Origin of the sequence: Paenibacillus sp. GCM10012306 (assembly GCF_042649265.1) — a bacterium.
Classification (GTDB): Bacteria; Bacillota; Bacilli; order Paenibacillales; family Paenibacillaceae; genus Paenibacillus_AQ.
Genome location: NZ_JBHRYW010000014.1, coordinates 57672 through 115342, shown reverse-complemented (window position 1 = coordinate 115342; position 57671 = coordinate 57672). Strand labels below are relative to the sequence as shown.

At 45.6% G+C, this 57671-nt stretch carries 60 protein-coding genes (2 of these 60 cut by a window edge); 55 read left to right on the top strand and 5 right to left on the bottom strand.

Annotated features, from left to right (window positions below):
• The 26 genes from ACFORK_RS24955 to hisC form a co-directional block, all read left to right on the top strand.
• Positions 1-49, top strand: partial view of a hypothetical protein gene (locus ACFORK_RS24955; RefSeq protein ID WP_379204211.1) — the 3' end only. Its footprint begins 350 nt before the window's first position; 49 of the gene's 399 nt are visible here — the last part of the coding sequence; the start codon falls outside the window, past its left edge; its stop codon occupies positions 47-49.
• A 51-nt stretch (positions 50-100) separates the two neighbouring features.
• A complete protein-coding gene (locus tag ACFORK_RS24950) occupies positions 101-2584 on the top strand; it encodes an FtsX-like permease family protein (protein ID WP_379204209.1) in 2484 nt (827 codons plus the stop codon).
• A gap of 10 nt (positions 2585-2594) precedes the next feature.
• Positions 2595-3329, top strand: a complete 735-nt coding sequence (locus tag ACFORK_RS24945; protein WP_379204208.1) for an ABC transporter ATP-binding protein — start codon at positions 2595-2597, stop codon at positions 3327-3329.
• Entirely contained in the window at positions 3304-4101 is a 798-nt protein-coding gene (locus ACFORK_RS24940) for a hypothetical protein (RefSeq protein ID WP_379204206.1), read from the top strand. The genes ACFORK_RS24945 and ACFORK_RS24940 overlap by 26 nt, the downstream gene beginning before the upstream one ends.
• Before the next feature lie 33 nt (positions 4102-4134).
• Complete coding sequence (locus ACFORK_RS24935; protein WP_379204204.1) at positions 4135-4836, top strand: ABC transporter ATP-binding protein; 702 nt, start codon at positions 4135-4137, stop codon at positions 4834-4836.
• A gap of 13 nt (positions 4837-4849) precedes the next feature.
• On the top strand, positions 4850-6475 hold the full coding sequence (locus tag ACFORK_RS24930; RefSeq protein WP_379204202.1) for an AMP-binding protein: 1626 nt from the start codon (positions 4850-4852) through the stop codon (positions 6473-6475).
• Positions 6456-6716, top strand: coding sequence for an acyl carrier protein (locus ACFORK_RS24925; RefSeq protein ID WP_379204200.1), 261 nt, complete (start codon positions 6456-6458; stop codon positions 6714-6716). The genes ACFORK_RS24930 and ACFORK_RS24925 overlap by 20 nt, the downstream gene beginning before the upstream one ends.
• 30 nt (positions 6717-6746) lie before the next feature.
• On the top strand, positions 6747-8039 hold the full coding sequence (locus ACFORK_RS24920; RefSeq protein WP_379204198.1) for a radical SAM/SPASM domain-containing protein: 1293 nt from the start codon (positions 6747-6749) through the stop codon (positions 8037-8039).
• A complete protein-coding gene (locus ACFORK_RS24915; RefSeq protein ID WP_379204196.1) occupies positions 7996-8619 on the top strand; it encodes a class I SAM-dependent methyltransferase in 624 nt (207 codons plus the stop codon). Before ACFORK_RS24920 ends, ACFORK_RS24915 begins: the two co-directional genes overlap by 44 nt.
• A 217-nt stretch (positions 8620-8836) precedes the next feature.
• Entirely contained in the window at positions 8837-9310 is a 474-nt protein-coding gene (locus ACFORK_RS24910; RefSeq protein WP_379204194.1) for an NUDIX hydrolase, read from the top strand.
• Positions 9311-9776: 466 nt separating this feature from the next.
• Entirely contained in the window at positions 9777-10232 is a 456-nt protein-coding gene (locus tag ACFORK_RS24905) for an NUDIX hydrolase (RefSeq protein ID WP_379204192.1), read from the top strand.
• A gap of 20 nt (positions 10233-10252) precedes the next feature.
• Entirely contained in the window at positions 10253-10615 is a 363-nt protein-coding gene (locus ACFORK_RS24900) for an SdpI family protein (RefSeq protein WP_379204190.1), read from the top strand.
• A 48-nt stretch (positions 10616-10663) separates the two neighbouring features.
• Positions 10664-11098, top strand: coding sequence for a hypothetical protein (locus ACFORK_RS24895; protein ID WP_379204188.1), 435 nt, complete (start codon positions 10664-10666; stop codon positions 11096-11098).
• Positions 11099-11115: 17 nt separating this feature from the next.
• Positions 11116-11847, top strand: coding sequence for an HAD-IA family hydrolase (locus tag ACFORK_RS24890; protein ID WP_379204186.1), 732 nt, complete (start codon positions 11116-11118; stop codon positions 11845-11847).
• Between the two features lie 472 nt (positions 11848-12319).
• On the top strand, positions 12320-12487 hold the full coding sequence (locus tag ACFORK_RS24885) for a hypothetical protein (protein WP_379204184.1): 168 nt from the start codon (positions 12320-12322) through the stop codon (positions 12485-12487).
• Positions 12488-12554: 67 nt separating this feature from the next.
• Positions 12555-12908, top strand: coding sequence for a DUF3139 domain-containing protein (locus ACFORK_RS24880; protein ID WP_379204182.1), 354 nt, complete (start codon positions 12555-12557; stop codon positions 12906-12908).
• Between the two features lie 38 nt (positions 12909-12946).
• Complete coding sequence (locus tag ACFORK_RS24875; protein WP_379204179.1) at positions 12947-13411, top strand: GNAT family N-acetyltransferase; 465 nt, start codon at positions 12947-12949, stop codon at positions 13409-13411.
• 16 nt (positions 13412-13427) lie between these two features.
• Complete coding sequence (locus ACFORK_RS24870) at positions 13428-14195, top strand: class I SAM-dependent methyltransferase (protein ID WP_379204178.1); 768 nt, start codon at positions 13428-13430, stop codon at positions 14193-14195.
• A gap of 131 nt (positions 14196-14326) precedes the next feature.
• The gene (locus ACFORK_RS24865; protein WP_379204176.1) at positions 14327-14626 is read left to right on the top strand and encodes an ArsR/SmtB family transcription factor; all 300 of its coding nucleotides are present in this window, start codon (positions 14327-14329) and stop codon (positions 14624-14626) included.
• A gap of 60 nt (positions 14627-14686) precedes the next feature.
• On the top strand, positions 14687-15022 hold the full coding sequence (locus ACFORK_RS24860) for an arsenic metallochaperone ArsD family protein (RefSeq protein ID WP_379204174.1): 336 nt from the start codon (positions 14687-14689) through the stop codon (positions 15020-15022).
• Entirely contained in the window at positions 15019-16851 is a 1833-nt protein-coding gene (gene arsA, locus ACFORK_RS24855) for an arsenical pump-driving ATPase (protein ID WP_379204171.1), read from the top strand. Before ACFORK_RS24860 ends, arsA begins: the two co-directional genes overlap by 4 nt.
• A 48-nt stretch (positions 16852-16899) precedes the next feature.
• Positions 16900-17757, top strand: coding sequence for an NAD-dependent epimerase/dehydratase family protein (locus tag ACFORK_RS24850; protein WP_379204266.1), 858 nt, complete (start codon positions 16900-16902; stop codon positions 17755-17757).
• An 86-nt stretch (positions 17758-17843) separates the two neighbouring features.
• Complete coding sequence (gene trxA, locus ACFORK_RS24845; protein WP_379204169.1) at positions 17844-18158, top strand: thioredoxin; 315 nt, start codon at positions 17844-17846, stop codon at positions 18156-18158.
• A 214-nt stretch (positions 18159-18372) separates the two neighbouring features.
• Positions 18373-18714 (top strand): thioredoxin family protein, encoded by a 342-nt coding sequence (locus ACFORK_RS24840; RefSeq protein WP_379204167.1) that lies wholly within the window; start codon positions 18373-18375, stop codon positions 18712-18714.
• Between the two features lie 26 nt (positions 18715-18740).
• Positions 18741-18899, top strand: coding sequence for a hypothetical protein (locus ACFORK_RS24835; protein WP_379204165.1), 159 nt, complete (start codon positions 18741-18743; stop codon positions 18897-18899).
• A 263-nt stretch (positions 18900-19162) separates the two neighbouring features.
• A complete protein-coding gene (gene hisC / locus ACFORK_RS24830) occupies positions 19163-20218 on the top strand; it encodes a histidinol-phosphate transaminase (RefSeq protein WP_379204163.1) in 1056 nt (351 codons plus the stop codon).
• A gap of 207 nt (positions 20219-20425) precedes the next feature.
• Here the strand turns inward: hisC and ACFORK_RS24825 are convergent, their stop codons facing one another.
• Positions 20426-21976, bottom strand: a complete 1551-nt coding sequence (locus tag ACFORK_RS24825) for a glycosyl hydrolase family 18 protein (RefSeq protein WP_379204161.1) — start codon at positions 21974-21976, stop codon at positions 20426-20428.
• 895 nt (positions 21977-22871) lie between these two features.
• Between ACFORK_RS24825 and ACFORK_RS24820 the strand changes: the two genes are divergently transcribed.
• The 6 genes from ACFORK_RS24820 to ACFORK_RS24795 all read left to right on the top strand — a co-directional run bounded on the left by ACFORK_RS24820 (position 22872) and on the right by ACFORK_RS24795 (position 27238).
• Positions 22872-23153: a phosphotransferase gene (locus ACFORK_RS24820; RefSeq protein ID WP_379204263.1), complete on the top strand. Its 282-nt coding sequence runs from the start codon at positions 22872-22874 to the stop codon at positions 23151-23153.
• 71 nt (positions 23154-23224) lie between these two features.
• Positions 23225-23821: an RNA polymerase sigma factor gene (locus tag ACFORK_RS24815; protein ID WP_379204159.1), complete on the top strand. Its 597-nt coding sequence runs from the start codon at positions 23225-23227 to the stop codon at positions 23819-23821.
• Positions 23796-24938 carry a DUF4179 domain-containing protein gene (locus tag ACFORK_RS24810; protein WP_379204157.1) on the top strand — a complete coding sequence of 381 codons (1143 nt, stop codon included), beginning with the start codon at positions 23796-23798 and terminating at the stop codon, positions 24936-24938. The genes ACFORK_RS24815 and ACFORK_RS24810 overlap by 26 nt, the downstream gene beginning before the upstream one ends.
• Before the next feature lie 203 nt (positions 24939-25141).
• A complete protein-coding gene (locus tag ACFORK_RS24805; protein ID WP_379204155.1) occupies positions 25142-25405 on the top strand; it encodes a CD3324 family protein in 264 nt (87 codons plus the stop codon).
• Between the two features lie 96 nt (positions 25406-25501).
• Complete coding sequence (locus ACFORK_RS24800) at positions 25502-26239, top strand: MBL fold metallo-hydrolase (RefSeq protein ID WP_379204153.1); 738 nt, start codon at positions 25502-25504, stop codon at positions 26237-26239.
• A gap of 129 nt (positions 26240-26368) precedes the next feature.
• Entirely contained in the window at positions 26369-27238 is an 870-nt protein-coding gene (locus tag ACFORK_RS24795) for a GNAT family N-acetyltransferase (RefSeq protein ID WP_379204151.1), read from the top strand.
• A gap of 110 nt (positions 27239-27348) precedes the next feature.
• On the opposite strand, the gene ACFORK_RS24790 is transcribed toward ACFORK_RS24795, so the two are convergent.
• On the bottom strand, positions 27349-27711 hold the full coding sequence (locus tag ACFORK_RS24790) for a winged helix-turn-helix transcriptional regulator (protein ID WP_379204261.1): 363 nt from the start codon (positions 27709-27711) through the stop codon (positions 27349-27351).
• Positions 27712-27908: 197 nt separating this feature from the next.
• Between ACFORK_RS24790 and ACFORK_RS24785 the strand changes: the two genes are divergently transcribed.
• The 3 genes from ACFORK_RS24785 to ACFORK_RS24775 all read left to right on the top strand — a co-directional run bounded on the left by ACFORK_RS24785 (position 27909) and on the right by ACFORK_RS24775 (position 30010).
• Positions 27909-28751 (top strand): aldo/keto reductase, encoded by an 843-nt coding sequence (locus tag ACFORK_RS24785; protein WP_379204149.1) that lies wholly within the window; start codon positions 27909-27911, stop codon positions 28749-28751.
• Positions 28752-28846: 95 nt separating this feature from the next.
• Entirely contained in the window at positions 28847-29641 is a 795-nt protein-coding gene (locus tag ACFORK_RS24780; protein ID WP_379204147.1) for an SDR family NAD(P)-dependent oxidoreductase, read from the top strand.
• 84 nt (positions 29642-29725) lie between these two features.
• Complete coding sequence (locus ACFORK_RS24775) at positions 29726-30010, top strand: hypothetical protein (RefSeq protein WP_379204145.1); 285 nt, start codon at positions 29726-29728, stop codon at positions 30008-30010.
• A gap of 90 nt (positions 30011-30100) precedes the next feature.
• Here the strand turns inward: ACFORK_RS24775 and ACFORK_RS24770 are convergent, their stop codons facing one another.
• A complete protein-coding gene (locus tag ACFORK_RS24770; RefSeq protein WP_379204143.1) occupies positions 30101-30562 on the bottom strand; it encodes an Lrp/AsnC family transcriptional regulator in 462 nt (153 codons plus the stop codon).
• Between the two features lie 171 nt (positions 30563-30733).
• Between ACFORK_RS24770 and ACFORK_RS24765 the strand changes: the two genes are divergently transcribed.
• From ACFORK_RS24765 to ACFORK_RS24725, 9 genes are all read left to right on the top strand, one after another.
• Positions 30734-31909, top strand: a complete 1176-nt coding sequence (locus ACFORK_RS24765; protein ID WP_379204141.1) for a serine hydrolase domain-containing protein — start codon at positions 30734-30736, stop codon at positions 31907-31909.
• Between the two features lie 319 nt (positions 31910-32228).
• Positions 32229-32555: an ArsR/SmtB family transcription factor gene (locus ACFORK_RS24760; protein WP_379204139.1), complete on the top strand. Its 327-nt coding sequence runs from the start codon at positions 32229-32231 to the stop codon at positions 32553-32555.
• A gap of 49 nt (positions 32556-32604) precedes the next feature.
• The gene (locus ACFORK_RS24755) at positions 32605-33939 is read left to right on the top strand and encodes an arsenic transporter (RefSeq protein WP_379204137.1); all 1335 of its coding nucleotides are present in this window, start codon (positions 32605-32607) and stop codon (positions 33937-33939) included.
• A gap of 21 nt (positions 33940-33960) precedes the next feature.
• Positions 33961-34380: an arsenate reductase (thioredoxin) gene (gene arsC, locus ACFORK_RS24750; protein WP_379204135.1), complete on the top strand. Its 420-nt coding sequence runs from the start codon at positions 33961-33963 to the stop codon at positions 34378-34380.
• A gap of 2 nt (positions 34381-34382) precedes the next feature.
• Entirely contained in the window at positions 34383-34817 is a 435-nt protein-coding gene (locus ACFORK_RS24745; RefSeq protein WP_379204133.1) for a protein-tyrosine phosphatase family protein, read from the top strand.
• Between the two features lie 198 nt (positions 34818-35015).
• Entirely contained in the window at positions 35016-36071 is a 1056-nt protein-coding gene (gene selD / locus ACFORK_RS24740; RefSeq protein WP_379204131.1) for a selenide, water dikinase SelD, read from the top strand.
• Positions 36072-36100: 29 nt separating this feature from the next.
• On the top strand, positions 36101-37138 hold the full coding sequence (gene mnmH, locus ACFORK_RS24735) for a tRNA 2-selenouridine(34) synthase MnmH (protein WP_379204129.1): 1038 nt from the start codon (positions 36101-36103) through the stop codon (positions 37136-37138).
• Between the two features lie 97 nt (positions 37139-37235).
• A complete protein-coding gene (locus ACFORK_RS24730) occupies positions 37236-37913 on the top strand; it encodes an aspartate/glutamate racemase family protein (RefSeq protein ID WP_379204127.1) in 678 nt (225 codons plus the stop codon).
• Positions 37914-38292: 379 nt separating this feature from the next.
• Complete coding sequence (locus tag ACFORK_RS24725; RefSeq protein ID WP_379204125.1) at positions 38293-39585, top strand: Nramp family divalent metal transporter; 1293 nt, start codon at positions 38293-38295, stop codon at positions 39583-39585.
• Positions 39586-39675: 90 nt separating this feature from the next.
• Here the strand turns inward: ACFORK_RS24725 and ACFORK_RS24720 are convergent, their stop codons facing one another.
• The gene (locus tag ACFORK_RS24720; RefSeq protein WP_379204123.1) at positions 39676-40794 is read right to left on the bottom strand and encodes an N-acetylmuramoyl-L-alanine amidase family protein; all 1119 of its coding nucleotides are present in this window, start codon (positions 40792-40794) and stop codon (positions 39676-39678) included.
• Between the two features lie 155 nt (positions 40795-40949).
• Positions 40950-42044: an LLM class flavin-dependent oxidoreductase gene (locus tag ACFORK_RS24715; protein WP_379204121.1), complete on the bottom strand. Its 1095-nt coding sequence runs from the start codon at positions 42042-42044 to the stop codon at positions 40950-40952.
• 222 nt (positions 42045-42266) lie between these two features.
• On the opposite strand from ACFORK_RS24715, the gene ACFORK_RS24710 reads away from it, so the two are divergent.
• The 11 genes from ACFORK_RS24710 to ACFORK_RS24660 form a co-directional block, all read left to right on the top strand.
• Entirely contained in the window at positions 42267-43589 is a 1323-nt protein-coding gene (locus ACFORK_RS24710; protein ID WP_379204119.1) for an outer membrane protein assembly factor BamB family protein, read from the top strand.
• A 178-nt stretch (positions 43590-43767) separates the two neighbouring features.
• Positions 43768-46074 carry a PAS domain S-box protein gene (locus tag ACFORK_RS24705; RefSeq protein WP_379204117.1) on the top strand — a complete coding sequence of 769 codons (2307 nt, stop codon included), beginning with the start codon at positions 43768-43770 and terminating at the stop codon, positions 46072-46074.
• 253 nt (positions 46075-46327) lie between these two features.
• Positions 46328-46813 (top strand): RrF2 family transcriptional regulator, encoded by a 486-nt coding sequence (locus ACFORK_RS24700; protein ID WP_379204115.1) that lies wholly within the window; start codon positions 46328-46330, stop codon positions 46811-46813.
• A 133-nt stretch (positions 46814-46946) separates the two neighbouring features.
• The gene (locus tag ACFORK_RS24695; protein WP_379204113.1) at positions 46947-47831 is read left to right on the top strand and encodes a class I SAM-dependent methyltransferase; all 885 of its coding nucleotides are present in this window, start codon (positions 46947-46949) and stop codon (positions 47829-47831) included.
• A 204-nt stretch (positions 47832-48035) separates the two neighbouring features.
• Positions 48036-48221 (top strand): hypothetical protein, encoded by a 186-nt coding sequence (locus ACFORK_RS24690; RefSeq protein ID WP_379204111.1) that lies wholly within the window; start codon positions 48036-48038, stop codon positions 48219-48221.
• Between the two features lie 70 nt (positions 48222-48291).
• Positions 48292-49371 carry a bifunctional 3-deoxy-7-phosphoheptulonate synthase/chorismate mutase gene (locus ACFORK_RS24685; RefSeq protein WP_379204109.1) on the top strand — a complete coding sequence of 360 codons (1080 nt, stop codon included), beginning with the start codon at positions 48292-48294 and terminating at the stop codon, positions 49369-49371.
• Positions 49372-49580: 209 nt separating this feature from the next.
• Positions 49581-51035 carry a SulP family inorganic anion transporter gene (locus tag ACFORK_RS24680; protein WP_379204259.1) on the top strand — a complete coding sequence of 485 codons (1455 nt, stop codon included), beginning with the start codon at positions 49581-49583 and terminating at the stop codon, positions 51033-51035.
• Positions 51036-51215: 180 nt separating this feature from the next.
• The gene (locus tag ACFORK_RS24675; protein ID WP_379204107.1) at positions 51216-52058 is read left to right on the top strand and encodes a prohibitin family protein; all 843 of its coding nucleotides are present in this window, start codon (positions 51216-51218) and stop codon (positions 52056-52058) included.
• Positions 52059-52483: 425 nt separating this feature from the next.
• Positions 52484-53776, top strand: a complete 1293-nt coding sequence (locus ACFORK_RS24670) for a homocysteine synthase (RefSeq protein WP_379204105.1) — start codon at positions 52484-52486, stop codon at positions 53774-53776.
• 293 nt (positions 53777-54069) lie between these two features.
• Positions 54070-55131 (top strand): hypothetical protein, encoded by a 1062-nt coding sequence (locus ACFORK_RS24665; RefSeq protein WP_379204103.1) that lies wholly within the window; start codon positions 54070-54072, stop codon positions 55129-55131.
• A gap of 1038 nt (positions 55132-56169) precedes the next feature.
• Positions 56170-57671 carry the 5' portion of a heavy metal translocating P-type ATPase gene (locus ACFORK_RS24660; protein ID WP_379204101.1) on the top strand. The gene runs 466 nt beyond the window's last position, so the window shows 1502 of its 1968 coding nt (coding positions 1-1502); it begins with the start codon at positions 56170-56172; its stop codon lies off the right edge, out of view.

The following is a 57671-nucleotide window of genomic DNA, read 5'->3' as shown; positions in this document are numbered from 1 at the left end:
CAATGCCTCCAAAGCCAGAGGGAAATATAAATTGAAATGGAGTGAATGAATGCAGCTTCCTCAAGCCGAATCTATTTCTCTATAAAAGGTGCTGGCATATGTGAAAATTTTATCAAAATATGTCCTGAAAAATGTTCTTGCCAACAAAGTAATCAGTTTGTTAATCATATTGTCTCTGGTCATTTCCACTGCGATACTTTATTTGAATATGACGGTCAAGGATCAAATGCTGCTGCAATATAAATCCATTCTGCAAGGAACTTACCAGGATTATAACTATTATATTTACAAAAACGGCGCCACGAGTGAGAAGAACAAGTACTTCAATGTAAAGGAACTGAACTTATCCAGTCTGAAGGTCAATAGCCTATTGGAGTTAACCAAAACATCCGGTGTCACCCGCTTTGACCGCGAGGTGTTGTCATTAAATCTATACGGCATGGATCTTAAGCTTCTTCTGGAGAAGAGGCTGCTGGTGCTCGAACAGACCAGCGCAGAATTTGATCCGGCTGCAGCTAAACAGATTATTGTCAGTCAACGTATGGCTGAGAAGTACGGATTGCATTTAAAGGATGTACTGCGTGTTTCTACCTTGGCAGGGGAGCAAGAGATGACTATTGGGGGAATCGCGGAGAATAAGGGTCTATATCTGAATGAAAATAATAAAATCATGTTGTTCTCTTCTTTTCAATATGTTGGATATTTGAATGGAATGGGCGATAAGGCGTCAGGTGTATATGTACAGAAGGACCCTTCAATCAAACAGGAGCAGTTTGACGAGTTGTTTAAGGCCAATAATCAAGCTTTTAGCAAAATGTCCCTTACGGATGACGCCTCCATTAAGGCAGAGCTGCATACAACCAATCAACTGCTGTCTATTGTCTTGTTTGCTGTGATTCTTATGGTGTTCTATCTGAATGCCAGTAATACGAAGATCATTTTGGCCAAAAGAATGCCTGAAATAGCCACGCTACGCAGTATTGGCGCAACCCGTTTAACGATGAATCTGATCCTGCTCGCAGAAAATGTGGTATACGGTTTGGTCAGTGGAATAGCAGGGGTCATACTTGGGGTTTTATTGAAGGAACCCGTAATATCCTCACTCAGTTCCTACGGCAAAATGGCTTCAAGTCTGAGCATTCCGTATGATTTTAATATCCGGTATGTCATCTATTCCGTAGGCTTAACGGTAGTTTTTCAGGTAGGGGTCTCCTTGTACGGGATACTGTCTGCAAGCAGGAAATCGCTTAGAGCGTCGATGCTTGATACGGTTTATACAAAGGCGGACATCTCAAGAAGTAGAAGCTGGCTGGGGATTGTTTTATGGGGGTTATCGATCCTTCTATATTTCATCAATACGGAATATAACCTCCTGCTGGCGGGTTTGGTGTTTATGGGAATGCTGACAGGCACGATCTGCTTAATTCCCTTGCTCACAGCGGGTTTATCTAATATTCTCACCAAATTGGCAAAGCGTGGATGTGGAGCAGCCGTACAACTGGGGAGCACCAATCTGGCAGGAAACAAGATCAACCAGTCGAGCATCATCTTGGTGACAGTTACCTTATCCATAATGTTGACTGTATATTTAACAACGGTGTCCATTAATCATGTGTTTGAGCAGGCGGGAAAAACTTTTGAGGGAGATATCCAAATTACCGGACTCTCTGAACCTGCCGCAGCGTATAACCAGCTTGATCGTGTTAATGGCGTACAGTCTCTTCAGCCTGTTTACTACAGCTTTCGCGATTTTACAATCAATAACTATAAAATGAATATAGGCATCTTTGGACTGGATCATGAAATGCTCGGAATTAAGGATGTTTCGGGTAAAATGAGTGTCCTTTTGGCAGGGGAGGCTCTGATCGACAGATTTTATGGCCCACATAACGATTTGAATATCGGTGATCGGCTAACTATTAAAAGCGATACGATGGATGCCTTTACGATACGAATTGTTGGCTACATTCATTCGGGGAACTTTACTTCAAAAAGAAACGTATTGGTGGTCTCTCCAGCGGAATATATGGCGAAGGTAAGCCGGATTCCGAACTCCATTGAAATTAAAACTACAGGGGACCTCAAGCAAGTGAAGGATGATCTGAGTGAAGCACTGGCTGGAACCAGCATCCTAGTTCAGACCGTAGATGAATTCTTAGCAGGCAATAAAAGTGGAGTGGACTCCTTACTCATGTTAATCAATCTCATTTTGGGGTTGTCAGTTTTGATTGCTTTCACAGGTGTCATCATTAATCAGCTAATCGGGTTCTTGCAGCGGAAGAAAGAGTATGCGGTTCTGTATTCACTGGGAATGAGCAAATTGCAGATCAACCGGATGATACTCACCGAGACGGCGGGGATTTTTATTACAGGCTGTCTGTTCTCCGGGGTACTGGGCCTATTTCTTGCCAAGGCACTGGAGCAGATTCTGTTCTGTATTGGGGAGTATGTGAGCATTGGTATGGATATCGTTGCGATCTTGAAGCTGCTCGCCGTGATGTTCCTGCTCCTTATGCTGACTTCCGTGTTGTCGATCAGAAGGATGCCTCAATTGAATGTGGTACAGGAATTGAAATATGAGTAATTTAAGGTTTATGGAAAAGGATGATTCTATAGTGGAAGCTATTATGGAATGTCAATCACTTACTAAGAGGTATGATAACCATACAGCGCTTAACAATATTAATGTGACTGTGGGCAAGGGCAGAATTGTGGGTTTGCTCGGACCCAATGGCAGCGGCAAGACGACCTTACTAAAAATGATCAATGGCCTGCTGGTGCCTTCCAATGGAGAAGTGATAATCAAGGGAATGAGACCTGGTATAGAGAGTAAGCGAATAGTATCTTATCTCCCGGAGAGGAACTGCCTAAATAACTGGATGAAGGTGAAGGAGTTAGTTGCCTATTACAGTGATTTCTACGCGGATTTCAGCCGGGAGAAAGCTAGCGATTTAATGAAGGATCTAAATATAAACATGGAGTCTCGCTTAAAGACTCTTTCGAAAGGGACCAAAGAAAAAATACAATTAATTCTTGTAATGAGCCGTGATGCGGACCTGTATTGTCTGGATGAACCTATTGGTGGTGTCGATCCTGCATCCAGAGACTACATCATCGATACCATCCTCAAGTGTTATAACCGTAGAGCATCCATTTTGATTTCCACACATTTGATTTCGGATATTGAGCACATTTTGGATGATGTGATCTTCATTGATAATGGTTGTATTCTACAAGCAGCTACCGCTGAAGAGATCAGAACCGGGAATGGAGTGACTGTGGATCAATATTTCAGGAGGATCTATGCTAAAAAAACTGATCAAATATGATTTCAAATCAACCATGAGATATATGATTCCCTTATATGTAATTATTCTCTTATTTACAGTATTGGCCCGACTGGTGACCCATGTAAGCGGATTTGAAGGCCTACTCGGTTTTATTCCCATTGTTATTAAGCTTACCTATGAGTTGATGTTGGCGGCAGCAATCATTATCACCTACATTTTGCAGGCGGTCCGTTATTATTCACACCTGGTTACCGACGAAGGGTATCTGACATTTACTTTACCGACAGCCATCCGAAATTTGACGATATCCAAGCTTGTGACCGCTGTGAGTTGGAATCTGGCCACAATGCTGCTTGTTCTGACTTCAATCGGCATCGTCTTTTATTCCGAGGAGAACAAGAGGGCATTTACGGCGGCCGTGGAGGAACTGTTTCAACAGGGAGCGGGATCAGGATCAGGTTCAGGTTTGAATACAACCATGACTATTTTATTGGTTTGTATCATTTTTATTATCACTTCCTTGACGATTCATCTATTTATATACACCTCCATTGCGCTGGGGCAAGTTCTCATGAGTAAAAATAGATTGGCAGGCACATTTGTGGCGGGGATTGTGATCTATATATCGATACAACTGCTGATGGTGGTTATACTCTTGCCGATAATGTTCATGCTGGACTTGAATACCGAGGACTCCGGTAACCATATGATTTTGTTGATGGCTATATGTGCCCTGTTTCAGATCTTCATTTGTGTCCTCATGTACAAGGCGGTAAACCATATGTTCAGCAAAAGGCTAAATTTAGAATAAGCAGAATTTAGTAGGGAGGCGGCAGTCATACATTTGCTTGAACTGAAACATATTCAGAAGAAGTACAGGGATGCCGAAGTGCTGAGGGATGTATCTTTACGGATTCAAAAGGGAGAATTCCTGACGATTATGGGTTCTTCCGGCAGCGGGAAAAGCACGCTCTTATATATTATGGGTGGTATGGAATATCCGACAAGCGGAAGTGTCCACTTGTCGGGACGGGATATTCTTGGACTCTCGGACAAGCAAAAAAGCAAACTCCGCCAAAGTGAAGTGGGATTTGTATTCCAGAACTATAATCTTGTACAAAATCTCACGGTAGAGGAGAATATTGTACTGCCCACTCTACTGGCTGGTAAGAAACAGCGCGATGTTGCGCCCAGGCTGGAAGAATTGCTACAACTGCTGGGTTTAAAGGAGCAACGCCGACAGATACCCAGCCAGTTGTCGGGCGGACAGCAGCAGAGAGTGGCCATTGCGAGGGCGGTAATCAACAACCCCCCATTGATTCTTGCGGATGAGCCAACCGGAAACCTCGACAGTGCTTCGGCCATTCAAGTCATGGAAATGCTGCATCATATCAACCAAACCTTCGAAACTACCATCGTACATATCACACATAACTCGGATTTGATCGGCTATGGAACAAGGAGTATTACCATAAAAGACGGACAGATTGTATCGGATGCTTTAGTAACACCCGATCGTCCTGCCGCAATGGTTGGGAACCCATAAGGAGATATGCCAGATGAATGAAATCTTGAAGATTGCAGATATTCTAGACGGAGCAGACACTATCCCTGAGCTTCTATCCAATGCTGTCGGCAGATTTCAGCAACAGACTGCAGTGAAGTTTAAAGCAAATGGTGCAATTATCGAAAAAACATATGTTCAGCTAAAGGCTGATTCTGATGCATTGAGCGCGGCCTTTGAGGAAAGGGGCCTTGCGCAAATAAACATTGGAATTATTGGGGATTTAAGCTACGAGTGGATGGTTACTTTTTTTGGCGTGACGGGTTCTGGGAATACAGTGGTTCCCATCGATAAGGATTTAAGCCTTCTGAATATTGAAAGATTAATTCTCCAAGCAGATGTAGTGGTTCTTTTTGTAGACGGCAACAGGCTGTATATCGCTGAGGAGTTAAGACAACGTTGTGAATCTCTGAAAGTAATCGTCTGCTTTGACAATACGGAACGCTTTCAGAGTTTAGATGAATTTTCGTGGGAAAGAGCCAGTAAGCAGCCAATGGCAATCCGCGTACATGCGGATCATACCGCCATGATTGTCTTTACATCAAGCGCGGCAGGTGATCACAAAGGGGCCATGCTCTCACACCGGAATCTTTGCCATGATGTTCTCTGCTCTGTCTATTTGGTGGGTAGGGGAGCTTTCACACCTGGAGAGTGTACGGTACCGGTACTTCCGCCACATCATATGTTTGCCATTACCCCCGGCATTCTGGCTCCGATGCTATTCTATGGTATTACTGTTTGTATAGGCGGCGGATTGAACAATTATTTGAAGAGTGTGAAGCAGTTCAGTCCTGCTATGCTCATCATGGTACCTATGATTGTAGAAGGCATTTATAAAAGAATTTTGAGAGAGGCAAAGAAAAACGGTAAGGAGAATCGAGAGGTTCTGAATATGCTTGGGGGGGAGCTGCGAACGATTATCTGTGGTGGCGCTTATATGGACGCGGAACTGGTGGATAAATTTCAGGCTCTGGGGATCACCTTACTGAATGGATATGGCATCACCGAGTGCTCACCGGTCGTTTCTTGTAATCGGCCAGGCAGCATAAGAAAAAATTCCGTAGGACTTGTTGCCCCTGAACCCTATTGTCAGGTGAAAATCAACAATGGTGAGATTATGGTTCGGGGAAGCATCGTTATGCAGGGATATTACAAGGATCAACGGGGTACTCAGGAGGCTTTTGAGGAAGGCTGGTTTAAGACAGGGGACTTGGGCTACACGGACAAAGATAACTACTTGTATATTACAGGCCGAAAAAAAGATCTCATCATTCTGAAGGACGGCAACAATATTTCACCGGTAGAGATTGAGCAGGCCATAGAAGAGCATCCGCTGATAGATCGCTCGCTTGTATACGCAGCGGATAAAAACGGCACGGAAATGTTGATGGCGGTCATATATCCTGATTACAAATATGCGGATAACAACGGAATTGATGATGTCGAAGCGGCTCTGAATGAAGTTATTCATACGATAAATAAAAGTTCACCCGCATTTAAGCGTATCCGAAGGGTGGAAGTACACGAGAAAGCATTTGATAAGCAGGATATGAAAAAAGAACGCCGGGTATTCACCACAATATCTAAGGAGTTGGCAACCTATGAACAAGGAACAGAATGACGAGCAAATGTTGCAGATCAAAGATATAATATCGCAATTTACAGATGTGGATCTAAAGGAGATTAGGCTGGAATCAGAGCTGATTTGCGATTTGGGCTTTACCTCCTTTGATCTAGTCTGTCTGCTGTCTTCCCTTGAAGAAGAGTTTGGTGTAAAGGGAGATGAGAAAATGCTCAAACGCATCAAAACTGTGGAAGATGTAAGCAGTATGATCCTGGCACATCAATGCGGAACTTTATAGGTTCTGACAATATAAAAGAGGTGAATGGACATGACATTGTTATCAAAATACCCAACGCTGAATGAAGAGGTCTTAAGTGCAATGCGGCAGTGCGATTTAAGTGAACTGGCCGGATACATGGGGGAGTTCTTTCAGGAAAAGAAAGAGAGCTTTACCTACCGCCAGGATAACAGTGAATATTATATTAATAGTTTCTTTCCTTCCTTCCCAGGTCCGGCTTGGAACCGTCTGATTAAGGGGGTCAATGATATAGTCTATCATGAGCGACGTGTTCCGCTTCAGGCTGATATTGTAGTCACTGGTAGGTGTCACTGCAACTGCTGGCACTGCTTTAGGGCCAAATACGGGGAAGAAGAATTGAGTATCGAGAAGATTAAGGAGTGTATGAATGAATTATCGGAGTTGGGAACCGCTTCGGTCGGTATCACGGGCGGGGAGCCGATGCTTCGAACTGATATTTTTGAAATCATCGAATCCATCCCGGAAGGAATGGAGGGGGTACTTTTCTCAACGGGTCTGGGGATCGATGATGCATGTGCGCTGAAATTCAAGAACACCCGACTAACAAGATGCATTCTGAGTTTGGACCATTTTGAAGAAGAAATATGCTGTAAGCTCAGACGAAATCGCAATGTATTTAAAGATGCAGTACAAGCGATCAAAGCGCTGACTACACAAAACATATATACGGCAGTTACAGTATGCGTAACGCAGGAGTTATTGAAGGAAGGGGCTTTGCAGCAGTATTTTGAGTTTGTCGCTGGACTCGGCGTGCAAGAAGTACGTGTAGTAATGCCGATTCCGCAAGGTAATCTGGAAGGAAGCGAGGTGGGCAGATTTTACGGGAAAGCGATGGGGTTGATTAAACAGTTGAAGAGAGAGAATGCTTCCAATGAGACGTTTCCGGTCATTGTTAATTTTTGCGAGTTTGAAAGCTCGGATTATTTTGGCTGCGGGGCCGGATCTAATTATATTGCTATCAATAATGACGGTAATGTAACGCCGTGTGTCGCCGTACCTTCTTCTTTTGGGAGTGTTCATGAGGACACACTGGGGAATATCTATAAGAAGATGGGTGAGGTATTTTCCAGTTCGAATTGTGCCTGCTTTGGAATTTCTTCCAGCCGTGTGATGACGAGAGATCAGATGGATACCTCTATAACGCCGACACCCCCGGATGTATCCTTTGATATTGCTAAAAAATGCAGAATTTCAAGTGAGCGGGCAGCTATCTTCAGATATTGTGCATCCAAGGGCCAGCCTAAGGAGGGGGTGCCGGTTGAAGCTCAAACTGAATTACCGACTCCTATCCAAGCTATATGATTTAAGTGAGCTATTGTTTTTTTGCCGTACTAGCCGGAGTCCCCGCCAGGCTTTGTTAAGCTATCTTCCGGATGATTCAGTTAAAGTCCTTGATATCTGTGCGGGCACGGCCATCAACGGTATACTGATATCAGAGCAGAAAACCAATGCCACTGTCTTTGGAATCGATAATTCCAAAGAAATGCTGTCTGTTGCACGCAAAAAAATAGTGAAGAAAAAGATTAAAAGTGTGGAAATGCACGAAATGGACGCCATTAATTTGGAATTTGCTGATCATGTTTTTGATGTGGTGATTATTTCATTAATATTGCATGAAATGGGCAAACCTATGGCCCAAAAAACATTAAGTGAAGTAAGGCGCGTTATAAAACCTGAAGGAACGGTATTGGTGGTGGAGTGGGAACAACCTCAAGGGTTGTTTCAAAAATTCATGTTCTCAATCATCAAACGGCTTGAATTTCAGAACTTTGAGCACTTTCTAAACAAGGATTTTGATCAATATTTCAAAAATAACGGACTTAATATCCTAGATGTGAGGCATTGTGATTATACAAGGATTTTTAAGCTGGAAGTATCTTAAGATAAACTGACTCCATACTTAATATAGAAAAGGTCTAGTTGAGTTCGTCAACTGGGCCTTTTCAAATTATATATTTTTATGAATTTAATGGAACTGAGAATGAATATGAGATAGAATTTAAGTATTAATCAGAATGATCACACGGAAAAATGTAATTATGTGCATCCAAGGTAGTGAAAGTTCGCAGAAATAATGAATAGCTGGAGGACACAGTCCTATGAGAATTAGATCAGTTTCCCTAGGAATCATTAGCAGAGAAGATGACATTTTAGTTCAAATCATTAATTTCCCTGGGATAAGTACAACTTTCTATCGACCTATCGGTGGGACTATTGAGTTTGGTGAAAATAGCAAACAAGCATTGATAAGAGAAATTAGGGAAGAACTGAATCAAGAAATTGAAGAGCCTATATTAATTTCTGTCATAGAAAACATATTCGGTACTGAGGATGATATGGGACATGAAGTGAATTTCATTTACGAAGCGAAACTGAGAGAAAAGACATTATATGATCTTGATGAGATAGAGGGAATAGAAGGAGATATTAAATATAAAGCTCAATGGAAACCTTTGAACTTTTTCAAAACAGATTCAGAAGATGTAAAGTTGGTTCCAGATGGACTATTGGATGTACTTTTAAAACAAGATAACCCAAATATAAGCATCATTAAGCATGTAAGAGCCAACTAAATTTAATATGAAATGAGATAGGAGAACAGAATTGAGTAGAGGGTTAAGAATTTTAATGGATATCTTCCTAATTGAAATTAAGAAATTAAATAAGAATAGTATGGTGAGATTCTTAATCCAATATCTCTTATGCATTTCACCCACCATTATAGTGATATCATTATTAATTCATTACTATCCAAATACAGGTTTAGGGAGGATTGTGGCATTACCAACGATTTATGTCATCAATACATCCATAATAGTAGTTGGAATGATCCTTCAAAAGAAATTTAAACCGTTTTTAAATTTTATGATATGGATCATGTTGATAATGATAACGATATCAATAGCTTTAAATGTTTATCCTCAAGAATCAGGACCGCCGGTAATTGAACTGATTTTCAAAAAGTGAGTTAAAAAATTTGGATAACAACAAGTTGCTCGAATCAATATACATATGGAAATTTAGAAGGACGTGAAGATCTTGAATTACATAAAACAAATAAGAGAGTTAGTAGGAACACGACCTATAATTATGGCAGGAGCATGTGTGATTCTTATAGACGATCAAGGTCGCTTGTTATTACAACAGAGAACTGATAATGGTTTATGGGGCTTACCTGGAGGTTCAATGGAGCCTGGGGAAGAAATGAAAGAGGTCGCAAGACGGGAACTATTTGAAGAGGTGGGTTTAGAAGCTACAGCGCTAGAGTTACTTGATATATTTTCAGGACCGGAACTGTATTATAAGTACCCACATGGAGATGAAGTATATAACGTAGTTGCTGCTTACTTATGCAAGGAATACTGTGGAACAGTTAAAGGTGATGGAGATGAAGTACAAGATATACAGTTTTATCACTTAAACGAGATACCAAACCAAATAAATCCTGCTGATTTACCTATAATAAAAAGATTTTTAAATGAAGTAAGACAATAAGGAACGTGAGGAGGTAACTCATGAAAGATAGTCAGATTGCTAGTTTAATAATCACCCTCCTAATCGGACTAATCACTTGTGTAACCGGATTCATTGTGAAGAAAAAACCTCCGAAAACGATAAATTCACTATATGGATACAGAACCAGGAGATCAATGAAGAACCAACTATTATGGGATGAAGCCAATAGATACAGTGCAGAATTAATGATCAGATATGGGCTGTTGTATACATTAATTGGTCTAATATTAAGCTTTCTATTTGAAGGGACTTATCTTTCACTCATTATTACTGGATTGATCTTTGTACCATTCACCCTCTTGATTATACAAACTGAAAAACGATTAAAAGAACTTGATGAAGAGCTAGAAAGGAAAAATTGATGTTGGGAAGAGATAATTGAATAAGCGAGTATCACAAGGAGGAATTGCATGAAAGACTATATAAATAACAATGAATATCAAATTAGCTTGCCGTACATAGGTGCAAAGTATGCAGCATTTTTTAGTATGATGGGTATTTTTTCTATATTAATTCATCAGATTTGGGATCTAGAGCAATGGAAAGAAATTTACATAACAATATTAATCTTATTAATAAGCGTCGTTGGAGTATCCATGATAAAAGAGATTAGGAAAAAACGTAGCATTGTTATAAAAGACAGCAATTTGATCGTTGATGGTGTGTTCCTTGAAGCTAATGAAATAAAATGTACCAATATCAATAAATATTACATAGAATTTGAAACGAATAAGAAAAGCTGGTCTCAGCGTGTGATCAGATTTGATTTTAAAGGCATAGAAAAAGAAACTCATAGAAGCAACTTAAAAGCATGGTTAAGGAGGAAAAAAATAACAATTAAATAAAAAGAAGGTATAAGAATATGAGTCATCGAACCTCTAATACCGTTATTAAAGCAATCCTCTTCGATTCTGGTAAGGTGTTGAATGGTCCTGTTACAGGACATTGGTTTATTAGCCCCAACTTTTTTAACTTTATCGATGAGGAGATTTTCTGCTCAATAGACAAGCAGACTAGAAATAAGGCATTTTATAAAGCCAATACCTATATATCAAATCAGAGTTTGATAAGAAATGAAGATGAAGAATTGTATCATTTCATTGAATTCTATAGAATTTTCGCTGCTGAATTGCCTCAATTAGGGTTGGGCGAAGATCAGATCAAAGCTATTGCGACTGATTTAGTTTTTAATTATGAAAAGTATAAGTTCTATACAGATGCGATAGAATTAATCCCGGAGTTGAGCAGGACTTATAAGCTGGCTGTAGTCTCGGATGCATGGCCATCTTTGGATAATGTATTTAAACAGGTCGGGTTAAGGGATTACTTCTCATCCTTTATAATTTCCTCAGTAAAAGGAGTCAGTAAACCGCATGAGTTAATGTACAAGGCGGCTCTTGAAGAATTGGAAGTCTCTCCATCTGAGGCTATATTCGTTGATGATAACATTAGAAACTGTGATGGCGCCGAGCGGCTTGGAATTCACTCTATGGTATTGAGCCGGGATATGAAGCAGTATTTATTTAACAAGATAACAAATCCCAAACACTTAATAGTGCGAAACTTAAATGACGTTGTGAGGAAATTAAAGTAATCTTAATAGTAACTCGAAGAGCACCATAGCATCGGATAACAACGTATTTACACACTAGGGATTTCGTCCTGCAGGCGCTAAAATAATGGAATAATATCAGACAACAAACGACCCAGCTTAAGATAAGAGTTATCTAAGGCTGGGTCGTTTTGTGAAGATGAGAACAGTAGCTGGAAGTATATCCAATTCAGAGCAACGGGGGATGAGATAATGAAAGGAACTCACATTATAGTTTTCTTTTTCATACTAGTTGTAGTTGGATTAATTGGATGTAGTCAGACCACCTCTTAATAAAAGAAGTGAATGTAGAGAAGCTTGATAAAAAAGTCTAACTCTTTGTTAATAACCTTGAGAGCAAGAATGGCGTTTTTTTATATTCGGTAGCAGGGGAAACAAAATATTTGGTAGTTAAAAATTCTAGTGATTACAAGGAGAAGAAGCAAAGTATCTTCAATCGATCAAAGCGCACATTTTGGATCAAATGTTAGTAATAAATATAGAAGAACTAAGTACAGATGATTACCAGGATAAGAGATTAGCTGCGACAAGAATTTACCAACTAAGCGGTGATAATGAATATGGGGAAATACAGATTTATAAGAATGGAAAAGAGGAGGCCTTTGATTTAGTAGGCGGATAACAAGGATCAGAGGTATTGTCACTTAGTGAGATCTCCATATAACAATAAAGAAAAAAGGACTAATATAATGAATACGAAAATAAGAACTCTAGCAATCATAATAGGTGCTTTGGTAGCTATATTTGTAGTAACGCTTGTTGCCTACGTTCAGGTAAACAAAATTGTATATGCAAATAGAGTAACGAACTATCTAATAGAAGAAAAGAAATACAGTAGAGAAGAAATAGCGTCTGTAAAAGGAGTATGGGGAATAAAATTACCGCCATTTTATTCGGTAGTTATTTTTAAAGATGAACCAGATGTTGAATATGTATATTTTGCACATAATGAAGTATTGCAGTTTAGTCATAGATCGATCCAAGAAGGCAGAGAAAATGGCATTACTGAATCGGAATTGAAACATTATGTTCCACTCGAATAACAATGTGTTTTCATTTTGACAAAACAAAGGTGAATTTCATGAATGAAAATATTAAAATCAGAGAATTTGATAAAGAGGATAGTCCAAAAATCTCAACCATTATTCGAGATAATTTAGTACACGTTAATAGTAAAGATTATTCCGAGAAGATTATTAATAATATGTATAGTATTTTTACACCTGAGTATCTCGTTAGTCTAGCCGGGCAGAGGAAAGTGTTTGTAGCTGTTTTAGAAAATTCGATTATCGGAACTATTAGTTTGGCTGGGGATACTGTCTATACTCTTTTTATTGATAAGGACCATCATCATTTAGGTATTGGACGGATACTTATTACTTTCATTGAAGGAATTGCCCGTGATACAGGAATCACATTGCTTAAACTACCCAGTAGTATAACGGCACAAAGTTTCTATGAGAAGCTGGGCTATCATGAAATCGATGTAGTTGAATCTGAAGAATACGGCAGAGATATTATTATGATAAAGAATATAAGTGATTGAGCGGGAGGATAATTCTATGGATATACGACTTACATTTAATGAGGATGTAGAGAACTACGATAGGTGGAGACCCAACTACTGTGAAGAGTTATTCCAAGATATTATGGGGTATGCTCAAATTGAGCAAGGTAACAAAGCAATTGAGGTTGGTATTGGAACGGGTCAGGCGACAAGACCTTTCCTCGAAACAGGCTGTGAATTAACGGCAATTGAATTAGGAGCAGACCTCGCAGAGTATTCAAGATTAAAGTTCCGAGAGTTTGAAAACTTTACGGTATGTAATACTACATTTGAAGAGTTTGAATGTCCAGATGACAGTGTAGATCTAATTTATTCAGCTACTGCATTTCATTGGATTCCAGAAGAAGTGGGTTATCCTAAAGCCTCAAAATTATTAAAAACCGATGGGACACTAGCATTATTTTGGAACCGCCCCTTTGTAGCACGAGAAATTAACGAATTACATCAGAAAATCCAAGCCATCTATCAAAAATACAGACCCTCTAATACCAAAATTATAGAAAATGACACTGCAAGATATAATAACATATCCAAAACTATTCAAGCTTATGGGTTCAGGGATGTTGTGTTTAAGTTATATCATTTAACTAGAAGCTTTTCTGCGACTGACTATATCGCACTATTGAATACATATTCGGACCATAGAACAATGCCATCCATTACAAAAGAAAGGTTTGAAGATGAGATTAAAGAAGCAATTATCAAGTTTGGTAATGTACTACATGTTTACGATACTATCGATTTGTATTTAGCCAGGAAATGATTTGTTCTCGTTGCACGGACTTCCCGAATGTGGTAAAAACATCATTGGCCGTATGGATTTGACTTATCCAGCTTTGTAGCATATGATGAATACATCAAAAATAATTGATGTATCGGGTGGTGAGAATAACCATGGATCATTCGCTACTGTTTGCTAACTATGAACGAAAGTTCAAAGCGTTGGCAGATCAGAAGCGCTTGTCGATTTTATATGAGATCAATAAGCGTTCTGAGGTATGTGTGTGTGATTTGGAAGCGATCGTGGATCTGCCGCAATCTAAGCTATCTTATCACCTCAAATTGTTGCTCGATGCAGAGTTGCTGAAATGCCGCAAAGAGGGCCGCTGGAATTACTACAGGATCAATGAAGAGGCCATGCAGTATTTATTGTCTGACGACGTTTGTTGTATTTTTTACCCGCCGAAAGGATAAGCGGGTAAAATTTTTAAATTATACATCAAAAAAAATTGATGAATTGGAGGTTTTTTTTCAATGGTCAAAATAGAAGTGTTCGAATCCGGTGGATGCTGCTCAACAGGTGTCACTAACCCGGAAGAAAAACGGGCGTCGATTCGCTTTGCGGTAGCTATTAGCCAGTTATCTCAAGCAGGATTCGATGTTAGTGGATATAACCTTCTGAGTGATACAACGAAGTTTGAAGAGAATGAAGCGGTAAAAGAGGTACTAGCGAGTGATCCCAGCAGCTTGCCTGTTACTTTACTTAATGGTGTTGTTGTGAAGACACGTTCATTACCCACCAATGAGGAATTGTCAGCGTGGACGACAATGTCTCTTGAACGACTTGAGGGCAAAGGAGAATGCATATGATACCTTCATTTGATGTGAACCAAATCCAAGTTACACCTTATTTGTTTTTCACAGGAAAAGGGGGCGTAGGAAAAACTTCAACGGCATGTGCAACAGCAGTGGCCTTGGCGGATCAAGGGAAAAGAGTGCTGTTAGTCAGCACCGACCCAGCCTCTAATTTGCAAGATGTTTTTCAGACGGATTTGGATATGAACTATAAGTCAATCCCGGAAGTACCTAATTTGTTCGTCACCAATCTGGACCCGGAGGAGGCTGCGGCCCGTTATCGTGAGGATGTTGTGGGACCCTATCGTGGTAAGCTGCCGGAAGTCGTTATTAATCAGATGGAAGAACAGTTGTCCGGATCTTGCACAGTCGAGATTGCTTCATTTAATGAATTTTCTCATTTGCTAACCGATCAGGCGTTAACAGAATCGTTTGATCATATTGTTTTTGATACAGCGCCAACAGGGCATACTTTGCGTCTTCTGCAACTCCCCAATGCCTGGAATGAGTTTCTGCATAATAGCAAGGAAGGCACTACACAAGGGGGCTTGCTCGCCGGATTGGATAAGCGTAAAGAGGTGTATAAGCAAACAGTCGATGTGCTCAGCGATCCACGGGCAACCTCTCTTGTGCTTGTAACAAGGCCGGATCACGCACCGCTCAAGGAAGCTGCCCGTGCATCCCAGGAATTGGCGGAGACTGGAATCAAGAATCAAATGCTAATTGTCAACGGACTATTGATGAAGCCACTTGTTGGTGATGACACAGCGGCAGCTTATACGAAGCGGCAACAAGACGCACTAGATCAACAATCTATTTTACTGCAAGCTCTGCCAACTTATGCCGTACCATTGGTGTCATTCAATGTGGCAGGGGTGGCGAATGTGCGTCGTTTATTCGCTGACGAGCAAGATGCTCCTAGTACTGAAGTGAATACGACAGAATTAAAGGTTTCTGGTCTGGCGGCAATTCTGGATGATATTGAGTCTAAAGGTCAACGTGTTATTTTTACAATGGGAAAAGGCGGGGTGGGCAAGACGACTACAGCGAGCGCCATCGCTGTTGGTTTGGCAGCACGGGGTCTAAAGGTACATCTTACGACGACTGATCCTGCTACGCAGCTAGATCAAATCATGCACGACAACATTAAAGGCCTACTCAGCATGAGCAAAATTGATCAAAAAGTTGAAGTGGAGAAGTATCGTCAAGAAGTTCTGGATAAAGCGCGAGAAACTATGGATGAACAAAGCATCGCCTATGCGGAGGAAGAATTAAATTCACCGTGTACTGAAGAAATTGCAGTGTTCCGTGCGTTTGCTGATCTGGTGGATAGAGCAGATAACGAAATCGTAGTGATTGATACGGCACCCTCCGGCCATACGCTGTTACTGCTCGATGCGACAGAATCGTATCATAAGGAAATTGCGAACGCTTCCGGGGAAGTACCGCCATCCGTGAAAAAATTGTTGCCACGGTTGAGAAACGAAGAGGAGACGGCAGTCATCATCGTCACCCATGCAGAAGTTACACCGGTGTTCGAAGCGGAAAGGCTCGCAGATGATTTAAGACGAGCGGGGATTCATCCCAAGTGGTGGCTGATTAACCAAAGCATGGCCTTAACCGGGACAAAAGATGTTATTCTACAGCAACGCGCAGCAAGTGAGCGAATCTGGATCCAGCGTGTGGAAGAAATTTCGGGCAACCACTATGTTGTATTGCCTTGGCAATCCCGTGAGGGGAACCATAGCGAGAAGCAAAGTGAGCTGAATAATGCCGGAGTCACGCTATTGCCGGAACCACGTACCGATGAGGGGTGTTGTGGACCTAAGGCTGGTTGCTGCTAAGAATTTTATTGGAGGATTAGAGTTAAATAAAAAACTTCTACTAGAGACATTTCTCTGGTAGGAGTTTTTTTTATATTCATATCATTTGTCGATGTCCCCGCTGATGTAGAGCTGATTCATGCGAATGTTGGTAATACCGAACAGGCAAGTGAGGTATTTAAAGAAGCTGCTGTTGTCTATCATTGTGCTAAACCGAACTATACGAAATGGCCTGAAGAATTCCCTCAGCTTACGAAAGGGATAATGAAGGGGGCGATGAAGGCCGGAGCCAAACTGGTATATGCAGACAATCTATATATGTATGGGCCCTCCCAAGAGGCATATCATGAACAAATGCTAAATCTAGCCGTAGATAGTAAAGGAATAACCCGGGCACAAATGGCCGATGAAATTCTGAAAGCACATGACAAAGGGCAGCTTCGAGCAGTTATCGGTAGAGGACCCGATTTCTATGGTCCGGGGGTGTTGCATTCTATTCTAGGCGGGGATAGGGTATTTAAGAAGGCGTTACAAGGTAAGCCAGCGCAAGTCATCGGTAATATCGATGTTCCTCATACTCATATTTACATAAAAGATTTTGCTGCAGGTCTTGTTAATTTGGCATTAAACGATGCCGCATTAGGGCAGATTTGGCATCTGGCCAGCGCCGAAACAACCACCACCCGAAATTTAATCTCCCAAGTTTATTCACAGCTTCAGACTCCGTCTAAGGTACGTGCTGCCCCCAATTTTGTATTTCAATTCATGAGTTTGTTCAATCCCTTTATGCGAGAAATGAGAGAGATTGAGTACATATATACGACCCCTTACGTAGTAGACCATAGCCAATATGTGCAGGAATTCGGAAATCACACTACTCCACATGCTCAGGCTATCGCGGAAACGATTGATTGGTTTCGCAGATAGCCCCTTGACGGAAAATTATATTTTATCTATAATTCAATTAATCAATTGAATATATTATAATCGCATATACAAGGAGGTTATTCCCCATGGGAGCAACTGCGCTGACTAAACAATCTTTTCAAAATGAAATTCAATCTGGTGTTACTTTGGTTGATTTTTGGGCCTCTTGGTGTGGGCCATGTAAAATCCAGCTTCCAATCGTTGATGAGTTGGCAGGCGAAATGAAGGGTCAAGCAACCCTCGCCACGGTCAATGTGGATAATGAACCAGAATTGGCTTCACAGTTCGGTGTAAGAAGTATTCCGACACTGTTATTGTTCAAGGATGGACAACTGGTAGACACAATGGTCGGCGTCAATCCAAAGAATGTTTTGAAGGATAAAATCTTAAACCTGGTCTAATGGCTAAGGTTCGAAAATCCCGGTAGTACGTATAACAAGTGCTGTCGGGATTTTTGTATACGGAAACCCTGTAGTAGTAATAAACAGAACGCCCCTTCTCATGTTGAATAGGGTGCTTCATTTCCTTTACAGTGTTAACCGGAAATATGCAGCACTGGGCGGAAGCGGACTTCCGCGTACACTGAATTTAATTGCTCTTTGAATGGGGGGCCGTATGAAAGAAATTACAGAAATAACCTCAATAGCAATGGGACATGATTTTCTGGAAAAGCATGAGTTGAGCTTCCTGTACGTGTCCAGACCAGAATGCAGTGTATGTCATGCAATACTGCCCAAGCTAAGGGGGCTGCTGGAGGCATACCCGGAAATTCACCTCGGACATATTGATGCCAATGTGGTGGAAGAGGTAGCGGCACAATTTTTGATTTTCACTGTACCTGTGATGCTGCTAATGGCAGGTCAGAGGGAGTATATCAGAGCCGACCGGTTTGTCGTCTTTGAGCGATTGCAGGAGCAATTAGATCAAATCTATGCGTTAGTAAAGGAAGAGGAGTGATTGAAATGGCTGATACAACCATTAACATGAACACTGTTTGGTATAAAGGGGCTAAGGGGGATGGCCGGATTTCAAGTGATAATCTGAAGACGCGAATTGCGATCCCTCTGCTGAAAGGCGGTAGCGGAGACGGGGCGGAGCCTCAACAATTGCTGATGTCTTCGGCTGTTCAGCTGAAGCGCTGATTCTAAAAGCGGAAAAAGAATGCCATATTGGTCAGCTGCTCATCAGAGGAGGCATTCCAGTGGGAACAGTAGGCAAGGTATCTATAGATAACGGGGAAGATGCAACCAGTAATTTTATTGAAAAGCATGGTCTGGATTGGTGATTGTTGCACGGACCTTTAAGCGGCGAAATTATTAGGACTCTTTAATTGAATTGTATTCCTGTATTTGGTATTCTCTTTGGAAGAATCTCAATTTTTGTTGGGGTAGAGGAGAGAGAGTCTATGTACATTAAACAGACGATTGAGCAGCTTACGCCTTATGTACCGGGGACCCAGCCGCAGGTAGACGGGCCGATGATCAAGATTAATGCCAATGAGAATCCATATCCACCGTCGCCACGGGTGAAGGAGATATTGAGCGGGTTCGATTATGGGCAGCTGCGCTATTATCCTGACGCCACCAGCCAAAGGTTAAGGGCGTTAATTGGGGCGCATTTCAATCTGAGTTCCGGGCATGTGTTCTGCGGCAACGGTTCTGACGAAATTATTGCCTATCTGTTTCAAATCTGTCTGGAAGAAGGAGACTCTATCGCCACTCCTTATCCTACATATACCTTGTACAAGACGATCGCGGACATTCATCGTGTACATACCGAATATGTGCCGACACGTGATGATTTCTCCATCGACATAGAGGCGCTCATTAATACAGGGGCTAAAGGCATTTTTATTGCTAACCCTAATGCGCAGACGGGACTGCTGTTATCGCTTGCCGAAATTGAACACCTGCTCCAGAACTACGAGGGGTTAGTGGTCATCGACGAGGCATATATTGACTTTGCACCAGCGAATGCATCGGCTTATGAGCTGGTTGCACGCTATCCGAATCTCGTGGTGCTACGTACCTTTTCCAAATCCTATTCATTGTGCGGTATCCGGGTGGGGTTCTGCTTGGCGGCTCCGACACTGGTGAATGCCTTGGATAAATGCCGGGATTCCTACAATGTCAGTCACCTTAGTCAGCTCATGGCCGCGGCGGCCTTTGAAGATCAGCTGTATTTGCAAAGGACAATTAAGCAGGTTGTTTCTACTCGTAAACGTGTCAGTGATACGCTGATTAGTCTTGGTTTTGAAGTGTTGCCTTCGCAAGCAAATTTTCTTCTATGTAAGCCACGGCATCACGCTGCCAGTGATATCTATGATTTTTTGAAGTCAAAGCATATTTATGTCCGTTATTTTGACGCTCCGCAGCTCTCGGATAAGCTGAGAATTAGTGTGGGGACGGATGAAGAGATGGATGTGCTGCTGGAGCAACTGACCGAGTTTATTAGCAATTAGATGTACACCTATCATTAAAAAGCCAGCGAATCCCCTGAACTGCACCTCCATTGTTAGTCGTGTCTAACTAGTGGGATGCAGTTCATCCGATTATTGGGGACCAGCTGGCTTTTACTGTGTTAGTGAAAATATCTCTGCTCATCAAGCAGATCGTGGAGAAATTCAATGTTCATTGAGGCGAAGGTCTGCCTCTCCCTTGTTCCTCTGTTAGTTGCTCACCCGGAAAGCCTCCCAGGCCCCGCCAACAGCAGTGCGGTTGGCAACCAGCTTGCCTCCGTTATTTAAATCACAGGTAACATACAAGTTATTGGCCAACGCTTGCAGTGCAATCGTGCCATTCCCTAAATCCACACGATTAAACTTCTCCCACTGCTGAATGGTTGTAGCTTTGGCGATCAATGCACCACCTGTATTGAGATCTGCGGTGACATATTTACTATTGATTTTGGACTTGAGGGAGACTGTGCCATCCGAGTTCGTGACTAATTCAAAGAGTTCCCAGTCTCCTGCAGCTGCTCTGTTGGCGACCAGTTGGTCATTACCGTAATTTTCAGCAGAGACGATTTGCTGATTGGCTTGGGCAACCAGGTAGGAGTATCCTGTTGGATTGGGTGTCACATTACCAGTTACCTCTGAGTAAATGGCCTGAAGCAGCGCTCCAGATCTGTCATTGCTGTACTCCCAGAACATAATACCGCCCAGAGCGTTGTTCTTCACATATTGTACCTTCAGAGTGAGCGATTGCGGATCGTCATAAGAGATGAAGGTATTTCCATTAAACAAGTAAGGGGCTTGTGCACTGCTGTCCCAATACCGTGTATATCCGTTCTTATTCAAATATTGGCTGACAATCGTGTTGTAATCCGGTTCGAATCCCCCGGAACCAGGTCTGTCGAGGCCATTATTGCTATTCTGCACGCCTGTCCAGGACCGGCCGTAAAAGGCTCCCCCAATGACCAGTTTGCTTGCGGGAACGCCGCCATTTCGGAACAAATTGACCGCAGAGGTTACGCTAATATCTCTTCCAGACAAATTCGTATGGTGACCGGTCGTCGCATCCCAGCTTCCGTGGAAATCGTAAGTCATCAAATTGATCCAATCCAGCAGAGGCGTAATATTATTAATTTCCACGCCATTCAGATAGCTGCTGCTGGCTCCAGCTGCAATAGTCAGCAGGTACTGCTTGCCATTAATTTGGCCTTGCGCGTTCAGTTTGTCGCGAACCTTGGAGAGAAGCAAGGTGAAATTTTGTTTATCCTGCGGCCGTGCGGTTGTGCCTGCTGCAGGGTTGGTTGGATATTCCCAGTCTAGATCAACACCATCCAAATTATTGGCGGTCACCAGTTGCACAAGACTGTCTGCAAAGGTTGTACGAGAAGCATCTGTAAGTGCTGCATCAGAAAAACCGTTCGCACCCCAGCCCCCGACAGATAACAGAACCTTTAAATCTGGATTCCGGGATTTCAATCCCACCATAGTTTGCAGATTCGTACGGTCATTATTCGTAATCGTGGCTCTGCCGTTGGAGATCAGGGCAAAGGAGTAGTTGATATGAGACAACTGCTCTGCTTTGATATCATTCGCGGTCAAGTTGGCCCAGCCAGCCACATAAGCGATGATTTTCTTAGGAAGAGGAGCGGCATCGGCCTGCTGTGTTGGCCCAACGACCAGGCTTGAAGCGATAAGAATGAATGACAAGAAGAAGAGCATAACTATTTTACTGATTGATCGGGTAGTGCTAACTCGATTTTTTTTCATCACAAATTCTCCTTTTTGGTTTGAATTTTAAAATCTAGTAGCCTATCCATACCCTCCTCTCCAGGCGGACCACGCCCGTTCATTCGTATGTCTTTGTCTCTCATCCATCTTGCTGCGTAGCTATGCCTATTAACGTCCATCACTCTCATCCTTTCTGTTCTTCACAGAATTACGACTATCGTGAGCGATAAATAACATAGTATGTAAGCGCTATCTATTATTTTTAGAACGTTCATCGATTCTAGCAAAATGCACAGGGAGAGACAGCATAAATAGAGTTAACGTAAATAAGTTTAGATAAGGAATGCAGGTCAGAATAGAAGAAGGTTGTAGGTCTGGAAGAGGGAAGCGTAAAGCAGTGAAGGGTAGTAGCATTAATAACTGGAAGTTATAGAGTGCGTAGGATGGGGGGAATGCAGGGTAGATAACAGGCGTTTATCTGCCATATGAATGTGAGTTTTGTTTCGGCAGGATTAAAGAACTTTGGAATCTTTGTAAAATTAAGGATAGTATAGAGATGCAGTATTTGTCAACTAGATTTAGAAAATTGTATTTAAATGGGGTATTGGGACGAAATTTAAAATTAGGTTAAATGAATAGAGTTTAGTTTATAACCATTCTTTCCAAATCAAATATAGCCAATTAGTTGGTACAATTAGATTGATTCAGCTTGAAAAAGAGGGTGGCATGCGCTGTGATACATGAAGCCGAGAATGTATTAGCACACTATTCGCTGGTGGAACCTGTCATTTGGGGCGACATTTGCAACGCTTCTTGAGTGGATCGAAAATACGGTAGTCTCAAACAGGAAGACTATGATGTGATTACAACCGTTCTACAAATTGTAAAGGAGCAGATAACCGAATTGGATGCAAGAGGGAACTCCTGAGGCGTTATTCATGCGAATTTTCAATTGGGAAATATCGTAGTCTCTGAGGGAAATACTTCGCTAATAGACTTTTGCTTGTTTGGGTACGGACATTATTGTTTTGACTTGGGCAGCGCCTCTTCCATGCTTAAAAGTGAACTGCGTACAACCTTTTTGGAGGGTTATGCTTCATTAATGATCCGGAGAAGAATGGCTGGATTAAAGAGCACGCTGCAAAAATATGCAGAATGCATTGTCGAGATTTTCTTGCTGGCAAAGAGGTTTACTACTCGTTGTGAGGGTATTTGAGGCTGCTTCCGGGCAGTCTTATTTTTTATTTTGGCGACCATACGTAACTTTTTTTGGAGTGAATGTCACAAATGAACTACTTTTTCAGTTATACAGCTAGAGAGGAGGACGCCAACGTGAATGAAGATATAAACGAAGTTATTAACAAGGTGAAATTAGGTGATACGGAGTCATACGCCACGATTATCCGATGTTTTCAAAGAAAGATATACTTGTACTGCTATTATCTTCTCTCCAGCAAAGAAGAAGCCGAAGATGCTACTCAAGATATATTTATTAAGGGATATAACAACTTACGAAATTTCACTCCAACTGTATCGTTCTCATCTTGGCTGTATAAAATTGCTTATCATCATTGCATGGACCTTTTGAAAAAGAGAAATAAGTTTCTGGATCTAATATTCAATTATAAAAAAGAAAAGCAGCAGCCCATTGCAGATCAATCCAGTCGCTATACCGATTATGTCCACGATTTATTAGAGCGATTGAGCCTTGAAGAGAGGAAGATTCTATTGCTGCGTGCTTTAGAAGAATATTCTTTTGAAGAAATTGCTTTAATTATGGATTTGAAGCCCGCCGGGGTCCGCAAAAAATATGAAAGACTTCGAAAAAAATTACTTGCACAAAAGGGAGGGATTCAAAGTGAACAAGTCTATCGACATGGATGATCAAGAAATTTACCATATTAAAAAGATGATTCGAGAGACATCTGTTGAGCTTGATTTAACCGACCGAATCATGGAGTCTTTTATGCCAAAAAGGACTAAGGCTACAGGACATTCTCGCTTGCACCAAGGATGGCGTAGAGCAATGATATCCATTGCTTCAGTTGCCGCCATTGTAATTATTGTTACCGGAACTGGATTTATATCGCCAACGTTGGCAGCATCCATAAAACAGATTCCAGGCATGAACAGTATTTTTAAATTGGCTGGTGATCTTGGGTTAAAGATGGCAGATGAAAAGGGGCTTGTGACGGTGCTGGATACAGGGGCTACACATGATGGTCTGACATTACGAGCGACAGCGATTACTTTCGACGGCACACGTGTATCGATTGGACTTCAGCGTGAAGTTCTAGATCATGTTCAGTCTGCGGAATCTTTATTAGCCGCAATCAAAAATGTGGAATTAGCGATTGACGATAAAGATATTCAAACTTACTCGGCCGCTGGGTATAACGATGTTGGTATTTTCATTAATCCAACTCAGGATCAAAATACGGCGATACTGCAATTTGCTGATTTGAAAAATCAGGGCGGGCAAGCACTCCCTGACACCTTTAAACTCTCGTTGGAGTTGACACTGTCAGGAGCTCAAGAACCATTTAAATTGACTATCCCTGTAACAATAAATACGGAGAACAACCTTGTTCTAAATCCTGCCATACAGCGTAAGTACGAGAATATTAATTTAACGCTTGATAAAATTGAATTCACACTAATTACCACTAATCTGACAACAAGGATAGAATTGCCCGAAGGAATGAAGATAGCTGAACTTCAAAGCTCCCAAGGCATGATCGGATACGATTTATTTGATGAGACGGGGAAAAAGATTAAGCTGATATCCGGCAATGGATGGAATGCGGAGAATGGTAATGTTTTGATTACCGATACTCGCTTTGAACCTTTTGAGTCCATTCCTAAATCGATAACTTTAAAACCGTATAAATATATTTATAAGGATAATGACTCATACCTGTTTCAGTTAGATGCAGATGGGCATGTAAAAGTAGAATATATTCCTGAGTTGGAGATTACGCTGCCCGTTGTGGCACAATAGAGGCGTATTACTGTTACAATACCTAGCCTGTAGACGGGAGTGAATGGCATGATGCCCATGCTTTTTCGTATCGATGGAGGTGGCTCTGAGCAAAGAGTTCCAACGCGTTCAAGCGAACTTTGCTTAGAGCCTTCACCATACTGAAGAGTGAACTCTTTGCTTCTCTATATACCGAATTCTGCTATATAGATAGGAGCAAAATAATGAAATATCAAAATGCACAACAGATGCTACCGGCAGAATTACTGCATAGCATTCAAGAATATGTACAAGCAGGATATCTGTATATCCCAGCCCGGCAAGGGAAGAAAAAACAATGGGGCGAATGTTCCGGGTATAAGCAAATGCTGCAAGACCGTAATGAAGAGATCATGCGTAATTTCCGTTCAGGTCTAACCGTCAAGGAGCTTGCACACAATTACTATTTGAGTGAACGCAGCATTAGACGAATTATTCGCGGTCAATAAGGTGGACACCTTTGATTCTGTATCATCTATGTCCTTTGTAACGCTCGTTTCATGTTCTACACTTATTCTTAAAGGACATGAATTCAGGAGGTACGGATGAACCATTATCAACTGCTCGACATTGAATTTGAATATAGTAGTCAAAAACAGATCATTACCCCGGTTTTGCTTCAAGATGAACGCGATACGATCCTTGTAGATTGCGGCTATCCAGACTTTGAACCTCTCCTTGAAGCAGCAGTGAACAAACATGAGATTACACTACGTTCTCTCACCAAGCTGATCATCACGCATCACGACATGGATCATGTCGGATCACTTGCCGCACTGAAACGAGCATATCCGAGCATCAGTATTATCGCCCATGAGATCGAAACACCATCTATTGAGGGTAAAACAAAATCAAAGCGGTTGGAGCAAGCGGAATCGACATTTGACGCTTTGCTAGAGGAAGCCAAGCCGCAAGCGGAGCAATTTATCCAATTCTTGCAGTCCATTGAGCCGGCAGCCGTTGATCAGACGGTATCTGGTGGGGAATTGTTGCCCTGGTGCGGAGGGATAGAAATCATTCATACGCCAGGGCATACGCCTGGTCATATATCACTGTATCTTCCTGCGAGCAGAACTTTAATTGCCGGAGATGCGGTCGTCATTGAGCAAGGTGGACTTGAAATCGCCAATCCACAATATACATTGGATTTGCCGAAGGCCGTGCATTCAGTTCAGCAATTGCTTGAATATGACATTGAGCAGATCGTTTGCTATCATGGGGGGCTTTTTCACGGCGATGTGAAGCAAGCCTTACGAAAACTCGTAGATATATATCAATCATAGCAAAGCATCCAATGTATTGGTACAGCATGTAACGGTTGGCGGGAAATTTTAAATATAGCAGAACTATAGCTACTTTATTGCGGAAGCAAGTTGTATGATCAAGTCGATAGGCAGAAGGGGGCGATCTAAGTGGGGATTACTATGCCAAAATATAGGCTGGAGCTAGCAGACAAAGAAAAGTTTGCCGTCTACCAGGTGATCTATGCCGATACAGATATTGAGATGTGGTATGACTGGAATACACGTCTTCAAGATACTCAATTTAGTGATCAATGTTATTGGGTTCTGCGTGACGATGTGAGAATCGGCGGTGCAATAATCAATGATGGGACGGTAATGTACCCCTTTTTAATACCACCTTTTGCTGACCGAACGGTCTTTTGGAGAGCACTATTTAGTTGCAGTGATGATATTAAGCACATTAATGGACTCTTACAACAAGATGTCAGTATTTTGCTTACATTCGGATATAAGCTGGGAGCGGTTCGGCAAGTCATGTGCTGCCCGGCTGATGATAGCATAACAGCGGTGCTACCTGATGGATTTTCTGTTCGTTCGCTAGATGAGTCAACAGATATTGCCACGATAGCGAAGATCCTTATGGAAGGATATGCAGGGGGAATTGACTATGAAACTTATGGCGCTCCTGATGAAGCTAAGGCCATAGCAGATGTTCAGCACCTGATGAAGGTCTATGAGCACCGCAATCTTTCGGTTTATGTTTTTGATGAGCAAGAGCAAGGAATTGCCGGGCTTTGTATAGCTGGTATCTATGAAAAAATGCCCCTCGGTTTTGCGGAAGTAGGGGATTTATGCGTTCTTCCTAAGTATAGGAACAATCGGCTCGCCGAAGCTATGCTCAACAATGTGAGGTCAACCGCTTATGCGCATTCACAGGTAGTTAAGCTTTGTGTGACTGTTGGTAATGAGGCAGAGCATCTTTATCGAAAAGTTGGCTTTTATCCGGGACCCCAATTTGCAAATATGAGCAGACAATAGGCTTTGTTAATTGATCCAATCCTCTCGCTTTACCTTCATCAAATAGCTGCTGCCATCCAGCGGAACATAGCAGCAGCTTTAGTTCCTTGACCTCCAAGGGTGCTTCACTTCTACTTATTAAGGATATTGTCCTCAAGCACTTCATATTTGTCCCCATACTGCTTGATAATATGCTGCTCGCCCCAATTGCACAACGAATCAAGGATATACTTCAGACTTTCCCCATATTCACTCAGCTCGTACTCCACCTTTGGCGGAACCTGGTTATAACTAATCCGGTTAATGATACCGTCACTTTCCAGCTCTCGCAACTGCTGGGTCAGCATCTTTTGTGTAATGGCTGGCATCAATTGCTTGAGCTCACTAGTGCGCTTCTTGCCATGGGTTAGATGACAGAGGATTACGCATTTCCACTTCCCGCCGATGACCTCCAGGGTAGCCTCCACCGAAATATTATATTTTTTCTTAACCAATGTCATGGTTATCCCTCCATTTGTTAGAGCTAAATATCCTCATAGGTACTTTTTAGTTACTATGGTACTTTGAAGTGCGTACTATTCGTTTTGAATGTTTTAAACTATCATAGCACTTGCAAGTATTGATGACTAGGGCTTGGCCGAGTGGCATATTATAAGCTCAGCAATTAATCATAGATGGAGGAAGATATAGAATGGCTAACAATCTGCAAGATACAACAACCTTGTCCAATGGGGTGAAAATGCCGTGGCTTGGTCTTGGAGTCTTTCAAGTAGAGGAGGGTGCTGAACTGGAGAATGCGGTGAAAACAGCCATTGTCCACGGTTACCGTAGTGTGGATACCGCTGCGATCTATGGCAATGAAGAAGGGGTAGGCAACGGAATTCGCCAAGGACTTGAAGCTGCCGGCATTTCCAGAGAAGAACTGTTCGTGACTTCCAAAGTGTGGAATGCGGATCTCGGTTATGAGTCCACCATTGCTGCATATGAACTGAGCTTGAAGAAGCTTGGGTTAGAATACCTCGATTTGTATCTGATCCATTGGCCTGTAAAAGGCAAGTATAAAGAAGCCTGGAGAGCGCTTGAGACCCTTTATAAAGAAGGGCGTGTCAAAACGATTGGAGTCAGTAACTTCCTTGAGCACCAGTTAAAAGACCTGCTCGAAGATGCTGAAATTAAGCCCATGGTCAACCAGATGGAATATCACCCGCGCCTGACGCAAAAAGATCTACAAGCCTTCTGCAAAGCACAAGGCATTCAATACGAAGCCTGGTCTCCACTAATGCAGGGCCAATTGCTAGACAACCCTGAGCTGCAAGAAATTGCTGCTAAATACGGCAAATCTATTGCACAAATCATCTTGCGTTGGGATCTTCAAAACGGTGTTGTTACCATTCCGAAATCCACCAAAGAACACCGTATTGTCGAGAACGCTTCGGTCTTTGATTTCGAGCTGTCCGCAGAAGATATGAAACGAATTGACGGATTGGATCAACACCTGCGTGTCGGCCCAGACCCGGACAACTTCGATTTTTAATAGTGCATGAGCCTAAGTCACTCCCTCGTTCTAAATGGAATGGGTGGAGTGATCTATCTTATATCAGGGTATGTGAATACAAAGGAGGTATGGATATGAAGCTACATGTAGAAGGCAAAACCGCACTGGTGACTGGATCAACATCAGGAATTGGCAAAGCGATTGCCAAATCGCTGGTGCAGGAGGGTGCAACTGTTCTGATCAATGGACGGCATGAGGATAAGGTGAATCATACGATCCGAGAAATTAAGCAGGAGCACCCGGAAGCTGAGCTATATCCAGCGGTGGCGGATCTGGGAACAGAGCCGGGCTGTCAGAAGCTTTTGAAGGAATTCCCGAAAGTCGATATTCTTATCAACAATCTGGGGATTTTCGAGCCTGCTGAGTATTTTGATATTCCGGATGAAGAATGGTTCAAATTCTTTGAGGTTAACATCATGAGCGGAGTTCGGCTCAGCCGTCATTATTTGAAGCAGATGCTAGAGAGCAATGAGGGCAGAATTATCTTCATCGCCAGTGAGGCTGCAGTGATGCCTTCTCAGGAAATGCCTCATTACAGTGCAACCAAAACGATGCAGCTATCGCTTTCCCGCAGCTTGGCTGAGCTGACGAAAGGGACAAAGGTGACGGTGAATACAGTCATGCCGGGCTCTACATTAACAGAAGGCGTAGAAACTATGCTGGGCACCCTGTATCCGGAGGATAAGCTGACGATTGAGGAAGCGGAGACCAAGTTCATGAAGGAGAATCGTCTAACCTCCATTATTCAAAGGCTGATCCGGCAGGAAGAGATTGCGGATGTTGTCGTCTTTCTCAGCAGTCCGCTGGCTTCGGCAATTAATGGCTCAGCTATGCGAGTGGACGGCGGCTTGGTTCGCAGCGTATTCTAAAGCTATAGAAATTACAACTATAACTCTTGTCGTACTCCTTGGCGTATTGCTACGGACTACCTGATTACTGGCGATAACCGTGCCTTGTCGCAGCTTAATCAGATGAACAGTTGGATTCAGACTAAGGTAGGGGGCGCACCTGGCAGCATCAAGGATGGCTACAAGCTGAATGGAACTGTGTTCGGCAGCTACAACAGCGGTGCCTTCTATGCACCGTTTGGGGTTAGTGCAATGACCTCTTCAAGCTACCAAAGCTGGTTGAACTCAGTGTGGAACCATACGGCGAGTAGTTCTGCCGAAGGCTACTACGAAGATAGTATCAAATTGTTCTCGTTGCTTGTGATGTCAGGCAACTGGTGGACATATTAATGGTTCTTCGTGTTTTCCTCGTTTCCCAATTAATCTCCCAGGGATCCGGCTCTTTGCCGGATTCCTTTTTGTTTATACACCGCCAGCGATCTATTCTGGATCGGCAAGCAGATTTGCTTGTTCAAGCGAGGGGATGAGGAATTTAGGATCAATAGGGGATGACATTACGATGAGAACAGTGTAGGTTCCATAGGGATCGCACTGCTTGCCGAATTCTTCAAGTGATTTGGTAGAGTCGGTCATTACTTTCAGCAGGTAGTTGTGTTCTCCACTAATGCGATAGCATTCAACAACCTCAGGTGCAGAACGGCAAAAATCCAGGAAGGGATAACATTCCTTTGTCCTAAACAGTACATAGGCCGCAGCACCTTTGCCGATTTTCTCAGGGGAGATCACTGTGCGATACGCCTCAATGACCCCATTCTCTTCCAGACGGCGTACTCGCTCAGTAACGGCTGGTTGCGATAGGCTGACAGCTTTCCCTAACTCGGTCATTGAAATTCTCGCCTGATTTTGCAAATGAAACAGAATCTGCTTATCTATATGGTCCATGAGAACGCTCTCCTTTAATTCTGAATAATTCCTCTCAAACTACCTCATTTTCCTTTGTAAAATGAAGCAACTAACTGGTTTGTCTTATGTAATCAAAGGGACTTGATTTATATAATAAACTCACCCCGGAAAAGTAAGCAACATGATATTGTTCAGAGAGGATGAGTGTCATTGAATAAATTATATTGGAACAAAGAGAAACAAGTGAATTTGCAAGCACGTATAGATGAGGTCATCGATCATACGCTCGCCGATAAAAGGTTAGCAGGTGCCGTTGTTAAAGTATCAATTGGTGGGGACTTGGTGTATAACCGTGCTGCCGGTTTTGCTGATCGGGAGAACAATTGCCCCATGCATGAGGATGCGTTGTTTCGGCTGGCCTCTGTATCTAAGCCTATTGTTTCTACAGCTGCTTTGGTATTGGTATCACAAGGCCGACTGCACTTGGATGACCGTGTAGACCGCTGGCTGCCAGAGTTCCGTCCACGGTTGCAGAATGGTGAAGTTGCGACATTGAGTATTCGTCACCTGTTAACACATACCGCCGGACTGACGTACCGCTTTTTTCAAGAAGAGAAGGGTTCCTATGAGCTTGCGGGTGTATCTGATGGGATGGATCTGGCGGATATCACATTCGAAGAGAACCTGCGCCGACTTGCTTCTGTGCCGCTTTTGTATGAACCAGGGACGCAGTGGAAATATTCTATTGCTACAGATGTGCTGGGCGCAGTAATTGAAAAGGTAGCAGATGCACCGCTTGGGGACGCTGTGCGTTCGCTGGTGACAGGCCCTCTGGGCATGAGTGATACCGGGTTTACTGCAGTCGATCCGGAGCGGCTGGCTGTTGCTTATGCTGATGATCCTGCTGAGCCACGTCGCTTACTGGATTTTGATACCGTACCATTTGTAGAGGGGACGGCAGGTTTCCGGCTTGCTCCTGTCCGGGCAACAGATGCGACAGCTTACCCTTCAGGTGGAGCGGGTATGGTCGGCAGTGCGGGCGACTTTTTGAAGCTGCTGGAAGCCTTGCGTAAGGGGGGAGAACCCTTGATGAAGGAGGCAGTGGTTCGAGAGATGACTACCAACCAGATCGGTGATCTTCCAATGGCTTTTTGGCCAGGCAGAGGGTTTGGTTTAGGCTTTATTCTGCTCAAAGATCCGGCTGCCGCAGCTACTCCTGAATCACCGGGGACTTGGCGTATGGGAGGCACCTATGGTCATTCTTGGTTTGTAGACCCTTCGCAGCAACTCAGCGTAGTAGCGTTCACGAATACTGCACTGGAAGGCATGTCAGGCAAGTTCACTACAGATCTTACCGAGGCCGTTTATGCCGGGATCAAGCAATGATAAGAACAATTAATCCCCTTTTCTCCTTGTTATTATTGTGCTGTGGGGTGCTGCTCATACCGGTGGTTTAATCGTAGTTCAGTTATGGATCACTGCTGAAAAGGTGCCCCGTATCAACTAAATATGTAGGTTAATAATAAATCTAGTTACCAGTTCATCACGTTAATTACGTGTTTGAGCTGGTTTTTTAGTGCTCGTCATCATTCTCAACATCCCGGCGCGTATCCTCCTCTATGGATTATTTGGTTCTTGTCAATTTTCAGACAGGGGATTAGAATATAAGCATTGGCTTATATAAGTATGGAAGGAGGAACTAGATATGGAGCCACTGGCCGATATTGCAGATGATATGAAGTTGTTGGGAGATAAGACGCGTCTGGCGATGCTTTCACTGTTGAAGGAGCGGGAGTGGTGCGTGTGCGAATTTGTGGACATCTTTGATATTTCACAGCCAGCGGTCAGCCAGCATTTAAGAAAGCTAAAAACTCAGGGCATCGTTAAGGAGAGCAAACGCGGACAATGGGTACACTATTCCCTGAACGTCGAAGATAAGCCGCATATCCAGGCTGTTCTGGGTCAGATGCCGGATTCCAAGACGATCCTAGCCCTTTTGAATAAAAAAGAAATTGTTGCTTCTTGTGAGTGATATGCGCTTGAAGTAACAAAACTCTGTTTTAATATAAGTATATCATTATATGATTATATTTGTTTTTGATCAGAAACAACTGGAGGTTGTAGCAGTGGCCGCTTGGGCAATTATTATATTTTTAGCCACACTAGTATTTGTAATTTGGCAACCTAAGAACCTGTCCATTGGCTGGTCTGCCTGTGTCGGGGCGCTCCTGGCGTTACTTGCAGGGGTAGTAAGTTTTAACGATGTGCTTGATGTCACCGGGATTGTGTGGAATGCGACGTTAGCCTTCATTGCCATTATCCTGATCTCATTGATTCTAGACCATATCGGATTTTTCCAGTGGGCTGCCTTACATATGGCACGCGCTGCCCATGGGAATGGCCTTCGGCTGTTCGTCTATGTGACTATTCTGGGAGCTGTGGTGGCGGCGCTTTTTGCCAATGATGGTGCGGCGCTGATCCTGACCCCGATTGTGCTTGCTATGGTGCGTGCCTTGAATTTTGATGAGAAAAAAGTGTTCCCGTTCATCCTCGCTAGTGGGTTTATCGCCGATACGACCTCATTGCCGCTTGTCGTCAGCAATCTGGTTAACATCGTGTCCGCCGATTTCTTCGGCATCACCTTCATGGAATATGCGGGCCGGATGATCATCCCAACCTTATTTTCACTGGTGGCTAGCATTCTGGTGTTGTTTCTCTTTTTCCGCAAAGTCATCCCGAGGAAGTTCGACAGCGCTCAGCTAAAGAATCCTGTAGAAGCGATCAAAGACAATCAGATGTTCAAGCTGTCCTGGGTCGTGCTCGTGATTCTGCTTATCGGCTATTTCGTCAGCGAATTCCTGAACATCCCCGTGTCGGCGGTAGCGGGGGTGATTGCGATTTTCTTCCTGCTGATGGCAAGGAATAGTCCGTCCGTCAACACGAAGGAAGTGATAAAGGGAGCGCCTTGGGCGATCGTGTTTTTCTCCATTGGGATGTATGTCGTGGTGTATGGGCTGCGGAATGCTGGTCTTACAGATTTACTGGCAGAGGTGCTGCGGGCGGCGACAGATCAGGGGTTATTCGTTGCAACGATGAGTATGGGCTTTATGGCAGCGATCCTCTCCTCAGTGATGAACAATATGCCTACGGTACTAATTGATGCGCTCGCCATTGATGCTACACACGCGACAGGAATCATGAAGGAAGCCTTGATATATGCGAACGTTATTGGGTCGGATTTGGGGCCCAAGATTACCCCGATCGGTTCGCTGGCTACGTTGCTCTGGCTACATGTACTTTCTACTAAAGGCGTGAAGATATCCTGGGGGACGTACTTTAAGACAGGAATTATCCTGACGGTTCCGACACTGTTTATTACCCTGTTGGGACTCTATATATGGTTAATTATTCTTTAATATAAAAGGAGATTAGTGAAAATGGAGAAGAAGACTCTATATTTTCTATGTACAGGCAACTCTTGCCGGAGCCAGATGGCCGAAGGCTGGGCGAAGCAATATTTGAGCAAGGACTGGAATGTCTACAGCGCCGGGATTGAAGCCCATGGACTGAACCCCAAAGCGGTACAAGCCATGAGCGAAGTCGGTATTGATATCTCTGGCCAAACGTCTGATATTATTGACTCCAACCTTTTGAATAACGCAGATCTGGTGGTAACCTTGTGTGGCGATGCCGCAGATAAATGTCCGATTACCCCGCCGAAGGTGAAGCGCGAGCACTGGGGGTTCGATGATCCAGCCAAGGCTCAGGGACCAGATGAGGAGAAATGGGCAGTATTTCAAAGAGTCCGTGACCAGATCCGTGCACGTATTAAGCAATTTGCGGAGACAGGAGAATAAGGATGGCGGGCTATCACGAACTTATTGAAGGTAAAGTGTATATCGGCGGGGAGAACGGTTTGCTGGAGGCGCTTCAGGAGCAGGAAATTTCGGATGTGTTTGATCTGAGAGACAACGGCACCAAGGCAGAGGGTTTTCCAGACCATGTTAACCGACATCATCATCCGATAGTGGAGCATGAGAACGGGCAGGAGGCCTCTGTACAACGAGCAATCCTGGCCATCAGCGAAGCTGTAAGCAGTGGGAAGACGGTCTATTTTCACTGCGCAGGTGGACGTAACCGCACAGGAACGGTTGCCACGGGACTACTGATGGAACTTGGGGTAGTTTCTACGGTAGAAGAAGCTGAAAACTTAGCCAGAGAAAAACGTCCGGATATTCATATTAAAGGTGCAATGCGTGAAGTATTGAACCGATTGTACCCGACTGGAGTTTAGTCATTTTAAGAAAACCTAAGAATGAACTAGTAATGAAATTTAAGGCTTCCTCCGCTACTTTGTGAAGGGAGCCTTTTAGCGATGAGTGAAATTTGAAGCCAGCTTATGGTCAAGCACAATCTATGCTTTTGTACATTTATAGCACATCGTGTAAGATGAATTCAGATGTTCATTTCGTACCGAAGGAGCTGTGTCACGATGTCACAAGCTGAAACTATAAAGCTAACTTCTCTATCAACTAAAGGGGGCTGCGGTTGTAAAATTGGTCCTGCCGATCTGATGCAAGTTCTGCGTAGTCTTCCTCCGACTGTACCTAACCCGGATCTGCTGGTTGGATTGGATACCAGTGATGACGCAGGGGTATACCGTTTAAGCGATGAGTTGGCTTTGGTGCAAACCGTCGATTTCTTTACCCCGATTGTGGACGATCCGTATTCTTTTGGTCAAATTGCCGCAGCCAACGCACTTAGTGATATTTACGCCATGGGCGGAAAGCCGCTGACGGTACTGAATATTGTAGCTTTTCCTATTTCGGTTCTGGACAAAAGCATTCTTGCCGATATTTTGCGCGGTGCGGGCGACAAAGTGAAGGAAGCTGGAGCAACGCTAGTAGGCGGTCACTCCATTGATGATAAAGAGCCTAAATTCGGACTGGCTGTTACAGGTCTTGTGCATCCTGATAAGGTAAGAACGAATGCCGCAGCACGCTCGGGCGACAAGCTGATCTTGACCAAACCTATTGGTGTTGGCATCCTAACCACTTCTATCAAGAAAGACCAGTTATCGCCGGAAGAAACAGAGCGGTTGACTACTGTAATGTCTACACTGAACAAAACAGCCGCCGAAATCATGGCGCCTTATGATGTCCATGCCTGCACGGACGTTACCGGCTTCGGATTATTGGGGCATGGCTCGGAAATGGCCAAAGGCAGCGGGCTCGGGCTGATCATTCGCCAAGCTGATGTTCCTGTGCTTCCGCGAGTTAGGGAACTGGCTGAGAAGGGATTTGTTCCTGGAGGAACCAAGAACAATTATGCCCATCTGGAAGGACAAGGCAGCATTTTGTATCCGGAGGAGATGGATCAGCTGAGCCGCTACATTCTCTGTGATGCAGTGACCTCGGGCGGTCTGTTGATCGCTGTAGCTCCAGAACAAAGCGAAGAATTGCTTAATGAGCTTAAGGGTGCCGGCGTAGAAGCGGCATTGATCGGAGAGGTAACGGAGGATCACCCTGGGCAGATCTCGGTGATATAGCATAGCCTTACGTCAGAGGAGAGAGACTATTGTTTGAGGATATTTCGCTGGAAGACTTGAGAAGACTGAAGAACAGAAAGCAATTTACGGTGATCGATGTCCGGTCTCCTTCCGAATACAAGGATGCCACGCTTCCGGGCAGCCTGAATATCCCTTTGTTTGATGATCAGGAACGGGCAGAAGTAGGGACGCTTTATAAGCAGACCAGTGTGCAGGCCGCTAAAGAACGGGGGCTGGAGATTGTCTCGGCAAAGTTGCCGACCTTCATCAAAGAGTTCGCTGCCATCCAGGGGGACAAGGCTGTGTTCTGCTGGAGGGGCGGCATGAGAAGCCGTACAACGGCCACTGTGCTTTCTCTGATGGATATTCATGCTTACCGGCTGACTGGCGGCTATAAGGCCTATCGTAAGTGGGTGCTGGATGAGCTGGAGAATTATGACTTCAAGCCAAAGTCTTATGTGATTCATGGCAATACCGGTACAGGGAAAACAAATCTTTTGCATCGCTTAAAAGCATCCGGTCATCCCGTTCTGGACTTGGAAGGCATGGCTGGGCATAGAGGCTCCATCTTCGGGCAGATTGGACTGCATCCGCACAATCAGAAGACCTTTGACAGTCTGCTAATGGAGGAGTTAATTGCTCTGGAGCATTCCCCTTATGTTCTGTTTGAAGCGGAGAGCAAGAAGATCGGCAAGGTGGTCATGCCGCAGTTCATGGCCCAGCAGAAAGAAACCGGGACCCAGATCTGGATAGAGCTGCCGATGGAGGCCAGAGTGCAACAGATTCTGGAGGATTACCAGCCGGAGCTTTTTAAGGACCAGTGTATTTCAGCTTTTCGGAGCATTAAATCCCGGATCCATATTCCGATTGCGGCAGAGATTGAACGGAATTTGCAAAGTGATAGGTTCGGAGAGGCAGTTGCACTGCTGCTGGAACATTACTATGATCCCAAGTATGACCATTCCTCCAATCAGTATGAGAATGTCGAGCGTATTACGCTATCGGTCAATAACTTGGACGAAGCAGAAGCGGCGGTACTTTCTTTTTTATCAAGTCAAAAGCATTGAGTTAATCTATAGATGTTGTCTAAAAGGTTCCTTTCACTTGTGTGAAGGGGACCTTTTGTTTTACGATTTATGTATTTTAGAGGGGGGCAAAATCCTTATGGCAAGAATAGGCTGTTATCACGCGCATTATTCCAATATTGAGCACATCGAGAATGCTTTGTCCGGCTATGAGGTGGAGCTGGTACATTTTGTAGATCCAGGCCTTGATCGCATAAAAATGGACGCTGATTTTAATAATGAAACTGTGGAAACCAAGGTGAGAGAGACCCTACATTGGATTTCGGGTTGTCATGTGGATGCCATTCTGATTACCTGCACTTTTTTTACCGCAGTATATCGGGAAAATCTTCACCCATTGCCCATTCCCGTCATAAAGATAGATGACCCGTTATTTCAGGATATCTGTCGCTCTGCTGAACCTGTCCTGTTCATTTTCACCAATCCCAATACGGTTAAAGGGACGATGGAACAGTTCCAACATTATTGCCAGGCGGCGCGTCATACGGTGCTTGCAGAAGCCCGCATGCTGGAGCATACGTTCAGTCTGATCATGCAGGGGAAAAAGGATGAGTACACCGCACTAGTGTCGTCTGGCTTAAAGCAAGCGGCGCAGGAGAACCCAGGTGTTCGCATCGTTGCTGCCCAGCTCTCCATGGCTCCTGCGGCTCGGAAGGTGGAACAGGAAACAGGCATACCTATCGGTAACCATCTGAATGCCTTGACCGGTTATATGATTGATAAGCTCTCCTTAGGGAAGAAGAAATATATAAGATGAACAAAAGAAAGAAACGAAAAGCGAGGAGGAGCGAAGGGGGAAGTTTGGAACTGTAGGAGCGCAGCGTTCGCCTGAAAGCTTTCCGCAGGAAAGCTCGCATCGGAAGCATAAGCTCTCCAGATTTCAACCGCAAGAAGAGGTTAATAAAGGAAATCTGGGGACAACAGCGACCGGAAGTCCAAACATTCCACCGCAGCGACGACGGAGCCTTACGTTAGGATCTTAAGTTCATCTTATATAAATGAATTTAAAATGAAAATATTTGAAATGAAAATCTATTTACATTTTACATGGAAGGGACTATAATTCAACTATAAAGTTGCATCGAGGAAACTTTCGTGTATATAGACAACTTTCCCGGGCAAGAGGAGGGATAGATATGTTGGAGCAACAAGTTGTGGAACAAAAGTTGATAAAAGAAAAGAAAGTTAAAATATCTGCACAAGCTGTATTGGACGGAGAAGTCAAAGGCCTGAAACGGCTACTACCTTTTCTCGGACCTGCCTTTATAGCAGCGGTTGCCTATCTCGATCCCGGTAATTTTGCCACCAATATTACTGCGGGGTCCAAATATGGATATCTGCTATTATGGGTGATTGTCGCATCGAATCTGATGGCGGTATTGATCCAATCACTGTCAGCCAAACTGGGCATCGCTACCGGCAAGAACTTGCCAGAGATTGCGCATGACCGTTTTCCGAAGGGCGTATCGATTTTCCTCTGGATTCAAAGTGAACTTGTAATTATCGCTACAGATTTGGCTGAGTTTATAGGGGCAGCCTTAGGGTTGTATTTATTATTCGGCATCCCGATGTTACCGGCCGCTTTGATTACCGCAGTTGGGTCGTTTGCTATACTAGAGCTGCAGCGGCGCGGGTATCGTTCATTAGAAGCGGGAATAGGGGCCATGGTATTAATCGTCGTGCTGGCGTTTACTTTCCAAGTGATTGTATCCAAACCGGATATGGGCGCAGTAGCCGTAGGCATGTTTACCCCCAGATTCGATGGTGTAGACAGTATTCTATTGGCCGCAGGTATTCTGGGCGCAACGGTAATGCCACATGCCATCTACCTACATTCCTCGCTGACGCAAGATCGTGTGGTCGGCCGGGATGAAGCGGAGAAGAAGAAGATCTTCAAGCTGGAACTGGCGGATATTATCATCGCTATGATCATTGCGGGTGCGGTCAACATGGCGATGATTGTAGTCTCCGCGGCATTGTTCTTCAAGAACGGGATGGTGGTTGAAGACCTTGATGTTGCTTTTCATCAATTCCGTGAGCTAGCCGGACCTGTTACCGCCGTTTCCTTTGGACTTGGGCTACTCATTGCCGGATTGTCCAGCTCTTCAGTGGGCACCATGGCCGGAGATGTTGTTATGCAGGGCTTCATCAATAAAAGAATCAATTTGTACCTGCGCCGGGCGATTTCCACGATTCCACCACTCGCCATTATTATTGCCGGTGTGAACGCAACAGACGCGCTGATTATGAGTCAGGTGGTGCTGTCGTTCGGGATTGCTTTTGCACTCATTCCTTTGATTATCTTCACAAGCAACCGTGAAATTATGGGTGGACTGGTCAATCTGCGGATTACCTCCATCACAGGCTGGATTATCTCCGCGCTGGTGGTTCTCCTGAACTTATTCTTGGTCATTGAGATGCTGTATTAAAAAAATAAAGCTCCATAAATAAGCCCAGGCCACTTATCCTTGTAGAACGGATAAGTGGCCTGGGCTTTTGATATGCAGTATGCGAATAATTTAGCGTCTGAAGTAATCGGCCAGCCCGTTGGCGATAGCCTGGGCGGCTTTTTTCTGATAGGAGGCTGTGCGGGCCATCGCCTCATCAGAGGGGTTAGTGAGAAAGCCCAACTCCATCAGAGCTGAAGGAATCGGATTCTCTCTAAGGATGTGATAATCACCGAAGGACACGCCGTTGCTCTTCAGGCCGATGCCTTGTCCCAACCGGGCTTCAATCGCCCGAGCCAGCCTGAGGTCAGTGCCTTCGGAATAGTAGAAGGTCAATGTTCCGGAAATTTTCTTCGGTGAAGAATTATAATGGATGCTCACAAATGCATCCGCCCCAAGCGTCTTGCCGAGCGCAGCACGCTGAGCCAGTGAAGGCTTCACGTCTTTCGTACGGGTCATCTCGACCCGGGCGCCTGCCGCCCGCAGGTAGTCACGGACATAGAAGGCCGTCTGCAGGTTCAGGTCCTTTTCCAAGGTCCCGTAGGTAGTGCCCAGCATGCCAGGGTCACTTCCGCCATGGCCGGGGTCGACCACGATCAGCTTGCCCTTCAGGCCGCCGGAAGAAGGAGGTGGAGCGCTGCTTGTGGAGTTTGCTCCGCTACGGATGTATTGATCCGCGACCCAGCCGGTATCTCCGCTGGCTGTGCGGATTTTGAGCCATCCGTTCTGACGTTGCAGGATGGTTACCGTATCCTGCGCTTGCAATGAACCCAGCGCGCTATAGCTGGTGCCTGGGCCACTCCTAATTCGCAGGGAGCTTGCAGTAACCGTTGCTTTGGCGCTCACGCTGTTTCCAGTGGAAGTCTTGACTGTTGGTGTTGCCTTGACCGCTGTGCTCGTTCCGGCAGTGGGCGTACCGCTCGTCTTCTGAAGGTAGTAGCCAGCAACCCAGCCGGAAGTTGAACCGGATTTGACCTTTAGCCAGCCATGCTGTTCGTCTGTGACACTTACCACCATACCGCTCTTCAATGTCCCCGTGATGACTGCATTCTTGGCCGGCTCGCTGCGCACATTCAGAGAATCAGCATTTACCTTGGCAGTATAGCTGACCGCGGCAGCGGCTTTGGGAGGCTGCAGCCCTATGCTGAATATGCATAAGGCCAACATAGCAATGCCTAATAGTTTCTTCATAGGTACCTCGCTTCCGGGAGATATTCTGGGGCTGAATCGGTAAGAACCAGCCTTGGGTTCTTTACCCAATTCATGAATCAAGGAATTAGATAAAGCCCGTGAAGCTATAGATTATACCATGGAGACGCTGCAAAAAAATCAGGCAGAAGACCCTTTTATAGGGAGGCTGGAGAGGTCTTTTTGGCAATTTCCCGCCGTACGACAGGGGCTACTTCGGTGGCCAGCAGTTCGATAGCCGATGCCACCTTGCTGAAAGGAAGTCCGCCGATATCCAGTTGAGTCATGAAGCGGTTGTGTCCGAACAGTTCATGCTGATAGAGGATTTTCTCAATAATTTGCTGAGGACTGCCCACAGCCAAGGTATTATCGAAGGCGGCGTATTGACCGAACTCGCTGCGAGACACTGTATATCGCTGGTCTCGGCTCGGGCTGATAGAATTACGGTAGCTGTGATAGTATGGATAAAATTCATCTAGCGCCTGCTGCGTAGTATTCGCAATATAGCCATGACTTGTTATAGCAATCTTCAGAGATTCGAGGGAATGGCCGGCCTCCACACCGGAACGGCGATAGCTATCGGCAAGCTCCTTGAAAGGTGCTGGATTTCCGTTCAGGATCGCAATGGCCAACCCTGCACCCAGTGCACCGGCTTTCTCGGCACTCTCGGGTGATCCTCCGACCCCAACCCAGAGCGGAAGCTTATGCTGTACAGGACGAGGCGCAATCTCTGCATTTCTGAGAGAAGAGCGGAACGAACCCTCCCAGTTGATAATCTCATGTTGATTCAGCTCTAGAAGGAGCTGAATGTTCTCGGCGAACAAGCGATGATAGTCTTCAAGGTCATAACCGAACAGAGGAAAAGATTCGAGAAAAGCGCCGCGCCCGGCGATGATCTCGGCCCGTCCATTGGACAGCAGGTCAAGTGTGGCAAAATCCTCGAAGACCCGGACGGGATCAATCGTACTAAGCACGGTAGTGGCGCTGGTCAGCTTGATTCGGCGTGTGACCTGGGACACAGCCGCCAGGACGACAGGCACCGAGGAGATGACAAAATCCAGCCGGTGATGCTCCCCGACACCAAAGATATCAAGTCCTGCCTCATCAGCTAGCTTGGCGGCAGCAATCACCTCATCCAGCCGCTGTTGCGGGGAAATCGTTTTTCCAGTGTGACAGTCGGTCACAATATCTCCAAGCGTATAAATGCCAAATTCAAATTCAGGTACAGCCTCTTGTTGTATAGGATTACTCATTCTTCCGAACTCCTTGCTATTCATAGATTAATTGGTTAAAGCATGTCCGTATGGATGCAATACATGCATTATATCATAATCACTTACGAATTGTAAGTTTGTGAGTTATTGTTTTTATGTTTGTGTGACATATTACTGTAATTATTTGGGTTTTCGTTATATTCTAAATTATAGCAAAACGAGGAGGAATTAATCGCTCATTAGAGGAGGCGTTAAGTAGGTATGGCACTAAGAAAAAGAATGAAATCCTATATTCATGCGACTGTAGCCACATTGGGAATACTGCTTGTTGCAGGTCCCGTCCAGTCTGTTGCAGCGGACTCACCTACTTCTTACATTGGTTCAAATTTAGGTAGCTATTATTCCAATTTACCCTCGCCTGATGTTCTATGGAGCAACACCATGGATACTCCGCCGCCATACTACAGGATGGGCGATGGGGTTATTACTGTTGGAGATGGGAAGGTCTATGCAATTCAGAAGGGGCAACTCCTTGCTATTAATGTGCAGTCCGGTACAATCATGTGGAAATATGGCTCTAAGTTAACAGCGCCGCTGCTCTATCAGGATGGCATAGTGTACATTTCATCGGAAGCGGGAACTCTCTATGCTGTTAATGCTGCAAGTGGCAAAAACAAGTGGACTTCGTCGGTGAATAGCAAGGATGCCAAACTACTGGTTGTTAATAAGGATCAGTTGTTTGTGAGCAATGGTGATATTGGCGCTTACAATCTGAAAAATGGCCAATTCCAGTGGCGTGATCAGCTCAGTGAAAAGCTATTCGATCAGATCAAGGTGGAGGATGACCTTATTTTGGCTCAAAATGAGGTATCTGGTGCCTATTCATACAATGTCTTGCATGCGTTTGACCGATACAGCGGGAAACAACTTTGGGATAGTAGTCGCCATGATCTGCCGATAGCATCACAAGCAGGCACGCTTCTTTCACAAAGAGAGCCCACCTTGCTGGATCATTTGCCCGTGACCACACTGGATACACTTGATGCAAAGACGGGGAAAGTAATCAAGACGGTGGAATATAACCCGACCAATCTGGATACAGCTGCAGTCAAGGAGAGTTTGAATAGTGGAGGAAAAGCATGGATCGGCGGGGATCGGATTTATATTCACGGGAACCGTAGCGTATATAGTTATCCGTTGAATGTAGATCCTGCCAAGGCTACTAAGGAGTACTATTCTATAGCTGAGAATATGGATTATGCAGCAGGGCCATACGATGGAAGGGTATTATTCAGCAATGGAACAGCGATCTATGGGGTCAAAACAGCTAATAAATCCCTCGTTACATACAGTGGGCTGAACAACTCTATTGCCCGTTTTGACCTTTTAGGTCATGGCATGTATGTGGCACAGAGTGACGGAAGTCTGACGGCGATCAACCTGATTACAGCTGCCCCTGTATTAAACATTAACCTCACAAGCCGATCGTTCGGGCCAACGATACTTGAGAATGGGATTATTATCGTACAGGGTGAGCGTAATCTTGTCGCGTTTAAAGAACCGACGGCACTGCGAATGAATTAAAAGAATATGTAAAAAAGAGAGGGGGATCGGATGGAACCGATGTCCCTCTCTTTATATGCTTTGGATCGTAATCACTAACGTTTATTATGGGCCGATAAACGCCTCTATTCACATTGACTTTCATGCAGTTATACCAGATATTTATAGTAAAGATTTAAACTACTAAATAGCTTGCTTAATGCTAGCCTTACTCCACGAAACGGCGGTGGGACACATGACGGGGCATCAGTCGGATAAAGAAGATTCCCGGTTAAAAAACGTGCAAGGCGGGGAAGGAGCAGGTGAAGCTTTTCTCTCCCCGGAAGAAACTTGGACAAGTGTGAATTCTGGTGTAACTGGATTGCTGGGTTATTCAGAAGAGCAACTACTGGGACGGCCATTGAGCGAGTTTTTACACGAAGACTACAAGGAGCTTTATCTTAAACGAATGGGAGCGCTGGCAGCGGGCGAGGTCCCTTTTTTTGAGTGTACGGTGAAGCTGTTGCATCAGGATATGAGTCCTGTTGCTTTAAGCATTCGGATCACGCGGATCAATGAACCGTCGACGGGGAAGCTTCTATTTTATACGGTGCTGCTAATGGGACTATCAGAATCCGGATACAAAGAGAATCTTCTATGTGATAGCCCTGATTTGTTCCGGCTGATTACGGATAAAGTCCGGGATGTCGTATACGTGGCGACACCGGACAGCCTCTGTCGGTACTGCTCGCCTTCTGTTCACGAAGTGCTGGGTTATGAGCCGGAACAACTGGTAGGGCAAAATGTCAGCAGTTATATTCATCCAGATGATCTCATGGCGCTCCAGATGCCGGGCGCGTTGGCTTATAGCAGTGTTCAACTGCGTACCCGGCATGCGGAGGGGCATTATTTGTGGATTGAGTATACGCTACGTGTACTGGAGGAGGAAGGCGTTCGTGGCATTGTTGCGGTAGGCCGCGACATTACAGAACGCAAAACAGTAGAGCGGAAGCTGCAGGAATCCGTGGAGCGCTACACATCCCTCAAGAAATATAACCATGATGCGGTGATTTCCCTGGGGCTGGAAGGCGATATCATCAATGGGAACGACAAGGCCTGTGAATTGACGGGATATACGATCCCTGAGCTGGCTGGAATGAACGTATCGAACATTGTGGGAGCAGAGCACCTGAATGACATTCTGGAGCATACTTCCGGGAAGCACTGGGGAGAACGGAACATTGACCGAATCAGACACAGGGATGGTCATATGGTTGAGGTGCTGACCAGTATTGCACCTATTGTCATTAATGGAAACCGGGTAGGGTTCTATATTATCGTCAAAGATATTACTGAGCAGAAGAAGCTCATGATTGCCAAAGAGACGGCCGAGCAAACGAACCGCGCCAAGAGCGACTTCCTGGCGATGATGAGTCATGAGATCCGCACACCGATGAACGGAGTGATCGGGATGACCGATCTGCTGCTGGAGATGAGCGAGCCGCAATCGGTACAGCACGAATACCTAGAGATTATCCGCCAGAGCGGAGATACATTGTTGTCGATTATTAACGATATTCTGGATTTTTCCAAAATTGAGGCCGGCAAGACGGAGCTGCACGAGGATCGTTTCGATTTGCGGCTCTGCATTGCGTCTGTAATGAGTGTGCTATGTCATAAAGCGGAGAATAAAGGACTGCACATCGAGACTCAGGTGAATGCTGAGGTGCCCACACATCTGCGGGGAGATGGGGAGCGACTTAAGCAAGTATTGCTCAATTTGGTGGGCAATGCGGTCAAGTTCACCTATACTGGCAGCATCGTGCTGGAGGTAAGGGTCGCAGAGCGGAAAGAAGGCAGAACCCAGCTGGAATTCTCCGTCTCCGATACCGGGATTGGTGTTCCGGAAGAACTGCAGGACCGTTTGTTTGAGCCCTTTTACCAATTGGATCATTTTATGAATCGGCGGCATGAGGGGACGGGGCTTGGACTAGCCATCACGAAGAAGCTGGTGGAGCTTATGGGCGGACAAATTACCTTGCACAGGAGAGCGGAGTCAGGGACCACGTTCGTGTTCACCGCGGTTTTTCTGGATGACGAGGATGCCACACTAGCCGAAGTAGGGCAGAACGACGCACACTCTATGACTGGAGCCGAGGATCGTCCCTTGCGGATTCTAGTCGCCGAAGATAATGAGATTAACCAGATTGTTCTGAAAAAAATGCTGGAGAAACGCGGGCACTTCGTGGAGCTGGCAGCTGACGGAACCGTCGTTATGCAGCGAATAACCAGCGGATCTTTCGATCTGGTCTTTATGGATATACAGATGCCGCGCATGAACGGTCTGGAGGCTGCGAAGTCCATCAAGGAGACGCTCCCGCCGGAGCAGCATCCGATTATTGTTGCGGTAACGGCGAATGCACTGAAGGGTGATCGGGAGCTGTGTCTTACAGCAGGGATGGATGAATATATTAGCAAGCCGATCACTAGCGAGACCTTAACGGGAGTGATCCGCAAGTTTTTTTAAAAGCGAGCGCAGAACTGGGAAGGATAGGATGGGCCGGAAAAAAGGCTTATTCTGTCCTTTTTGCTACGGTATTAGGCGTACCGTTAGGAGAAAGATAAACTGAAATAGTGGGAACACACAGCTCTGACGATCTTCTCCCTCCACTGGAAACGAAGTTCGGATCAAGCAGGTCATTGTCATTTAGAGTGAAATCGTTTATTATGGATAATAAAGGTCTATAATAATGATGATTGTGAGAAGGGAGGAGAGAAGCTTGCAGTTTTCCAAAAGTACAGATTATGCCCTGCACGCCTTAATTCATCTGGGACACTCGGAGCGTTGCAACAACGTCGGAATCAAGGAGCTATCGGGAGCACTTGGTGTTTCTGAAAGTTACTTATCCAAAATCATGTCCAAGCTGAGACAGGATGGAATCGTACGTGCTGTGCCAGGGGTGAACGGCGGTTACGAGCTTGCCCGGTCAGCGGATCAGATTACGTTTCTTGATGTGATTCAGGTGATTGAAGGAAGACAGCAGCTTTTCGAATGTTCGAATTCTAGTTCGCAGCAGCATCAGTTGTTAGCGGATGAAGGAGCTGTGCAGAGGGATCAGAAGCATTCGGAGAAAAATGAATGTTTGGTTGAAAAAGTTATGAACGGCGCGGAACAACAACTTCACCAATACTTGCGGGAACATACGATTCAGTCGGTATTGGATGAGGCGTCCAAGCGTTGCAGTCATGATGTGAACAAGAAGTGATGCACTTCTTGCACTCTAATTATGGATATTATAGATCCATGAAGAAGTATCTGAAACATGAACAGGCGGCAGGTTGAGAGTAGCTGTCTGTTTAAGAAATCCATAAACCATATAGAAAGAGTGAGGAACAACTATGAATAATTTTTTTGATGCAGCTAACTGGGAAAAAGCATGGAAAGACGATTCTGTCTTAAAGAAGATACAGAAGGCGGGAATCGATCCTACCAGATCTTTTGACCATAAAGCCAAGACTTTCAACGAACAATCGTTTAGCGAAGAAGGCAGAAAACGAACCCAACGGATCATGAACTGGCTTGAAGGGCAAGGCGTTACATTCGAAAATACCTCTGTTCTGGATATTGGCGCTGCATCGGGAGTATTCACGGTGCCGTTTGCGGAGCGCGGAGCCCATGTAACCGCCGTAGAAACCTCTCCTCCACAGGTTGAATTGTTGAAAGAAAACATCTCGAAGTTCGCCGAAGACGGGGTGAGGATTGTACCCGAACCTTTTGAAGATATCGACGTGCAGGCCAAAGGCTGGAACGAGGCCTTCGATCTTGTCTTTGTCTCGATGTGCCCGGTCATTCACAATTGGGATAGCGTGGAAAAGGTACTTCAATGCGCTCGGAAGTTCTGTTATATCAGTATGCCAGCAAGTCCTCCAGAGCATAGCCTGGTGAAGGAAATCTGGCCGCTTGTCACCGGTCAGCCCTTCCATACGAAACATATGGAAATGGGATACTTGCTGCACCTGCTGTATCTTAAAGGTTATGCATACGAATCGCTGATCACGCGGGAAACGAAAACAACTGAAGTCACGAGAGAAGCGGCGTTGCAGGAAGCACTGACTTGGCTTCGCAATCACCGTCTGCCTGTAGATGAACGGAATCGGAATATCATTGCTGACTATTTGGAGCAAGCCTATCCGACCGGCAAAGTAGTCATTCAGGAGGGGGGACGCTTTGGTAAAGTACTGATTCGACTACAGGATCAAAACATGTATTCGCGAGAGGATTGAGTCTGACAAGGTGTGTTACGTATTCTTGATTGAGTGAAGCGACAAAGCGTTAAATGAACCTCTTGCAACTGGCTTGATTTTTGATTAAGATAGCAGAAACCAGCGTATAATATGCTGATATACAGGCAAGGACAATGACGAAGAGAGTAAGCGCAAGAAGCGGATCTTAACAGGGAAGGCGTGCCGGAGACTGAGAGCACCCTCATGAGACGACCAGCGCCGAAGTTCACTTCCGAGTCGGCCCCTGAAGTGCCTTTGCCAATCGGCAAAAGCATGGGTAGGGTGGCCCGCACCCCGCGTTACCGGGTGAAAGACAGAATGTTCTTTCGCGGCAGAAGCAACCGCCAGGTTTCTTTGGAAATGCCGATTACCGGAGGTCATTCTAAATAAGGGTGGTACCACGGCTCCTCGTCCCTTGCGACGGGGGCCTTTTTGCGTTTCAAGAAGAGGAGTGGAAGGTATGAGTAATGTTGAATTGGATGAGCTGAGAGAGCGTCTGGATGGAATTAATGGTCAGTTGCTGGAGCTGATTTCCGAGCGGGCAAAGATTGTTCAGGAGATCGGTACCTTAAAGGAAAAGCAGGGCGTGCCGAAGTTCGATCCTGAGCGGGAGAAGCAAATGTTAGAGAAGCTGGTAGCGAGCAATAAGGGACCGTTTACCGACAGTACGATCCGTAGCTTGTTCAAGCAAATATTCTCAGCCTCCCTTGACCTGCAATCGGCAGAACACAAGAAGACTCTTCTGGTTAGTCGGAAAAGCCAGCAAGAGGACACAGTCATTACGCTTCCTGGTGATGTAACCGTGGGCGGCCTGTCTTCCCTGATGGTGGCCGGACCTTGTTCGGTAGAAAGCGAGCTTCAGACCCGTACCGTAGCGGCAGCCTTACAAAAAGCCGGAATTCGCGTCATGCGCGGCGGAGCGTTCAAGCCTCGGACCTCTCCGTATGATTTCCAGGGTCTTGGCATGGATGGCTTGCGGATTCTGCGTGAAGCGGCGAACGAATACGGCTTGCTGACGATCAGCGAGATTGTGGACCCGGCCCATCTGGAGCCAGCCCTGGACTATGTGGATATTATTCAGATTGGTGCCCGCAACATGCAGAACTTCGAGCTGCTAAAAGCAGCGGGAGAACTGAACAAGCCAGTATTGCTGAAGCGTGGACTCGCGGCCACGATGGAAGAATTCCTGCACGCAGCAGAATACATCATGTCGCGCGGCAACACTCAGGTTATGCTAATTGAACGCGGCATCCGCACATACGAAAAGTGGACCCGCAACACACTAGATATTTCAGCTGTACCGATCTTGAAGCAGGAGAGTCATTTGCCGGTGCTGGTGGATGTCACCCACTCCACAGGACGCAAGGACATTCTGGTGCCTTGTGCCAAAGCTGCACTTGCTGCCGGTGCCGACGGCATTATGGTTGAGGTGCACCCTGATCCGGCCACAGCATTGTCTGATGCGCAGCAGCAGTTGAATATTGATGAATTCAACACGTTCTTCGATCAAGTGAAGGCTTCGGGCTTATACAAACAATAATTTATATGTAACGCCATTAAATATACTGGATTTAAGATAAATTTGCAGAATACGAGAGCAATGGAGAGCTATAAGCGCTTACAAGGTGGCAATGTCTTTTTGTGAAGGTGACGGGTAGTCGGGTACAATAATTGGCATCAGCGTTGCACCGGACTTGGGCTTTACAAGAAAAGCCCTTAATACCCTTAACAACATAGGAGGATCACAGAATCTTGAAGCAGCTTACATTGAATAATGGGTGGTTCTCCAACACCCGCAGCGATATTCTTTCCGGAATGACGGTAGCCGTTGCGCTCATTCCGGAAGCGATCGCTTTCTCCATTCTGGCGGGAGTCAGTCCGATGGTGGGACTGTACGCTTCAGTTTGCATTGCAATCATTACAGCATTTGCGGGAGGAAGACCCGGTATGATCTCGGCGGCTACGGGAGCAATGGCAATTCTGGTCGGCACTTTGGTTGCTCAGCACGGGATCGAGTATCTGTTCGCTGCCACCGTGTTGGCAGGCCTAATCCAGATCTTGATGGGTACCCTTAAGCTGGGCCGGTTCATTACTTTTGTGCCACAACCGGTAATGACCGGATTTGTAAATGCTTTGGCGATCCTGGTCTTTATGGCCCAACTCACACATTTCAAAGGACAAGGCTGGATCATGTACGGCCTGGTGGCTCTGACATTGGTTATTATCTATGTGGTACCGAAGTTCACCAAAGTCATTCCGTCAGCTCTATTTGCAATAATCGCAGTTTCGATTCTCAGCATTTCACTGCATTTGGATGTGAAAACCGTAGGGGATATGGGCAATATTACGGCGGCACTGCCAGTATTTCATATTCCCCAGGCGCCTTTTACACTGGATACCTTGCTGATTATCTTGCCTTACTCCCTTTCGCTGGCGGTTGTCGGCTTGCTGGAATCACTGATGACGGCGACGCTGATTGATGATATTACCAGCACTGAGAGTGACAAGAACCGGGAAGCGAAAGGTCAGGGTCTGGCGAATGTTGTGACCGGATTTTTCGGCGGCATGGCAGGCTGTGCAATGATCGGCCAATCTATGGTTAATATGAAATCCGGTGGGCGCACCCGTCTGTCCACATTCGTATCAGGTATCTTCTTGTTGTTCCTGATCCTCGTTCTCGGGGATGTCGTCAAGCAGATTCCAATGGCCGCACTTGTAGGTGTAATGTTTATGGTCTCAATCAGCACCTTTGAGTGGGGTGCGCTCAAGACATTGGCCCGCGTTCCTGTGAGCGATGCGCTGGTGATGATCGTAACCGTGGTTACAGTAGTAGCAACGGACAATTTATCCATTGGTGTGCTGTTCGGCGTATTGCTTAGTGCCTTGTCGTTTGCCTGGAAAATCGCCTCGATCCGTGTTACCGTTCAGGAAGCCTCTTCTTTCAGAACCTATACGGTATCTGGTCAATTATTCTTTGGCACAACAAGCCATTTCGTTCAACACTTTCAATATGAAGCCGACCCGACGGAGATCACCATCGACTTCTCGCATTCGCATGTTTGGGACCAGTCGGCAGTGAGTGCAATTGCGAAGATCATCGGCAAATATGCTCAGCATGACAAGAAGGTTATCATCACAGGACTGAATGAAGAAAGCTCACGCCTGCTTAAGCGGGTTGGCTTATCCTTATCCGGCGGTCATTAGACTATATGAACAACCAGGTGTTGATATTTTCAGACCTGAATGAAACAGCTCTTTCCTTGGAGGAAAGGGCTGTTTTTGTTGAGATCCAATTTATTGAAACTGATCGGTTACAACCACCGTATAGAGGGTTAAGCCAGCAGCTGGGCTACCGGCTGCTCATGATAAGCAGGAGGAGATTAAATGAATGTGGAGTTGAACCCAAAGACAAAGCAGTTCCACCCGGGCAAACTAATTGGTGGTATTGTCGCTGTACTGGTTGTAGCTGTGCTTGGAACTAATGCATACGCTTCGGTGGAATATGGTCATGTCGGTTTGTACAAAACCTTCGGCAAGCTAAATGATAATACCTTGGCGCCGGGTATTCATTTTAAAATTCCGTTTATCCAGACTGTCATTCAGGTCAATACACAAGTCACCAAATCCGAGACCGATACCTCTGCGTCTTCCAAAGATCTGCAGCCGGTATCAACTCATGTGGCGGTCAACTATTCGGTGAACAAAGCTTCTGTCTTTCACCTGATGAACAATATAGGGGGTAATTATGATACGGTCATCATCAGTCCGGCCATTCAGGAGATTGTCAAGGAAGTCACTGCCAAATATCCTGCCGAGGATCTGATCACACGCCGTGATGTGGTGTCCGGGGAGGTTAGCGACCAGCTCAAGACCCGTTTGGCTAAATACGATCTGATCGTTAATGATATTAACATTGTTAACTTTAAATTCTCCGACGCTTTCAATCAGTCAATAGAAGCTAAGCAGGTCGCCCAGCAGCAGGCGCTCAAGGCCGAGAATGATCTGCGGCGGATCGAGATTGAGGCAAAGCAGAAAGTAGCTCAGGCACAGGCCGAAGCAGAATCGCTGCGGCTCAAGAAGCAGGAGGTTACTCCTGAACTGGTGCAGCTGAAGCAGATTGAGGTACAGGAGAAGGCGCTCGATAAATGGAATGGTGTCCTGCCTACCGTGACAGGAGGGGCTACCCCGTTCGTGGATGTTCAATCTCTCACACAGCAGCAGCCGTAAGGGCGCAGATAAAATTATCGAGAGTAAAAAGGAAGGTTGTCCTGCTTGCCTGAGGAAGGCGCGGGGCAGCCTTTTCTGTTATTCGCGGGAGCTGCTTCTAACATAAAGGTTGGACAAGCACTGCGGCCTGTTGTAACATGTATTCAACCTCTTTAACAGCTGCCTGAAGCATGGGGTGTCAGATGCCCTGTCAGCAGGACTTCCATAATCGGTTCGTGATAGAGTTCTCTTTAAGTGGTGAAAACCTATATTTGTTTGCGCTTTCTTAACCCTTGGAAGGAAGAAGGGTGTTTTTTTGCGAAAAATCAATAATCCATACCGGAATAATGAGAATTTTTTCTTTTCAAATAACAAGGTTTGTGAGAAAATAAGTCCAACCAATTATTTGAAATCATTATTTTTTAAATTATAAGGAGGAAATACCTATGTCAGAAGAACGCAAGCAGTCCTTTGAAACGTTGGCCGTTCATGCCGGCCAAGAGATCGATCCCACTACTTTGTCCCGTGCCGTACCGCTCTACCAGACAACCTCTTACGGCTTTCGCGATGCGGAGCATGCTGCTAACCTGTTCGCGCTGAAGGAGTTTGGCAACATCTATACCCGTATCATGAACCCGACTACTGACGTATTTGAGCAGCGGATTGCGGCGCTTGAAGGCGGAGCAGGCGCGCTGGCAACGGCTTCTGGCTCGGCGGCTATTTCCTTCTCTATCTTGAATATTGCTGGCGCGGGAGATGAAATCGTTTCTTCTGCCAGTCTTTACGGTGGTACATATAATTTGTTCTCAACCACGCTTCCGAAGCTGGGTATTAAGGTTAATTTTGTGGATTCCGATAACCCGGAGAACTTCCGTAGTGCGATTAACGAGAAGACCAAAGCCATCTTTGCAGAGACTATTGGTAATCCACAGGGGAACGTCCTGGATATCGAAGCGGTTGCAGCGATTGCCCATGAGCACGGTCTTCCACTGATTGTGGACAACACCTTCCCGAGCCCGTATCTGTTGCGTCCGATTGAACATGGTGCGGATATCGTGGTGCATTCTGCGACCAAATTTATTGGTGGTCACGGTACATCTATTGGTGGCGTCATTGTAGATGGCGGCAAGTTCGACTGGAAGGCCAGCGGCAGATTCCCGGGCCTGACCGAGCCAGATCCAAGCTACCATGGTGTAGTCTATACGGAAGCTGTAGGTCCGATCGCTTATATTATCAAAGCACGCGTTCAATTGCTGCGTGATTTGGGAGCATCGATCTCGCCTTTCAACTCCTGGTTGCTTTTGCAAGGTCTGGAGACACTGCATCTGCGTCTTGAACGCCATAGCCAAAATGCTCTGAAGGTGGCGCAGTATCTGGAAGCCCATGATGCGGTAGAATGGGTTAGCTACTCCGGTCTGCCAAGCCATCCATCCTACGAGCTGGCACAGAAGTATCTGCCGAAGGGCCAAGGTGCCATTCTTACGTTTGGTATCAAGGGCGGCAGCGATGCTGGACGCAAAGTGATCGAGAACGTGAAGCTGTTCTCACACTTGGCGAATGTCGGCGATTCCAAGTCGCTGATTATTCACCCTGCCAGCACGACTCACCAGCAGTTGTCAGATGAGGAGCAAGCTTCGGCAGGGGTAACGCCTGAACTGCTTCGTCTGTCGATTGGTACCGAATCCATTGACGATATTCTATATGATCTGGAACAGGCTATCGCTGCGAGTCAGCAGTAATCCTCTTCCACCAAGCATCCTGTGCTACTTGGTTATCAGCCTTTTTCCAAGCAGCTGGCAGTCCTCACCCCGGTTCCCTGGGGTAATAGACTGCCAGCTCTTCTCGAAGAAGGGGGATTCTTCGTAGTCGGGATGTTTTTTTTGGTTTTGTCCGTTCCGGCTGGATTTGGCAACGCTTGCATATTTCCAGCTCCATCCCAGTATTTATAAGTGAAGCATGAAACTGCCGGTAATAAGGAAGTTGTCTCATGAGGTACCGGTAGGAACCAAAAGCTGAAAAGGTGGGTGCGGAAATGAAGGGTGAACGTCAGCAGCAGGATCAAAGCCAAAAGAATGAGGAGCGCCCGTTAATGAATAGCGCAGATGAGCAGGTGCATGAAGTAGACCTGTCTCAAAAGGGTCCCGTAATTCCATCAACTACAGAACCTGAAGTAGCCAGCGTACGTAGGGAAGCAGCGCTGCCGCTGAACCGCACGTATTTCAAGCGTACCGGCCTGCAGCCCTCCTTTCTGGTGCTGCGAGACGGTCGAAACGAGCGCCCGGACCCGCGTCCGGAGGTCCGGACTACGCCTGGCGGGCCCTGCCTGATCCGCAGCGAGGAATGGCTGCTGGCTCCAGAGCTGGCCAGCTTATATGACAGCTGGCTGACCAGTGAGGACGGCCAGCCAGCAGAACGTGCGCTCCAGCGCATTTACTATCGGCTGCGGGCTGAAGCCGCCGAGCTGCTGGAGTCCCCGGACGGCGACTGGGCCGCCGTCACCCTGCTATCCCCGCCGGAGCTTGCGGGACGGCGGTCCCGGCTGGCTGCGCTGCAGGATGCGCAGCTGGAAGCGCTGTTCGCTGCGGTGGCGGAGCGGCAGCGCCTAGGCGGCGAATGCCGCCTGGATCTGCTGGCGCTGTCACCCGTCAGCGCGGCCGAATTCGCGGCACAGCGCGAATTCATCGAAGAAGTGGCCGATCAGACACTCGGCCACGCTTTTGCGGCGGCTTGCCGCATCGGGGCGCTGATCGCGCCCGATGCCGAGCGTGCCGCCGCCGGGGAAATCGCGCGTATCGCCGATTTCCTTGTGCTGGACGGCGCGGCGGCAGAAGCCGCGCCGGGGGAGAACGCCGCGCAAGACTTCGTCGCCGCGGCGGGCCAGGTCCTGGCCGCCGTGCGCCGCGTGCGGCCGGCGGCTGTGGTGTTCGCCGCCGGAGCTGCGGCGGCGCCGGCCTTGGCCGATCTGTATGAGATCGGCCTCAGCGGGATCTTTTGCAGCGCCGGTCAGCGGACCGAGGCGCTGCTGCGAGCGGCCTGCCTGACGTGGATCGCGCGGCAGGAGAACATGGATACAGCCGCCGGGGGCGGGCTGTAGTAGAGCAAGAGCAGGTCCGGGCACCATGGACCTGCTTTTTTGCGTTCAACAGTACATAACGCTTATATAAAAATAGGCGCATCTATAATAGAACGCATTAAAAAAACAAACATAGCCAAGAAATAAGAGAGTCTACATAAGAAGAAGCATCGACGTGTAATTAACGGCATTTTTGTACCTTAAATCCTCTGCAGCTAAGGGTTAGTGGAGATTAAGTGCAATATTGTACCTTAAATCTTCCAAAATACCCACTCCAGCGTGCTTTTCGAAAAATAAGATGCAATAATGCCCTTATTTTACTTTTTAGCCTATATTAAAGAAAAATAAGGTGCAAAAATGCCGTTAGTTGAGAAGGTAATTACTCTTTTCAATCGTTAAGACGACTAGTGAGGGGGAATTTACCGCTCCTATTGAAATCGTTGGATTTGAACAGCCATGGATAACAGGTCTTGCTATCGACAGTCTATGTTTCGGTGCTGGCTCTCCTATGCAAAGCGTTCAGGTGAGCGCTTTGCGCCTACAGTTCCTAACTTCCCCGTTCGCTCATCTTCATTTTTTATTAATTTCTTTTGTTCGAGGCATCTACCGCTTTACATATTTTGCGGAAAGGAGTATCATGACCTTAAGTTGCATTAAGGAAATATATTTGGACTGTTGCAACAATGATTATCGTTCTCAATGACGTTCTTTCTCATCAGACTCATGGCAAAATGACAACCTGAATACAATTCCATATTCTTTTTAACATGCTGTCCCGGCTTAGCCGGGGCAGCATGTGTCATTTTAGGGGTCATAAGAATGGCTCTCATTCTCAGTGAGAGGCAGGCGTAAGCTCCCGAAGCAAGTTATGTTGCGAAGGGATTTCCAAGAAGTATGGCTCCACAAAACTAAGCGTAAGCTCCCGAAGCAGTTTTGTTGCGAAGGAGACTCCAAGATGTACAGCTTCACAAAACTAAGCACACGCTCCCGAAGCAAGTTTTATTGCGAAGGAACACAGGAAGCTTATGCTTCACAAAACTTTACAGGAAGGTGATTACTATGCAAGCAACATCTAAACAACTCCCCCGCGAAGGGGCATTATCCCGAGGCGCTAAGCCACCCGGTGCTCCACAGCCCCGGAGGTTCGATCCTCGCGCAATGCTGAGGAACTCAGAAATGCAAGCCGCACTGGGCAGTGGGCTGATCATGCTGCTGGCTTGGGCAGTGGGTGGCTGGTCGCAGATTCTTTCGATTATTCTGTACGTAATTTCATATACCATCGGCGGCTGGATCAAGGCCAAGGAAGGTGTGGAGACACTGGTCAAGGAACGCGACCTCGACGTCAACTTGCTGATGATTGCTGCGGCGCTAGGTGCTGCGACTATTGGATACTGGAATGAAGGGGCGATGCTGATCTTTATTTTCGCCTTGAGCGGCGCGCTGGAGAGCTATACGATGGAGCGCAGCAAAAAAGACATTTCCTCACTCATGGCCTTGAAGCCAGCCACCGCGATTCGGATTGAACAGGGAGCTATGAACGAGGTCAATATTGAGCAGCTTTCCATCGGCGACCTCTTGCTGGTTCGTCCTGGTGAACTGATTCCTGCCGACGGTCTGGTTTGCCGGGGGGAATCGGCTGTCGATCAATCCTCTATTACAGGAGAGTCGCTGCCTGTAGAGAAGTCCTCCGGGCATGAGGTGTTTGCCGGTACGGTGAACGGGGAAGGTCCGCTATATATTGAAGTGACCAAAGCTGCGGGGAACACGCTTTTTGCCAGAATCATTAAAATGGTGGAGGAAGCGGAGACCGAGGTGCCGGATTCGCAGCGTTTCATTAAACGTCTGGAGGCGGTGTATGCCCGGGTGGTCGTAGGAGCAACCCTGGTCCTGATGTTGGCCCCTCCGTTTTTGCTGGATTGGAGCTGGAGCGATACTTTTTACAAAGCAATGGTGTTCCTGGTTGTCGCTTCACCCTGTGCATTGGTGTCCTCCATTATGCCTGCGATGCTGTCGGCCATTTCCAAGAGTGCACGCAAAGGCATCCTGTTCAAGGGCGGGTTGCATTTGGAGAATATGGCGCGGACCGCTGTCGTCGCTTTTGACAAGACGGGGACATTGACCGCAGGCGTGCCACAAGTGACAGATTTCATTGCTGGAGAGGGATATGACGAGAGTGAACTGCTACTGGTTAGTGCCTCGATCGAGAACATGTCCCGCCATCCGTTAGCGGAAGCGATTGTGCGAAAGGCAGATGAAGCAGGGCTAGCGCTGCGGAGTGTGCAGGATAGCAAATCCTTGACGGGATGGGGTATTGAAGGAACAGTTGACGGAAAAAGCTGGCGGATCGGCAAGTCCAATCTGCTGGATGAGCTGTCTTCCTCCCCAGTCAGTGCTGATCTGGAATCATGGATGTCCGCACGTCGCCGGTTGGAGGGTGAAGGTAAGACAGTATCGCTAATTATGGATGGAGAGCAGGTCGCGGGAATGATCGCGTTGCAGGATTCCTTGCGTCCACAAGCGGAGGCAGCGGTTCGGAAACTGCAGCAGCTTGGGATCAAGGT

Excerpts from the sequence above, each read along its gene's own strand:
- ACFORK_RS24945 (WP_379204208.1), top strand. The coding sequence starts at position 2,595 with ATGGAAAAGGATGATTCTATAGTGGAAGCTATTATGGAATGTCAATCA.
- ACFORK_RS24940 (WP_379204206.1), top strand. The coding sequence starts at position 3,304 with ATGCTAAAAAAACTGATCAAATATGATTTCAAATCAACCATGAGATAT.
- ACFORK_RS24930 (WP_379204202.1), top strand. The coding sequence starts at position 4,850 with ATGAATGAAATCTTGAAGATTGCAGATATTCTAGACGGAGCAGACACT.
- ACFORK_RS24925 (WP_379204200.1), top strand. The coding sequence starts at position 6,456 with ATGAACAAGGAACAGAATGACGAGCAAATGTTGCAGATCAAAGATATA.
- ACFORK_RS24920 (WP_379204198.1), top strand. The coding sequence starts at position 6,747 with ATGACATTGTTATCAAAATACCCAACGCTGAATGAAGAGGTCTTAAGT.
- ACFORK_RS24910 (WP_379204194.1), top strand. The coding sequence starts at position 8,837 with ATGAGAATTAGATCAGTTTCCCTAGGAATCATTAGCAGAGAAGATGAC.
- ACFORK_RS24900 (WP_379204190.1), top strand. The coding sequence starts at position 10,253 with ATGAAAGATAGTCAGATTGCTAGTTTAATAATCACCCTCCTAATCGGA.
- ACFORK_RS24895 (WP_379204188.1), top strand. The coding sequence starts at position 10,664 with ATGAAAGACTATATAAATAACAATGAATATCAAATTAGCTTGCCGTAC.
- ACFORK_RS24890 (WP_379204186.1), top strand. The coding sequence starts at position 11,116 with ATGAGTCATCGAACCTCTAATACCGTTATTAAAGCAATCCTCTTCGAT.
- ACFORK_RS24880 (WP_379204182.1), top strand. The coding sequence starts at position 12,555 with ATGAATACGAAAATAAGAACTCTAGCAATCATAATAGGTGCTTTGGTA.
- ACFORK_RS24875 (WP_379204179.1), top strand. The coding sequence starts at position 12,947 with ATGAATGAAAATATTAAAATCAGAGAATTTGATAAAGAGGATAGTCCA.
- ACFORK_RS24870 (WP_379204178.1), top strand. The coding sequence starts at position 13,428 with ATGGATATACGACTTACATTTAATGAGGATGTAGAGAACTACGATAGG.
- ACFORK_RS24865 (WP_379204176.1), top strand. The coding sequence starts at position 14,327 with ATGGATCATTCGCTACTGTTTGCTAACTATGAACGAAAGTTCAAAGCG.
- ACFORK_RS24860 (WP_379204174.1), top strand. The coding sequence starts at position 14,687 with ATGGTCAAAATAGAAGTGTTCGAATCCGGTGGATGCTGCTCAACAGGT.
- arsA (WP_379204171.1), top strand. The coding sequence starts at position 15,019 with ATGATACCTTCATTTGATGTGAACCAAATCCAAGTTACACCTTATTTG.
- trxA (WP_379204169.1), top strand. The coding sequence starts at position 17,844 with ATGGGAGCAACTGCGCTGACTAAACAATCTTTTCAAAATGAAATTCAA.
- ACFORK_RS24840 (WP_379204167.1), top strand. The coding sequence starts at position 18,373 with ATGAAAGAAATTACAGAAATAACCTCAATAGCAATGGGACATGATTTT.
- ACFORK_RS24835 (WP_379204165.1), top strand. The coding sequence starts at position 18,741 with ATGAACACTGTTTGGTATAAAGGGGCTAAGGGGGATGGCCGGATTTCA.
- hisC (WP_379204163.1), top strand. The coding sequence starts at position 19,163 with ATGTACATTAAACAGACGATTGAGCAGCTTACGCCTTATGTACCGGGG.
- ACFORK_RS24825 (WP_379204161.1), bottom strand. The coding sequence starts at position 21,976 with ATGAAAAAAAATCGAGTTAGCACTACCCGATCAATCAGTAAAATAGTT.
- ACFORK_RS24815 (WP_379204159.1), top strand. The coding sequence starts at position 23,225 with ATGAACTACTTTTTCAGTTATACAGCTAGAGAGGAGGACGCCAACGTG.
- ACFORK_RS24805 (WP_379204155.1), top strand. The coding sequence starts at position 25,142 with ATGAAATATCAAAATGCACAACAGATGCTACCGGCAGAATTACTGCAT.
- ACFORK_RS24800 (WP_379204153.1), top strand. The coding sequence starts at position 25,502 with ATGAACCATTATCAACTGCTCGACATTGAATTTGAATATAGTAGTCAA.
- ACFORK_RS24785 (WP_379204149.1), top strand. The coding sequence starts at position 27,909 with ATGGCTAACAATCTGCAAGATACAACAACCTTGTCCAATGGGGTGAAA.
- ACFORK_RS24780 (WP_379204147.1), top strand. The coding sequence starts at position 28,847 with ATGAAGCTACATGTAGAAGGCAAAACCGCACTGGTGACTGGATCAACA.
- ACFORK_RS24770 (WP_379204143.1), bottom strand. The coding sequence starts at position 30,562 with ATGGACCATATAGATAAGCAGATTCTGTTTCATTTGCAAAATCAGGCG.
- ACFORK_RS24760 (WP_379204139.1), top strand. The coding sequence starts at position 32,229 with ATGGAGCCACTGGCCGATATTGCAGATGATATGAAGTTGTTGGGAGAT.
- ACFORK_RS24755 (WP_379204137.1), top strand. The coding sequence starts at position 32,605 with ATGATTATATTTGTTTTTGATCAGAAACAACTGGAGGTTGTAGCAGTG.
- arsC (WP_379204135.1), top strand. The coding sequence starts at position 33,961 with ATGGAGAAGAAGACTCTATATTTTCTATGTACAGGCAACTCTTGCCGG.
- ACFORK_RS24745 (WP_379204133.1), top strand. The coding sequence starts at position 34,383 with ATGGCGGGCTATCACGAACTTATTGAAGGTAAAGTGTATATCGGCGGG.
- selD (WP_379204131.1), top strand. The coding sequence starts at position 35,016 with ATGTCACAAGCTGAAACTATAAAGCTAACTTCTCTATCAACTAAAGGG.
- ACFORK_RS24730 (WP_379204127.1), top strand. The coding sequence starts at position 37,236 with ATGGCAAGAATAGGCTGTTATCACGCGCATTATTCCAATATTGAGCAC.
- ACFORK_RS24725 (WP_379204125.1), top strand. The coding sequence starts at position 38,293 with ATGTTGGAGCAACAAGTTGTGGAACAAAAGTTGATAAAAGAAAAGAAA.
- ACFORK_RS24720 (WP_379204123.1), bottom strand. The coding sequence starts at position 40,794 with ATGAAGAAACTATTAGGCATTGCTATGTTGGCCTTATGCATATTCAGC.
- ACFORK_RS24715 (WP_379204121.1), bottom strand. The coding sequence starts at position 42,044 with ATGAGTAATCCTATACAACAAGAGGCTGTACCTGAATTTGAATTTGGC.
- ACFORK_RS24710 (WP_379204119.1), top strand. The coding sequence starts at position 42,267 with ATGGCACTAAGAAAAAGAATGAAATCCTATATTCATGCGACTGTAGCC.
- ACFORK_RS24705 (WP_379204117.1), top strand. The coding sequence starts at position 43,768 with ATGCTAGCCTTACTCCACGAAACGGCGGTGGGACACATGACGGGGCAT.
- ACFORK_RS24695 (WP_379204113.1), top strand. The coding sequence starts at position 46,947 with ATGAATAATTTTTTTGATGCAGCTAACTGGGAAAAAGCATGGAAAGAC.
- ACFORK_RS24690 (WP_379204111.1), top strand. The coding sequence starts at position 48,036 with ATGAGACGACCAGCGCCGAAGTTCACTTCCGAGTCGGCCCCTGAAGTG.
- ACFORK_RS24685 (WP_379204109.1), top strand. The coding sequence starts at position 48,292 with ATGAGTAATGTTGAATTGGATGAGCTGAGAGAGCGTCTGGATGGAATT.
- ACFORK_RS24675 (WP_379204107.1), top strand. The coding sequence starts at position 51,216 with ATGAATGTGGAGTTGAACCCAAAGACAAAGCAGTTCCACCCGGGCAAA.
- ACFORK_RS24670 (WP_379204105.1), top strand. The coding sequence starts at position 52,484 with ATGTCAGAAGAACGCAAGCAGTCCTTTGAAACGTTGGCCGTTCATGCC.
- ACFORK_RS24665 (WP_379204103.1), top strand. The coding sequence starts at position 54,070 with ATGAAGGGTGAACGTCAGCAGCAGGATCAAAGCCAAAAGAATGAGGAG.